The organism is Ruegeria sp. SAZD013 (assembly GCF_059612525.1).
In genome coordinates this window covers 57672-102827 of sequence record NZ_JBXWQT010000001.1, presented here as the reverse complement: position 1 = coordinate 102827, position 45156 = coordinate 57672, and the positions used below count along the sequence as shown (strand labels likewise).

General features: G+C 57.5%; 51 protein-coding genes and 3 tRNA genes (1 of these 54 cut by a window edge). 32 read left to right on the top strand and 22 right to left on the bottom strand.

Going from position 1 to position 45156, the window contains the following annotated elements; genetic code table 11:
- Window positions 1-51: 51 nt before the first annotated feature.
- A complete protein-coding gene (locus tag AC2FLU_RS00515; RefSeq protein WP_496808159.1) occupies window positions 52-186 on the bottom strand; it encodes a hypothetical protein in 135 nt (44 codons plus the stop codon).
- 127 nt (window positions 187-313) lie between these two features.
- Between AC2FLU_RS00515 and AC2FLU_RS00510 the strand changes: the two genes are divergently transcribed.
- The 7 genes from AC2FLU_RS00510 (at window position 314) to AC2FLU_RS00480 (ending at window position 5521) form a co-directional block, all read left to right on the top strand.
- Window positions 314-763 carry a tellurite resistance TerB family protein gene (locus AC2FLU_RS00510; RefSeq protein WP_209504295.1) on the top strand — a complete coding sequence of 150 codons (450 nt, stop codon included), beginning with the start codon at window positions 314-316 and terminating at the stop codon, window positions 761-763.
- A gap of 20 nt (window positions 764-783) precedes the next feature.
- Window positions 784-1221 (top strand): tellurite resistance TerB family protein, encoded by a 438-nt coding sequence (locus tag AC2FLU_RS00505; protein ID WP_480554645.1) that lies wholly within the window; start codon window positions 784-786, stop codon window positions 1219-1221.
- Complete coding sequence (locus AC2FLU_RS00500) at window positions 1218-1967, top strand: phosphate/phosphite/phosphonate ABC transporter substrate-binding protein (RefSeq protein ID WP_480554644.1); 750 nt, start codon at window positions 1218-1220, stop codon at window positions 1965-1967. Before AC2FLU_RS00505 ends, AC2FLU_RS00500 begins: the two co-directional genes overlap by 4 nt.
- Before the next feature lie 128 nt (window positions 1968-2095).
- Window positions 2096-2872: an ABC transporter ATP-binding protein gene (locus tag AC2FLU_RS00495; RefSeq protein WP_496808160.1), complete on the top strand. Its 777-nt coding sequence runs from the start codon at window positions 2096-2098 to the stop codon at window positions 2870-2872.
- Window positions 2873-2906: 34 nt separating this feature from the next.
- Window positions 2907-3656 carry a transporter substrate-binding domain-containing protein gene (locus AC2FLU_RS00490; protein ID WP_480476444.1) on the top strand — a complete coding sequence of 250 codons (750 nt, stop codon included), beginning with the start codon at window positions 2907-2909 and terminating at the stop codon, window positions 3654-3656.
- Window positions 3657-3735: 79 nt separating this feature from the next.
- Window positions 3736-4623 (top strand): ABC transporter permease, encoded by an 888-nt coding sequence (locus AC2FLU_RS00485; RefSeq protein ID WP_480517728.1) that lies wholly within the window; start codon window positions 3736-3738, stop codon window positions 4621-4623.
- Window positions 4624-4714: 91 nt separating this feature from the next.
- The gene (locus AC2FLU_RS00480; RefSeq protein WP_480554643.1) at window positions 4715-5521 is read left to right on the top strand and encodes an ABC transporter permease; all 807 of its coding nucleotides are present in this window, start codon (window positions 4715-4717) and stop codon (window positions 5519-5521) included.
- A 92-nt stretch (window positions 5522-5613) separates the two neighbouring features.
- Here the strand turns inward: AC2FLU_RS00480 and AC2FLU_RS00475 are convergent.
- Window positions 5614-5690, bottom strand: a tRNA-His gene (locus tag AC2FLU_RS00475).
- 48 nt (window positions 5691-5738) lie between these two features.
- Window positions 5739-6221: a GNAT family N-acetyltransferase gene (locus tag AC2FLU_RS00470; protein WP_480554642.1), complete on the bottom strand. Its 483-nt coding sequence runs from the start codon at window positions 6219-6221 to the stop codon at window positions 5739-5741.
- A 77-nt stretch (window positions 6222-6298) separates the two neighbouring features.
- On the opposite strand from AC2FLU_RS00470, the gene AC2FLU_RS00465 reads away from it, so the two are divergent.
- Window positions 6299-6487 carry a DUF6324 family protein gene (locus tag AC2FLU_RS00465; protein WP_117869403.1) on the top strand — a complete coding sequence of 63 codons (189 nt, stop codon included), beginning with the start codon at window positions 6299-6301 and terminating at the stop codon, window positions 6485-6487.
- Between the two features lie 5 nt (window positions 6488-6492).
- On the opposite strand, the gene AC2FLU_RS00460 is transcribed toward AC2FLU_RS00465, so the two are convergent.
- The gene (locus AC2FLU_RS00460; protein WP_480554641.1) at window positions 6493-6924 is read right to left on the bottom strand and encodes an MmcB family DNA repair protein; all 432 of its coding nucleotides are present in this window, start codon (window positions 6922-6924) and stop codon (window positions 6493-6495) included.
- 114 nt (window positions 6925-7038) lie between these two features.
- Here AC2FLU_RS00460 and AC2FLU_RS00455 point away from each other — a divergent pair, with 114 nt between their 5' ends.
- Complete coding sequence (locus AC2FLU_RS00455) at window positions 7039-7359, top strand: ArsR/SmtB family transcription factor (RefSeq protein ID WP_480476940.1); 321 nt, start codon at window positions 7039-7041, stop codon at window positions 7357-7359.
- A complete protein-coding gene (locus tag AC2FLU_RS00450; protein ID WP_480476436.1) occupies window positions 7356-7781 on the top strand; it encodes an SRPBCC family protein in 426 nt (141 codons plus the stop codon). The genes AC2FLU_RS00455 and AC2FLU_RS00450 overlap by 4 nt, the downstream gene beginning before the upstream one ends.
- A gap of 214 nt (window positions 7782-7995) precedes the next feature.
- On the opposite strand, the gene AC2FLU_RS00445 is transcribed toward AC2FLU_RS00450, so the two are convergent.
- From AC2FLU_RS00445 to AC2FLU_RS00425, 5 genes are all read right to left on the bottom strand, one after another.
- Window positions 7996-8301, bottom strand: coding sequence for a hypothetical protein (locus AC2FLU_RS00445; protein WP_480476434.1), 306 nt, complete (start codon window positions 8299-8301; stop codon window positions 7996-7998).
- 59 nt (window positions 8302-8360) lie between these two features.
- On the bottom strand, window positions 8361-8843 hold the full coding sequence (gene nusB, locus AC2FLU_RS00440) for a transcription antitermination factor NusB (RefSeq protein WP_209504306.1): 483 nt from the start codon (window positions 8841-8843) through the stop codon (window positions 8361-8363).
- Complete coding sequence (locus tag AC2FLU_RS00435) at window positions 8840-9391, bottom strand: 6,7-dimethyl-8-ribityllumazine synthase (protein ID WP_209504307.1); 552 nt, start codon at window positions 9389-9391, stop codon at window positions 8840-8842. Before AC2FLU_RS00435 ends, nusB begins: the two co-directional genes overlap by 4 nt.
- Window positions 9392-9393: 2 nt before the next feature.
- Window positions 9394-10515, bottom strand: coding sequence for a 3,4-dihydroxy-2-butanone-4-phosphate synthase (gene ribB / locus AC2FLU_RS00430; RefSeq protein WP_209504308.1), 1122 nt, complete (start codon window positions 10513-10515; stop codon window positions 9394-9396).
- A 104-nt stretch (window positions 10516-10619) separates the two neighbouring features.
- On the bottom strand, window positions 10620-11207 hold the full coding sequence (locus AC2FLU_RS00425) for a riboflavin synthase (protein ID WP_480476428.1): 588 nt from the start codon (window positions 11205-11207) through the stop codon (window positions 10620-10622).
- 141 nt (window positions 11208-11348) lie between these two features.
- On the opposite strand from AC2FLU_RS00425, the gene AC2FLU_RS00420 reads away from it, so the two are divergent.
- The 3 genes from AC2FLU_RS00420 (at window position 11349) to AC2FLU_RS00410 (ending at window position 15865) form a co-directional block, all read left to right on the top strand.
- Window positions 11349-12647 (top strand): capsule polysaccharide biogenesis protein, encoded by a 1299-nt coding sequence (locus AC2FLU_RS00420; protein WP_480554637.1) that lies wholly within the window; start codon window positions 11349-11351, stop codon window positions 12645-12647.
- An 80-nt stretch (window positions 12648-12727) separates the two neighbouring features.
- Window positions 12728-13861 carry a polysaccharide biosynthesis/export family protein gene (locus AC2FLU_RS00415; RefSeq protein WP_480622381.1) on the top strand — a complete coding sequence of 378 codons (1134 nt, stop codon included), beginning with the start codon at window positions 12728-12730 and terminating at the stop codon, window positions 13859-13861.
- 3 nt (window positions 13862-13864) lie between these two features.
- A complete protein-coding gene (locus tag AC2FLU_RS00410; RefSeq protein ID WP_496808161.1) occupies window positions 13865-15865 on the top strand; it encodes a capsule polysaccharide biogenesis protein in 2001 nt (666 codons plus the stop codon).
- A 2-nt stretch (window positions 15866-15867) separates the two neighbouring features.
- Here the strand turns inward: AC2FLU_RS00410 and ribD are convergent, their stop codons facing one another.
- The 6 genes from ribD to AC2FLU_RS00380 all read right to left on the bottom strand — a co-directional run bounded on the left by ribD (window position 15868) and on the right by AC2FLU_RS00380 (window position 19459).
- Complete coding sequence (gene ribD, locus AC2FLU_RS00405; RefSeq protein ID WP_496808162.1) at window positions 15868-16968, bottom strand: bifunctional diaminohydroxyphosphoribosylaminopyrimidine deaminase/5-amino-6-(5-phosphoribosylamino)uracil reductase RibD; 1101 nt, start codon at window positions 16966-16968, stop codon at window positions 15868-15870.
- The gene (gene nrdR / locus AC2FLU_RS00400; RefSeq protein ID WP_267367325.1) at window positions 16965-17435 is read right to left on the bottom strand and encodes a transcriptional regulator NrdR; all 471 of its coding nucleotides are present in this window, start codon (window positions 17433-17435) and stop codon (window positions 16965-16967) included. The genes ribD and nrdR overlap by 4 nt, the downstream gene beginning before the upstream one ends.
- A 120-nt stretch (window positions 17436-17555) precedes the next feature.
- Complete coding sequence (locus AC2FLU_RS00395) at window positions 17556-17969, bottom strand: secondary thiamine-phosphate synthase enzyme YjbQ (RefSeq protein WP_480476418.1); 414 nt, start codon at window positions 17967-17969, stop codon at window positions 17556-17558.
- A gap of 21 nt (window positions 17970-17990) precedes the next feature.
- Entirely contained in the window at window positions 17991-18395 is a 405-nt protein-coding gene (locus AC2FLU_RS00390; protein ID WP_480476416.1) for a hypothetical protein, read from the bottom strand.
- A 78-nt stretch (window positions 18396-18473) separates the two neighbouring features.
- Complete coding sequence (locus AC2FLU_RS00385; RefSeq protein WP_480516541.1) at window positions 18474-19019, bottom strand: DUF4166 domain-containing protein; 546 nt, start codon at window positions 19017-19019, stop codon at window positions 18474-18476.
- Window positions 19020-19021: 2 nt separating this feature from the next.
- Complete coding sequence (locus AC2FLU_RS00380) at window positions 19022-19459, bottom strand: thiol-disulfide oxidoreductase DCC family protein (protein ID WP_496808164.1); 438 nt, start codon at window positions 19457-19459, stop codon at window positions 19022-19024.
- A 345-nt stretch (window positions 19460-19804) separates the two neighbouring features.
- Here AC2FLU_RS00380 and AC2FLU_RS00375 point away from each other — a divergent pair, with 345 nt between their 5' ends.
- Window positions 19805-20824, top strand: coding sequence for a helix-turn-helix domain-containing protein (locus tag AC2FLU_RS00375; protein ID WP_496808165.1), 1020 nt, complete (start codon window positions 19805-19807; stop codon window positions 20822-20824).
- Window positions 20825-21002: 178 nt separating this feature from the next.
- Here AC2FLU_RS00375 and rpoD read toward each other — a convergent pair whose 3' ends face one another.
- From rpoD to AC2FLU_RS00355, 4 genes are all read right to left on the bottom strand, one after another.
- Window positions 21003-22985 (bottom strand): RNA polymerase sigma factor RpoD, encoded by a 1983-nt coding sequence (gene rpoD / locus AC2FLU_RS00370; RefSeq protein WP_480476408.1) that lies wholly within the window; start codon window positions 22983-22985, stop codon window positions 21003-21005.
- 114 nt (window positions 22986-23099) lie between these two features.
- Window positions 23100-25049 carry a DNA primase gene (gene dnaG / locus AC2FLU_RS00365; RefSeq protein ID WP_496811756.1) on the bottom strand — a complete coding sequence of 650 codons (1950 nt, stop codon included), beginning with the start codon at window positions 25047-25049 and terminating at the stop codon, window positions 23100-23102.
- Between the two features lie 80 nt (window positions 25050-25129).
- Window positions 25130-25426 (bottom strand): hypothetical protein, encoded by a 297-nt coding sequence (locus AC2FLU_RS00360; RefSeq protein WP_480554631.1) that lies wholly within the window; start codon window positions 25424-25426, stop codon window positions 25130-25132.
- 119 nt (window positions 25427-25545) lie between these two features.
- Window positions 25546-26976, bottom strand: a complete 1431-nt coding sequence (locus AC2FLU_RS00355) for a Glu/Leu/Phe/Val family dehydrogenase (RefSeq protein ID WP_496714545.1) — start codon at window positions 26974-26976, stop codon at window positions 25546-25548.
- Between the two features lie 335 nt (window positions 26977-27311).
- Between AC2FLU_RS00355 and AC2FLU_RS00350 the strand changes: the two genes are divergently transcribed.
- The 3 genes from AC2FLU_RS00350 to AC2FLU_RS00340 are packed head-to-tail and all read left to right on the top strand — an operon-like array spanning window position 27312 to window position 30077.
- Complete coding sequence (locus AC2FLU_RS00350) at window positions 27312-28949, top strand: Tad domain-containing protein (RefSeq protein WP_496808166.1); 1638 nt, start codon at window positions 27312-27314, stop codon at window positions 28947-28949.
- Complete coding sequence (locus tag AC2FLU_RS00345; RefSeq protein WP_480516530.1) at window positions 28946-29476, top strand: TadE/TadG family type IV pilus assembly protein; 531 nt, start codon at window positions 28946-28948, stop codon at window positions 29474-29476. The genes AC2FLU_RS00350 and AC2FLU_RS00345 overlap by 4 nt, the downstream gene beginning before the upstream one ends.
- A 4-nt stretch (window positions 29477-29480) precedes the next feature.
- Window positions 29481-30077, top strand: coding sequence for a TadE/TadG family type IV pilus assembly protein (locus tag AC2FLU_RS00340; protein WP_480516528.1), 597 nt, complete (start codon window positions 29481-29483; stop codon window positions 30075-30077).
- Here AC2FLU_RS00340 and AC2FLU_RS00335 read toward each other — a convergent pair.
- Window positions 30039-30518: a hypothetical protein gene (locus tag AC2FLU_RS00335; RefSeq protein ID WP_480476394.1), complete on the bottom strand. Its 480-nt coding sequence runs from the start codon at window positions 30516-30518 to the stop codon at window positions 30039-30041. The genes AC2FLU_RS00340 and AC2FLU_RS00335 overlap by 39 nt on opposite strands.
- Window positions 30519-30675: 157 nt before the next feature.
- On the opposite strand from AC2FLU_RS00335, the gene AC2FLU_RS00330 reads away from it, so the two are divergent.
- Entirely contained in the window at window positions 30676-31587 is a 912-nt protein-coding gene (locus AC2FLU_RS00330; protein ID WP_496808168.1) for a pirin family protein, read from the top strand.
- 21 nt (window positions 31588-31608) lie between these two features.
- On the opposite strand, the gene AC2FLU_RS00325 is transcribed toward AC2FLU_RS00330, so the two are convergent.
- Window positions 31609-32196, bottom strand: a complete 588-nt coding sequence (locus AC2FLU_RS00325) for a TetR/AcrR family transcriptional regulator (protein ID WP_480622370.1) — start codon at window positions 32194-32196, stop codon at window positions 31609-31611.
- Between the two features lie 102 nt (window positions 32197-32298).
- Here AC2FLU_RS00325 and AC2FLU_RS00320 point away from each other — a divergent pair, with 102 nt between their 5' ends.
- The 6 genes from AC2FLU_RS00320 to AC2FLU_RS00295 all read left to right on the top strand — a co-directional run bounded on the left by AC2FLU_RS00320 (window position 32299) and on the right by AC2FLU_RS00295 (window position 37121).
- Window positions 32299-32547 carry a hypothetical protein gene (locus tag AC2FLU_RS00320; RefSeq protein WP_496811755.1) on the top strand — a complete coding sequence of 83 codons (249 nt, stop codon included), beginning with the start codon at window positions 32299-32301 and terminating at the stop codon, window positions 32545-32547.
- 124 nt (window positions 32548-32671) lie between these two features.
- Window positions 32672-33958: a homoserine dehydrogenase gene (locus AC2FLU_RS00315; protein WP_480516520.1), complete on the top strand. Its 1287-nt coding sequence runs from the start codon at window positions 32672-32674 to the stop codon at window positions 33956-33958.
- 69 nt (window positions 33959-34027) lie between these two features.
- Window positions 34028-35011: a class II fructose-bisphosphatase gene (glpX, locus tag AC2FLU_RS00310; protein WP_480516517.1), complete on the top strand. Its 984-nt coding sequence runs from the start codon at window positions 34028-34030 to the stop codon at window positions 35009-35011.
- Window positions 35012-35104: 93 nt separating this feature from the next.
- Window positions 35105-36847: a single-stranded-DNA-specific exonuclease RecJ gene (recJ, locus tag AC2FLU_RS00305; RefSeq protein WP_480516515.1), complete on the top strand. Its 1743-nt coding sequence runs from the start codon at window positions 35105-35107 to the stop codon at window positions 36845-36847.
- 98 nt (window positions 36848-36945) lie between these two features.
- Window positions 36946-37020: transfer RNA gene (locus AC2FLU_RS00300), tRNA-Glu, on the top strand.
- 26 nt (window positions 37021-37046) lie between these two features.
- A tRNA-Glu gene (locus tag AC2FLU_RS00295) sits at window positions 37047-37121 on the top strand.
- A 65-nt stretch (window positions 37122-37186) separates the two neighbouring features.
- Here the strand turns inward: AC2FLU_RS00295 and AC2FLU_RS00290 are convergent.
- A complete protein-coding gene (locus AC2FLU_RS00290; RefSeq protein WP_480554625.1) occupies window positions 37187-37969 on the bottom strand; it encodes a DeoR/GlpR family DNA-binding transcription regulator in 783 nt (260 codons plus the stop codon).
- Window positions 37970-38444: 475 nt separating this feature from the next.
- Here AC2FLU_RS00290 and AC2FLU_RS00285 point away from each other — a divergent pair, with 475 nt between their 5' ends.
- The 8 genes from AC2FLU_RS00285 to AC2FLU_RS00250 all read left to right on the top strand — a co-directional run.
- Window positions 38445-40184 carry an ABC transporter substrate-binding protein gene (locus AC2FLU_RS00285; RefSeq protein WP_496714549.1) on the top strand — a complete coding sequence of 580 codons (1740 nt, stop codon included), beginning with the start codon at window positions 38445-38447 and terminating at the stop codon, window positions 40182-40184.
- A 62-nt stretch (window positions 40185-40246) separates the two neighbouring features.
- Window positions 40247-41296 carry an ABC transporter ATP-binding protein gene (locus AC2FLU_RS00280; protein WP_496714550.1) on the top strand — a complete coding sequence of 350 codons (1050 nt, stop codon included), beginning with the start codon at window positions 40247-40249 and terminating at the stop codon, window positions 41294-41296.
- A gap of 1 nt (window position 41297) precedes the next feature.
- Entirely contained in the window at window positions 41298-42374 is a 1077-nt protein-coding gene (locus AC2FLU_RS00275) for an ABC transporter ATP-binding protein (RefSeq protein WP_496811754.1), read from the top strand.
- Entirely contained in the window at window positions 42371-43234 is an 864-nt protein-coding gene (locus AC2FLU_RS00270; RefSeq protein WP_480493503.1) for a carbohydrate ABC transporter permease, read from the top strand. The genes AC2FLU_RS00275 and AC2FLU_RS00270 overlap by 4 nt, the downstream gene beginning before the upstream one ends.
- A complete protein-coding gene (locus AC2FLU_RS00265; RefSeq protein ID WP_155139158.1) occupies window positions 43231-44028 on the top strand; it encodes a carbohydrate ABC transporter permease in 798 nt (265 codons plus the stop codon). The genes AC2FLU_RS00270 and AC2FLU_RS00265 overlap by 4 nt, the downstream gene beginning before the upstream one ends.
- 8 nt (window positions 44029-44036) lie before the next feature.
- Complete coding sequence (locus AC2FLU_RS00260) at window positions 44037-44441, top strand: DUF2160 domain-containing protein (protein WP_480604084.1); 405 nt, start codon at window positions 44037-44039, stop codon at window positions 44439-44441.
- Window positions 44442-44506: 65 nt separating this feature from the next.
- On the top strand, window positions 44507-44902 hold the full coding sequence (locus tag AC2FLU_RS00255; protein ID WP_480476368.1) for a BlaI/MecI/CopY family transcriptional regulator: 396 nt from the start codon (window positions 44507-44509) through the stop codon (window positions 44900-44902).
- Window positions 44889-45156: the beginning of a M56 family metallopeptidase gene (locus tag AC2FLU_RS00250; protein ID WP_480624291.1), read on the top strand. 830 nt of this gene lie beyond the right edge of the window; the window shows 268 of its 1098 coding nt (coding positions 1-268); its start codon is at window positions 44889-44891; its stop codon lies beyond the right edge, outside the window. Before AC2FLU_RS00255 ends, AC2FLU_RS00250 begins: the two co-directional genes overlap by 14 nt.

Here is a 45156-nt window from a genome sequence, read left to right as displayed (position 1 = left end):
CAGCAACTCTCCTGCAACTCAAGAGAATTGAATCAGCAGCCAAAGCATCGCTCAAGCAGAGTTTTTCAACAGTATCTTGACATTGTAGCCTTCAGCTTTCGAAACGAGCGGATTGAACCAAGGTGCGATTTCCAGCCCCTTGTCTGATTTACTGATCCCCATTGCACCAGGTAAACGCGGTATCATCTGAAACTTCCTTTCAAATACAACTTTATCGTGCACAGGTCCGACTCGGCGCTGGATACATGCAATACTGTATCAAGACCAGCATTTCGTGCTTGGCCGATCACGACCTGTCGTCTAGGTGTTTGTTATGTTGAAAAGGTTCTTTAAGGCGCTCAGACCGCCTCATCATGAACAGTTGCCGGACCCGGATGCAGAACTTGCTCTGGGTGCTCTGATGGTGCGCGTCGCGCAGGCAGATCGCGATTACAAGCTGGAAGAGATCAGTCTGATCGACAAGATACTGGCCCGTCTGTACCAGCATAACGCGATTGAGGCAGCTAAGGTGCGTGCCACCTGTGAAAAGCTCCATGCTGCGGCACCGGAAACTGATACGTTCGGCAAACTGATCCGGGAAACCACGGATCTGAAAGAGCGGCTGGCAGCCCTTGACGCGTTGTGGGAAATCGTTCTGGCGGATGGCAGTTCGGACGAGGGCGAGATAAAGATCGTCGAAGAAGCCCGCATTGCCATGGGCCTGAGCTACAATGACAGTCAGGCAGCGCGCGAGCGCGTCCAAAGCCGCTTGGATGTGAGTTAAGCGCCCGCTATATCTTACCCATGTTCAGTGACTTTCTTTCCAGGCTCACACAGCCCAAGCCCGACCCGCTTGTCGAAGATGATGCCCGCCTGGCCCTGACGGCCCTGCTGGTGCGTCTGGCACGATCTGACAACGATTATTCTGCCTCCGAAATGTCGCGCATCGACCGCATATCGGCAGAACGATACGGTTTGTCCCCATTCGAAAGCGCGGCTTTGCGCGCCCGTGCCGAAGATCTGGAGACCGAAGCCCCCGACACGGTCCGTTTTACCCGCGCCATCAAGGAAGCAGTCGCTTATGAAAACCGGCTGGCGGTGGTTCAGGCGCTGTGGTCAGTGGCCCTGGCTGATGGCCACCGCACGGGTGAGGAGGACTCGCTGCTGCGTCTGGTTGTCAGCCTGCTGGGGGTCAGCGACGTGGATTCGGCTTTGGCCCGGCAAAAGGCCGCCAAATCTTGATAGCCATGCTTGGCATGTACGACATGCCCGAGGTTCAGGCCGCCAATGGTCGGTTCTGGGGGTTGATTCGCGCGAATCTGGGTTACGGGCCAGAACAGCTGACCCGAGACGCCGATGTTTGGCAGGTTTGGCTTGATCCCGATCTGGTGCTGGCACAGACCTGTGGAATGCCCTATCGCACACGCTTGCATGGTCGTGTTCAACTGGTGGGCACCCCGGATTACGGCCTGCCCGGTTGCCCTGCCGGGCATTATTGCTCGGTCTTTGTGGCGCGGCGCGACGACGACCGCACGCTGGCGGGAATGACTGACGGTATCTTCGCATATAACGAAGCATTGTCCCAATCCGGCTGGGCGGCACCCATCACGTATTTATCCCGGGAGAACCTGTATCCTGCGTCGTTGTTGGAGACAGGCGGTCACGCGCTGTCAGCGCAGGCGGTCTCGGAGGGGAAGGCAGATTTCGCGGCGCTGGATGCGTTGACCTGGATGATGTTGCAAGAACATACCGATCTGGGCGAAAGCCTGCGCGAACTGGCAAAAACCGCTTCTACACCGACCCTGCCCTATATTACCGGACCCGACCAAAACGCGGATCTGGTCGCAGACGCAGTTCGGGCAGCAATAGAAAACCTTGCCGAACACGACCGCAAAACGCTGCACATTCAGGGGCTGATCGACATCCCGGCGGAGGAGTACCTGTCCGTACCGACCCCGCCACCGCCATGCGCCCAGCAGATAATCTGATGGCCAAATTGTCGGGTGCATTTGGTCAATTTGACAGTTTCCGACCCTGAATTTGCGAATTGCGCATTGCATTGAGCAAATTTTTCGGCCCTAGTACCGCACCAACACCACAAACTACTGGACTGCCCGTGACAGAAACCGCTCCCGTCATCGAAATCAAAAACCTTCACAAAAGCTTCGGCAATCTGGAAGTGTTGAAGGGGGTGGATATCACAGCGCATGGCGGCGACGTGGTCTCGTTGATCGGGTCATCGGGGTCAGGAAAATCAACTTTGCTGCGCTGCTGCAATCTGTTGGAAGACAGCCAGCAGGGCGAAATCCTGTTCAAAGGCGAACCTGTCAAATGGTCGGGCGATAGCCATGGGCGCCGCCCCGCGGACCCCAAGCAGGTCCTGCGCATCCGCACTAACCTGTCGATGGTGTTTCAGCAGTTCAATCTGTGGGCGCATATGACCATCCTGCAAAATGTCATGGAAGCCCCCGTGACCGTTCTGGGCCGCGACAAGGCCGAAGTGGCAGACAGCGCGCGCAAATACCTTGAGAAAGTTGGCATTGGCGACAAATGCGACGCCTATCCGGCGCAATTGTCCGGCGGTCAGCAACAGCGCGCCGCTATCGCGCGGGGGCTGTGCATGGAACCACAGGCGCTGTTGTTCGACGAACCGACCTCGGCGCTGGATCCCGAACTGGAACAGGAAGTGATCAAGGTGATCAAGGATCTGGCAGCCGAAGGGCGCACCATGATCATCGTGACTCATGACATGAAAATGGCGGCAGATATCTCGAGCCACGTGGTATTTCTTCATCAGGGCCTGATCGAGGAAGAAGGTTTGCCCGAAGATATCTTTACGTCACCCGAATCCGAGCGGCTTCGGGGCTTTCTCTCCGCCACTCAGGCGGCTTAACTTCAAGAACAGAACCAAAACTGGGGAGTAACCAATGAAAAACCTGATTCTGTCCACTGCGGCCCTGGCGCTGACTGCTGGTATCGCCATGGCCGACACGATCCGCATGGGCACCGAGGGCGCCTACCCTCCGTACAACTTCATCAACGATGCAGGTGAAATCGACGGGTTCGAGCGTGAAGTCGGCGACGAGCTGTGCAAACGCGCCAACCTGGAGTGTGAATGGGTCAAGAACGACTGGGATTCGATCATTCCGAACCTGGTCTCGGGCAACTACGACACCATCATCGCCGGTATGTCGATCACAGCCGAACGTGATGAGGTCATCGACTTTACCCAAGACTATTACCCGCCGACCGCTTCGGCCTATGTTGCGACCTCTGACTCGGCAGACGTAACTGGTGGTGTCGTTGCGGCGCAAACCGCCACGATCCAGGCAGGCCACGTTGCCGAATCCGGTGCAACCCTGGTCGAATTCGCGACCCCGGAAGAAACCATTGCAGCTGTCCGTAACGGCGAAGCCGATGCAGTTCTGGCCGACCGCGACTATCTGGTGCCGCTGGTCGAGGAATCGGGCGGTGAGCTGGTCTTTGTCGGCGATCCGGTTCCGCTGGGCGGCGGCGTCGGCATGGGCCTGCGTGAAAGCGACGGTGAACTGCGCGGCAAGTTCGACGAAGCCATCACTTCGATGAAAGCCGACGGCACGCTGAACGAGATGCTGATCAAGTGGTTCGGTGAAGGCACCGCCACATACGGTACTGACGGTTCGGTCGTCACCAACTAAGACCTGACCAATCCCGGTCCGGTGCCTCGGCACCGGGCCGATTCCGGCCTAGCCGGAACAGACGTTGGAAAGACGCCATATGTTCTCGTACTGCGCTGATCCTGACACGCTGGGCACGTTCCGCTGGTTTTCATGCTACCTGACCAATGGCGTACACTGGTCGTTCTACCTGTCTTTCATCAAGGTTTTGGCCCTGCTGGCTGTGACCGCGCCCGTCGCACTTGGCTTCGGGTTTGCAGGTGCCATGGCGGCGCGCTCGCATTTCCCCCCGCTCAGCTGGCTGGGCAAAGGGTATATCGCGATTGTGCGCGGCGTGCCCGACATTGCGTTTTTCCTGTTTTTCGTCATCGCACTGGATCAGGCGTTCGAGTGGACGCGGCATAAGATATTGTGCCCGGACTGGACCGACCCAATCCGCCAGGGCAATGATTTCCTTGTTTGTCAGGCTGCCAAGCTGCCACTCGGGACCGCGCCTGAATGGATGCATGAAACCTATGGGTTTTTCCTGGCGGTCATCACGTTCTCTATCGTTTTTGGCGCCTTTGCGGCCAATGTCCTGTTCGGGGGGATGCGCGCCGTACCACATGCGCAGCTGGAAACGGCCGAAGCTTATGGTATGAACCGCCGCCAGACCTTCTGGCGCATCCTGGTGCCTCAGATGTGGGTCTACGCGCTGCCCGGCCTGTCCAATCTGTGGATGGTGCTGATCAAGGCGACGCCCCTGCTCTTCCTGCTGGGTGTTGAAGATATCGTGTATTGGGCGCGCGAACTGGGCGGCACCAAAACCTCGAAATTCACGCAATACCCGCATGGCGACTGGCGCATGTGGTATTTCCTGTTCCTGCTGATCTTCTACCTTGGCATGACCCGTTTCTCGGAACTTGGGTTGGAAAAACTGATGCGGCGATTGTCCCACGGACAGGCCACTTCGGGCGGAGAGCTTCTGCGCAAGGAGACCACGGCATGATGATCCGCGTTCAAGACCGCATCCGGGTGCCGCACGCGATTGCACAGCAATCTGATTCGCGCACGCAATCTCCTTTTCAGGGAGCCCGAGCATGAGCTGCATCCAGACCATTCAGGATTACGGCCTGCGTTCGCTTGGCATTGGGGAGCGCCTGCTGCCCAAGACCGATTTCACCCTGTGCGAACAGTTCACCCTGATCGGCTCGGGCATGATCTGGAACATCTATTTCGGCGTCATGGCGCTGACGACCGGGTTCTTTCTGGCCACTGCACTGGCCGTCGGCAAAGCCTCGACCAACAAATGGCTGCGCAAACCTGCCGAATGGTTCATCTTTCTGTTCCGGGGCTCGCCGCTCTTTATCCAGTTCTTCTTTGCCTATTTCTTCTTCCTGTCGCTGAAGAAAACCTATCCACTGTTTGACGCCTTCACCTCGGCTTGGCTCGGCGCACTGATCGTGCTGTTCCTGAACACCGCAGCCTATTCAGGTGAGATTTTTTATGGTGCTCTGCGCTCGATCCCCAAGGGAGATATCGAAGCGGCAGATGCCTATGGTATGTCCGGCTGGTCGCGGTTTCGGCGGATCGTCTGGCCAACCATGTTGCGGCTGGCCTGGCCTGCCTACACGAACGAAGCCATCTTTCTGTTCCACGCCACCACGCTGGTCTTCTTCTCGGCCTTTCCGGCCTGGCAGCAGCGCGGCGACGCGCTCTATTACGCCAGCTATTTCGCGGACAAGACGTTCAACCCGTTTATCCCCTATCCAATTCTGGCGTTCTATTTCATCTTGCTGACATTGGTGATTGTCGGGGGTTTTGGCCTCATAAACAAACGCCTGAACCGCCACCTGCCCACTGCGAAACGGGTGAAAATGCGGTTCAAACTGAACCTGGCGCGCTAAAGATCAGCGCGCCGGACTTTCCGGCGTTCGAGCCTACACTATGTTTGTAATGCGCTTGGCGGTGCGAACACGGACAGTCGATTTTGGGGGAATGGTACCGCCTCCCTGGCTTGAACAGGGGACCTCTGGATCCACAATCCAGCGCTCTAACCAACTGAGCTAAGGCGGCACTTCGTGAGGGGCGATGTACCGAACGCGTCCGGGGAATGCAAGAGGATTAAAGCCGAATTCTCCAGCTTTGTTCGACAAGATCGACCCCAAAGGAATGCACCGGTTTGCTGTCTATCAGTTCCCAGCCAAACGCCCTGTAAAGCGCGCAGGCGGCCGTATGGCTTTCATGGGTCCACAGAACCATTTCCCGATATCCAGCCTCGCGTGCAAAATCTGTACAGGTCTGTAACAGCCGTTTCCCCAACCCAAGTCCGCGCGCCTCGGGGACAAGCAGGAAGAGGCGCAGTTTGGCGGTTGTTTGGTCCACGCGCACGCAGAAGATGCTACCCAATCTTTGTCCAGTCCGTTCAGCAATCCAGCCTTTTTCAAAGGACGGGTCGTTGTCTGCAATGAACTCCTCAAGGATGCGCGCAACCAATGGGGCAAAGCTGTCATCAAATCCTTCGTCGCGCGCATAGAGCAACCCGTGCTGTTCAACCAGCCACGCGGCATCATCGGGGCGAAACGTTCTGAGAACCACTTTATCCATGTCTTATCTGACCGCAAAGGTGACTTGATTCTCAACCCCGTGCGCGTTAGCACGAACGCTCAGGCTCGGAGGCACAGATGGGCATCAATACCGAACGCGATATACAGGCCAACCTGCAAATCGGCCCGACCGATCAGGGGATGGTGCGCTTGTTCATCGAAGCCGACGGCATCGAGATTCCGATGGATTTCGATCCCGAAGAAGCCGAAGAAATCGCAGACGAGATCCGCGCCGCGATACAGGCCGCCCTCGCCGTCAAAGGCTGAGCTTTTTACAAGCGCGGATCGCGCAGTGCATGCAGTCGGCGTGCTGCATCTGTTGCAAATTTCTGGATCATCTTTTTGCGCCGCGCTGGAGCAAGCTTGTCCTCGGGCGCCATGCGCACGATCTCGGCATCATAGGCATCAGCAATGATCAAGCCCGTTTCGTCAGGTAACAGATCGGTCGGAAACTCGGTATCCACGGCCCAGAAGAATCGGTCGCACCATTCCAGATAGCCCTGCCATTTGGCATCCGATTGATAATCGGCACGGCTGGATTTGCATTCGATCACCCAAAGTTCACCTTTGGGACCTAGGCCCATTACATCGACACGTAGACCACGTGCCGGAACGAATTCTTCAACAGAAACAAAACCATGTGCGGCAAGGTGGCGTGCGACGCCACGCGCCAGTTTCTGTCCGGGCTGCAGATCTAAAGTCATGTCAGAAATGTGAACAATTAGGGAACAAAAGTAAAGTGCTGCGTCGCACTTGACATGATACCTTTGGGTGTCGCATTAATATGATACCAAATGGTATCTCTTCCGGGGTTGCTTATGGATAACCGAACTCAAAACGCGTTTCGTGCGCTGGCCGATCCCACACGTAGGGACATTGTGCAATTGCTCTCGTCTCAGGACATGACCATCGGGCAGTTGACAGACCGGTTCGACATGACCCGGGCCGCGGTCAAAAAACATCTGACCGTGCTATCCGACGGCGGCTTGATCACCGTTGAAACCCGCGGCCGCGAACGCATTAACCGTCTTGAACCACAGGGGATGGCCCCCGTTTTGGACTGGCTCAGATATTTTGACCAGTTCTGGGACGATCGCCTCAACTCTCTCAAGGAAGCTGTTGAAAGGAAATCGAAATGACCGATGCAGTTCTGAATAAATCGATCTTTCTGAGGGCCGAGCCGGAAACGGTTTGGGCTTATCTTACAGACCCGGATCGTCTGGCGGAATGGTTCCACAAACCTCGACATACTCTGTCCGCGGGTCAAAAGCTGGAGATGTTTGGCACGACAAGCGGCGACCTGTTGATCTGGGGTGAGGTTCGCGTTGCCAACCCTCCCAAATATCTGGAATACACGTTCACCGTAAAACCGATGGGCGACGCGGTGAGCGTGGTCAAGTGGACCCTGGAACCCGTCGCAGGCGGGACGCGCCTTGACCTGCGGCATGAAGGCCTGCCGCAGGGGGCCGATGCCTTTGGCCTGATCCTGGCGCTGGACAAGGGTTGGGACGAGCACTTTGGCAAGATGCGCACGGCATTGCACGAAACTGTTGATGCCTGACCCCTTGTGCGAACCCGTCATACGCCCTACTTAAGCGCGTGGCGGGTTCTGCCCTTCTTGTGAAAGGTAGCATTCTGGTGGCCTTAAGCAATTCCGAGGGGGCTGGCTCTGTTCAGGTCCTGGCCTGATTACCTGGCGCCCACCTGTATATACAGGTCCTCGGGAATCAAACCACACGGTTGTTTGGTGGTCCCGCCACATTTTCCACGGAAGTTCAGCGCCCTGCGCGGGCTTCCTGCTTTGCAACCGCCGGTTCAAAGCTGTGTACAACAGGTGTCCCCCGGCGCGGGCCTTGCGGCTTTTCTGCCATGCTCATGATCTTGTAGGCGAACTGAACACCGGCAAAGACAATGCCGTTCATGAACCAGATCATCACCAAAGCGATAAAGCCGATTTCCGAACTGGTTATCAGATGGCGCAGGTTTGCGACATTCAGCGCCAACAGAACGCCGACAAACACAGCCGAAATGACAAAGCCCCAGGCAACTTGCGTGATATAAAGGCGGATCAGTTTGGGCATGGCGAACCTCTTTGCGCTATGACATTCAGGTTAGCGCATATTTGGTTCTCGTAAAGGCGTCAGAATGCCTCGGGCTGTGCCTCGCGCGCCATGTGATCCAGCACGGCATTGACGAATTTCGGCTCTTTGCCTTCCGGAAAAAACGCACGCGCCACATCGACGAATTCGGTGATGACAACCTTTGGCGGCGTGTCGCTTTGGGTCAGCTCGGCACCTGCGGCACGGAACACCGCACGAAGGGTCGGATCGATGCGCGCGATCGGCCATTTGGCCACCAACGCACGGTCAGTCATCTGGTCGATGGCCGCCTGATAGTTCACCGCATTGTCAACCAGGGACCTGAAAACCGAGATATCGCCGTCCAGCATCTCCTCGCCCTCATAGACGGCGCCAAACCGGTGATCCAGAAACTCGTTCACGACAGCTTCGGTCGTTTGCCCGGACTGTTCCATCTGGAACAGCGCCTGCACGGCATAAAGCCGGGCGGCGGATTTCATCAGGCGTTTCTGGTTGGCCGGTTTCGGCGCGTCTGTCTTGGTCATGCTGTCGAGGGTCCGTTGCTGTCGCCCGCCACAAGGATGGACTCGGACGGCGGCTTGAAACCAACGCCCTTTTTGGAAGAGCCCCACTTACGGCTGAGCGCGATCAGATGCAAGGCCGCAGCAGCAGCCCCACCCCCTTTATTCATCTTTTTGGGGTTCGCGCGGACTTCGGCCTGCGCGTCATTTTCTACGGTCAGAATGCCGTTACCGATGCACAGGCCCTGCAGGCCCATCAACTGGATGGCCCGGCTGGAGTCGTTGCAAACGGTTTCGTAATGCGTGGTCTCACCGCGAATGACGCAGCCCAGCGCGACATAGCCGTCAAAGTTGCATTGACGGTCGGCCATAGCGATGGCGGTTGGGATTTCCAGCGCGCCGGGTACCTCGACCACTTCGCAGGTGCCACCCGCGGCTTCGATTTCGGCCTTCGCGCCCGTGATCAGGTTATCGGCAATCGCACGATAAAACGGCGCCGCCACGATCAGCAGCTTGACCGGCTTGTCAAATGTCGGTGTCGGCAGAACGCCATGTTCGTCTTGAGCAGCCATGATCAGTCTTCCTTCAGAATCGAACGGGTGCCGACGATGGACAGGCCAAACGCGTCAAGCCCCAGATATACGGTTTGCGGCGAGTCGGTTAGCAGGACCAGTTCCTGAATTCCCATCTTGGACAGGATCTGCGCCCCCAGACCGGTTTGTTTGATGGTGCGCGGCCCCTCGTCACCCGTGGCGTATAGCGAGTTGCGCGGTTGACGGAACAGGCAGACCACGCCCCGTCCTTCTTCAGCAATCTTTTCCATGGCGCGCGGCAGTTCGCGCGAGGATTTCGGACCAAGACCCAGAATATCGGGGGCCTCGTGCAGGGCATGGGTGCGGGTCAACACCGGTTCGGGTGTGGTGATGTCGCCCTTGATCATGACCACATGTTCGATGCCGTGGGTCTGATCGGTGAACAGCCGCATCTCCCACTCGCCGCCATATTCTGACGTCACCATCTGACGCGAGGTTTCGACCACCAGATTGTCATTGCGCGACCGGTAGGCGATCAGGTCACTGATCGTGCCGATCTTCATGTTGTGCTCTTGCGCAAACTCAACCAGATCGGGCAGACGCGCCATGGTGCCGTCGGGTTTCATGATCTCGCAGATCACGCCCGAGGGGTTCAGACCGGCCAGACGCGAGATATCAACGGCAGCCTCGGTATGACCGGCACGCACCAGCACCCCACCCCGCTTGGCGCGCAAGGGGAAGACGTGGCCCGGCGTTGCGATATGGGCCATCGTGTTCTGCTCGTTGATCGCAGTTGCCACGGTCAGCGCACGGTCGGCGGCCGAGATCCCGGTACTGACCCCTTCGCGCGCTTCGATGGACACGGTGAATGCGGTTTCGTGCCGGGACGAGTTGTTCACCGCCATCATCGGCAACCCAAGCGCTTCGACACGTTCTGCTGTCATCGGCAGACAGATAAGGCCACGGCCATGGGTGGCCATAAAGTTAATGGCCTCGGCATCGGCGAACTCGGCAGCAATCACCAGATCGCCCTCGTTTTCGCGATCCTCGTGGTCGACCAGAATATACATCCGGCCCGCACGCGCCTCTTCAATAATGTCTTCGATCGGGCTGATCGCGTCGCGCAGCCGGGCCTCGACCGGGCCGGGTGTCTCAAAGCTCATTGGGCAGCCTTTCGCATGGCATGTTTGAACGGCGGAATAGACCACTGAGGGCACAAAGACCAGTCCACAAACGGCGCAGGTCTGCTCCGACGCGACGTATCGTATCAGGACATCTCGGCCAGACGCGACACATAACGGGCCAGCGTATCGATCTCAAGATTGACCCGGTCACCGACCTGCACGTCACCCCAGGTGGTGACCTCTTTGGTGTGTGGGATGAAGTTGATGCCGAAATCGCAATCTGTCACGTCATTGACCGTCAGGGATGTGCCATTCAGTGCCACCGACCCTTTGGGCGCAATGAACCGTGCAAGATCCTTTGGTGCGCGCAGGGTGACGCGGGTGCTGTCGCCGTCTTCCTTGATCGCGATCACCTCGGCTACGCCATCCACATGGCCCGAGACGATATGACCGCCCAGTTCGTCACCAACCTTCAGGGCACGTTCCAGATTGACACGCTTGCCGACAGTCCATGTGTCGAGATTGGTTTTCGAGACGGTTTCCGCGCTGATCTGGACATCATACCAATCGTCGCCCAGCGCGATCACGGTCAGACACACACCGTCACTGGCAATCGAGGCCCCGATATCGATGCCCGCAGTGTCATAGGCGGTCTTGATCCGCGCGCGCAGGTCACCCTGCTGCTCCAGCTCGGCGACGGTGCCCATGTCGGTGACGATCCCTGTAAACATTCCGTTAACCCTCAGTTTCTAACCTGTGCCTGACTATCACCGTCGAGGTAAGGCCAACGGGCCGCGCGGGCAAGCCCTGCCTTGCCGTACACCGACCAAACGGGCATAGTTTTGGCAACAACAACAATACGAGCAGTTCGGATGCAGCACCCGCCTTTAAGGTCTCATGATCGTGTCTTCCTGTTCCTTCAGGGCCCGCACGGACCTTTTTTCCCGGCCTTGGGGCGTATGTTGCGCGCGACGGGGGCTCGGGTCTGGCGAGTTGGATTCAATGCAGGCGATCAGGCGTTCTGGTTTGACAAAGCAAGTTACATCCCGTTTCAGGACAAACCGGAAAACTGGCCCGCAACACTGTCCTCTTTAATCGCTGAAAAAGCTGTTACGGACATTGTACTATATGGCGACACCAGACCCATACATGCGCGTGCGGTCGAAATCGCACGGTCTTGCGGAGTTACAGTACATGTATTCGAGGAGGGGTATCTGCGCCCCTGGTGGGTGACCTATGAGCGGGACGGGTCAAATGGAAATTCCCGGCTGATGACGCTGGACGTTCAGCAGATGCGTCAGGCCATGGCCCTGTCCGACCGAAAGGCGCCGCCGCCCCCGTCGCATTGGGGAGACATGCGGCATCATATCTTCTATGGCGCCCTTTATCATTGGTTCGTGATGACTCTGAACAGCCGCTACCGAAACTTTCAACCGCACAGGGAATTACCTGTCTCGCAAGAATTCAGATTGTACCTCAAGCGCCTGTTTTTGATGCCTTTTCATCGTCTTCAGCGAAGTGTGGCGACGGCGCGGGTCAGATGGGGCGGATACCCCTACCACCTCGTTCTGTTGCAGCTTGGGCATGACAGCTCGGTGAAAGCTCATTCCAGCTTTTCGGGCATGTGTGAATTTCTTGAGCTGGTAATCGAAGGATTTGCGCAAGGCGCGCCGACCCATCACAGGCTGGTGGTAAAGGAACACCCCCTGGAAAACCATCGCGAACCGTTGCGACGCCGGGCTCGCGAGATTGCCAGAAAACACGGCATCGACGACCGGGTTCATTATGTGCCGGGCGGCAAGCTGGCCAGGTTGCTGGATGAGGCGAATTCGGCCGTCACCGTGAATTCCACCGCCGGACAGCAGGTCCTGTGGCGGGGCATTCCATTGCGCATTTTCGGGCGTTCGGTTTATGACAAACCCGATTTCGTCTCGCAGCAGCCGATCGCGGCGTTTTTTGCCGATCCTTGCCGCCCCGATTCCGAAGCCTATCGCTGTTATCGGCAATTTCTTCTGGAAACCAGTCAGGTACCCGGCGGGTTCTATTCAAGACGAGGGCGCCGTCAGCTGCTGCGCCGCGCCGTGGATATGCTTTTGGACACCAACGATCCCTACCAATCGGTTCTGAATACGAACGAGGCGCGAACGACACAGTTGAAAGTCGTCGAATGAAACGGGTGGTGTGTGACTGGAAGTTAAGCAACTTACCAGCTAATCTGCACGCAACTACAAAAGACTGAGGATATCGGGCGGTGAAAGTCTCTCCTAGGCGATGGATTCGGGGCGTGTCCTTTGTGGCTGCAATTGGCCTGCTGGCCGCGTGCCAGCTGCCAAAATCCGGACCGAACAAATCCGAAATTCTGGCCGGTTCAGTTCAAAAAGGGGGCAACGCATTTGTCGTTGAAGTTGATGACAACGTCACACGCGCGACATCCGCTATTCCTCAGTATGGTTTTTCTTCCTCCTTTAGCAGTGCCCAGACATTGACCGCGGATACCGTCCGCCCTGGCGACGTGCTGGGGCTGACCATCTGGGAAAACGTCGACGATGGCCTTCTGTCCGGCGAAACCGGTCTTGCAACCGCGTTGAATGAGGTTCAGGTCGACAGCGACGGATTTATCTTTGTTCCCTATGCAGGCCGGATTCGGGCTGCGGGAAACACGCCGGAACAGCTGCGCGTTCTGATCACAGACAAGCTTCAGGAGCAAACGCCGGACCCGCAGGTCGAAGTGCGGCGCGTCGCTGGTGACGGGTCCACCGTCTCGCTGACGGGCACGGTTGCCGCGCCGGGCATTTATCCGATTGAACGGCCAACCCGGTCGCTGCTTGGTATGTTGTCCCAGGCAGGCGGAGTCTCGGTCGCGTCTGACATCGCGCTGGTGACCCTGATCCGGGGCGATCAGAAGGGTACCGTCTGGTACGAGGACCTGTTTCGCAACCCCAAGCTGGACGTCGCCCTGCGCGGTGGCGACCGCATTCTGGTGGAAGAGGACAGCAGATCGTATATCGCCCTTGGCGCAACCGGGGGCCAGTCGCGCGTGGCATTTGAAAGCCAGGACCTGTCGGCACTGGAAGCCTTGGCACAGGTCGGTGGTCTGCTGACGCTGTCCTCAGATCCAACGGGTATCTTTATCCTGCGCAAGGAACGTCAGGATGTCGCCCGCAGTATCACCGGACGCGCCGACCTCAAAGGGGATCAGCGCATGATCTACCTGCTGAACCTGACAGCCCCCAACGGCCTGTTCATTGCACGCGATTTCGTGATCCGGGACGATGATACGATCTACGTGACCGAAGCGCCCTATGCACAATGGAGCAAATCGATCTCACTTATCGCAGGCGGTCTGACACCCGTTGCAAACGTTGCCACCCTAACTGGCAATTGATGCATGAGGCCCGATCCCGACACGTCAGCCGGGAGCGGGCAAAATCGGCTGTTCGTCTATAACGGCGGCTTTCTGACCCAGAAACGTCTGAGACGAATCCTGTCGCTTTCGGGTTACGACATTCGTCTGGGATATCCCAAAGACGGCGATTGCGTAGGCGTCTGGGGTAACAGCCCGACAGCACATCGCGGCCTTAAGATCGCCGAAAAACACGCTGCCCCGGTTCTGCGGGTCGAGGACGCCTTTCTCAGATCTCTGCACCCGGGCCGGAATGGCGAGCCCCCTTTGGGGCTGTTGCTGGATCGTTCCGGCCTGCATTTCGATGCCGCCACGCCGTCTGAGCTTGAAACAGTGCTGGCCACGCACCCGCTGGATGACACGGCCCTGCTGAACCGGGCCCGCGCCGCGATCACGCGGATCAGGGAGCTTAACCTCAGCAAGTATTCCGCCTTCGATCTCGATCTTGACCCACCCGATCCGGGTTATGTTTTGGTGATTGATCAGACGGTTGGCGATGCGTCGGTAACAGCAAGCGGAGCGGACCGCGCCCGGTTTCTTGAAATGCTTGTCTTGGCGCAGGAGGAAAACCCCGGCGCGCGTATCCTGATCAAGACGCATCCTGAAACACTGGCTGGTCACCGTCAGGGGCATTTTACCAATCAGGACCTGTCAGACCGGATATCGCAGTTCAGCGACCCGATCAGCCCATGGCCGTTGCTTGAAGGGGCTGTCGCTGTCTATACCGTGTCCTCGCAACTGGGGTTTGAGGCAATTCTGGCTGGCCACAAACCGCGTGTTTTCGGCCAACCTTTCTATGCAGGATGGGGCCTGACGCAGGATGACCGCCCCGTTCCGCGTCGTCAGCGCAGCCTAACACGGGCACAATTGTTCGCGGCCGCCATGCTGCTTTACCCGACTTGGTACGATCCCTATCGCGATCAGCTGTGCGAGCTGGAAACGGTACTGGACACGTTAGAGGCACAGACCCGCGCCTGGCGACAGGACAAAAACGGCTGGACGGCATCCGGGATGCGCTTGTGGAAACGCAGGCATTTGCAACAGTTTTTCGGGCAACATGGAAAGCTGAGCTTCACGGCAACTCAACCCGGCACACCGGACCGCCCCCACATGGTCTGGGCCAGCCAGGCAAGGAACACCGAAGGGGCGGTTCGGGTCGAAGACGGGTTCCTGCGTTCACGCGGGCTTGGGGCGGCACTGGTCCCGCCACTGTCGCTGGTGACGGACGAATTCGGTATCTATTACGACCCGACAAAACCCAGCCAGTTGGAAGAGTTGATCACTTCGCGTGAAACGTTGAGGCCGGATCAGGACCTGCGCGCAGAGCGTCTTATCGAGAACCTCTTGGCCGCAGGCTTGAGCAAATACAATACCGGCAATCCCACCAGCCCCCTGCCCGAAGGCCATCGTATTCTTGTGCCCGGACAGGTCGAGGACGATGCCTCGATCCTGTTGGGTACCAGCGCGGTTCGCAACAATCTGGACCTGCTGAAAGCTGCGCGGGACGCCAATCCCGACGCGATCCTGATTTACAAACCCCACCCCGATGTCGAAGCGAGTTTGCGCGAAGGCAGGATCGATGCCGAGGCAATTGCCGACATCGTCGCAACCCAAACAGACCCCGCATCATTGTTGCTGCACGTGCAGGAAGTATGGACCATGACGTCGCTTCTGGGGTTCGAAGCTTTGCTGCGCGGCGTGAAGGTTACAACTCTGGGCGCGCCCTTTTATGCGGGTTGGGGGCTGACCACGGATCTGGGGGCTGTTCCTGCCCGGCGTGGTGCGCGACCGACGTTGATGGGCCTCGTCCATGCCACCCTGATTGATTACCCTCGCTATTTCGACCCGGTCACGGGGCAACCCTGCCCCGTCGAGGTTGCCGTTGAACGTCTGGCGCAGGGCACTTGTGCCCCGACCGGTCCCTTCAATCGTGTTCTGTCAAAACTTCAGGGCGTGTTTGCGACACATGCGCACTTGTGGCGCTAAACCTAGTCAGACGCCCTGCGCCAACGGTGCAGGATATCCCCACCCACCCTATTGGTTTCCATCAGCTCGAATCTTGGCGCCGCGTCCAGCGTCGTTAACCCCAATGTTCCAACTGCCGCCAGCCCCTCGGCACCGATGGTCAATCCGGCAGTAAATCCGACCAGTTCATCCACCAGATCCTCTGCCAGCAGTGACGCCGCCACCGCCGCCCCCCCTTCGCAGAAGACGCTGGTCAGACCGGCTTGCCCCAACTGATGGAGCAGATCGACCGCGTCAATCTGATGATCTTTCAACGCGCATGGGATCAGCCTTGCGCCCAGTCCTTCCCAGGCTTTCGCGCGCTCGGCGTCCGGGTGATGCGCATGGCAGAGCCAGACAGGTGTCTTTGATGCTGTGCGGGCCAAATGTCCCATCAGGGATATGTCCATATGGCGCGAAACGACAACGCGCACCGGTTGATGTTCAACGCCAAGATCCCGAACCGTCAGTGACGGATCGTCGGCCCGCGCAGTACCCGCTCCGACCATCACCGCATCGTGACGCGCACGCATGGCATGGACAACACGACGCGCCTGTGGCCCGGTAATCCATTGGCTGTGTCCGGTCGAGGTTGCGATCCGCCCATCAAAACTGCTGGCCAGCTTGAGGGTCACGAAAGGTCGGCCTTGTTCCGTCTTCAGGAAGAAGCCTTCCAGATCACGTTCCGCCTGCTCTGCGAGGACACCTGTTACGACCTTAATTCCGGCCTCGCGCAACTTGGCAAAGCCCTGCCCTGCGACGCGCGGATCACTGTCTTCCACGGCGGCCACGACACGGGCGACACCCGCAGCAATCAAAGCCTCGGCACAGGGGGGTGTCTTGCCGTGATGGGCGCAGGGTTCCAAAGTTACATAGGCGGTCGCACCGTGCGCGGCCTGCCCGGCTTGCGCCAAAGCCTCGGTCTCGGCATGGGGGCGACCGCCCGGCTGGGTCCAACCGCGCCCGACAATCCGGCCTTTGCGCACGATAACACAACCCACTGCAGGGTTTGGCCAGCACATCCCCTGGCCGCGCCGCCCCAGTGACAGGGCCAGCGCCATGAATCGCTTATCTGTTTCGCTCACTCGTCCGTCGGTGGCTGCGGCGGGCGCAGTTCGTGGACAAACTCCTCAAAATCATCGGCCGCCTGGAAATTCTTGTACACACTCGCAAAGCGAACATAAGCGACGGTATCGATCCGCGCCAGAGCTTCCATGACGATCTCGCCGATCTTGTGGGACGGGATATCCGTATCGCCCATGCTTTCCAGCCGACGTACGATACCCGATATCATCTGATCGATCCGCTCGGGATCAACTGGCCGTTTCTGCATCGAGATACGGATCGAACGTTCCAGTTTATCGCGATCGAAATCCTCGCGCTTCCCATTGGTCTTTATGACAACCAAATCACGCAGTTGCACACGTTCATAGGTCGTGAACCGCCCGCCACAGGCCGGGCAGAACCGGCGTCGGCGGATTGCCACGTGATCCTCTGCCGGACGTGAATCTTTTACCTGAGTATCGATATTTCCGCAAAACGGGCAGCGCATCCGCCGTCTCCTCGTCCCTTGTTCCGCCTCTTTTTGTAAGCGCTGCGACTTACTTATCCACAACTATAGGGCAGCAACTAGGATTTGGGTAGTCGGAAATTTCAACCGCTAGATAAAGGGTCAGGCCAGGTGCGCTGCAATCCGTCTCTGGTGTGGTGCCGTGCGGTGTTCAAACAGATATATCCCCTGCCATGTTCCAAGGCATGGGCGACCCTGCGACACAGGTATCGACAAGGATACAGGCAACAGCGCAGCTTTTATATGCGCGGGCATGTCATCGGGGCCTTCATAAGTATGCCTTAGATACGACATTGACGGGTGATTGGATGGCGGCACCAGCCTTTCGAAGAACGCCCGAAGGTCGGTTTGAACTTCGGGATCCGCGTTTTCCTGAATAAGCAACGAACAGGAGGTGTGGCGAACGAAAAGCGTCAGTAAGCCATCCGTCGCCACCTGCCCCAGCCAATGCGTCAACTCGGCCGTGAACTCGTAAAGACCTGAACCTTGGGTCTGTATTACAAATTCAGTCTGCATTCACGGTGTCTCGCCGTTTTGTCAGTCGTTAAAGAACGGTCGATAGTTACACCTGGCATTCGCGCCTTGTACAGACATGCTGTACCCCGGCTGAAAACCAACCGAAACAAAGCTGCTTGGCTGCGCACCGACATTCTGTGGCGGCTTGATCGAAAACTGAACCGCTGTTTTACGCCCTGTGGTGACGCTTGGCCCATACCCGCGCAACACGTAGATCGGATCGCGCCAGCCCGCGCCCAAAGTACGCCGTGCATAATCCGCTGCCGCGCACCAGTATCCTTCGGTACGCTGGTCGCCGCGCGGAATAACCTCGAAGTCAGTGGCGTTTATCGGCTCGGTCCGGTACCCGTGCGGCGCTGCGTCAGCAGCCATGGGAATGCTGAACGCCAGGGCGGCAATCGCGGCAAATGTCCGTGTATGTTTCATTGTCATTACTTCCCTGATTGTGTGTGTCAAAAAGGTTAGGCCATTAGCTTCGTCGGCACAGGGTCGCTCACGTTCTGTTTAATCTGTCTCGTGCGATACGTGAACCGGCGTGAGCCATCCCTGATACCTGATCAACATTCCCAGTCCCGGCGCGCCAGCAGACACATCAAACCGAAAGCGCCCCGTTTTGTCCTGCCATTCGCGCGTTCTTGATCGCGGCAAGGTAAAAGCTGGCATCGGAATACCAAACACGGTCAGGCGGAGGATTTTGATATCCATTCCGTTTTCCCGCCAAATGGGCTTTAACCAGATTGAGATCGAGCCGAAAGATTCCCGAACACACTCTCTTTTCGTATCATATTTCAGAGTTGATCGGGTTTTGTGGCCCGCGAAATTCCGGTCCCATGACCAGAATTCGCCATTTGCACCAATGTGCAGAGAAACGGGGACGTCTTTGCCGCTTCGCGGAAATCCGGCCAGACGTGTTGCAAGGGCAACCCATAGCCCTTTGCCACGTTCGATGTCGCAGCGCCCCGTAAAGTAGCCCTCGCTCGTGTGCAGAACTCGAACCGCCCTTGGCAACCTTTCGGTCGATCCTATCGCCTTAAGAAAGGGATCTCCCATCGCTAGTACCCGTTTTCGGCAAAACGAGCCCTGATATCGGGACAGGGAACCAGACATGTCTTGGAACGCCCAAAGAACGCGTATCTGTTTCGTGCGATCAAGCGATAGGCCGGATCCTTGATGGGCCGAGGCAGAAACCGGCATATTGATAACAGCGACCACGGAGCGCGCAACTGTCGCATCGCCTCAGAAAATGCATCCAGATGCTGAAAAACAGCGCCATCCACGACCACCAGATTGGTTTGAAAATCCTGTGTGGGAAGGCCGAGATCTCGGTACAGTTTTTGCCCAAGCGGGGACTGCGCCGTGGCAAATTGGAAAACATGGCGCCGGTCACGTTTCAGCATAAACTGGAAAAACCCCGAACACAGCACGCATTCGCCGTCAAACACAATCAGGTTTTGGTCATAAACCCCTGTATTCTCAAAAACATCTTTCAAGGTTTTTCACCGGTATTTTTGAATTAAAGCCAGCCTGACAAAACCACCTGAGCGAAGCAATGCGACATGTACGAAAGGTATGGGGGCGTGCCGGGGAGCCTTGACCAGAGGCTGGTGATTTCCCCGAGGCTCTGACCTCATCCCCATAAAGGTCTGGACCCGGCAACATTACTGAATTGGTTCGTTGCACATGGCGACGCTTGTCCATACCGGTCAATAAATTTCGAGAATTTGCCACCGATGGCTTGTTTCTGTGTGAAATCGACTTGTCAGCACCGTCGATCATGAAAGAGAATTCTGTAATAGTCCGCTTATGTATTTGAAAATTTGAGGTACTGCTTCGCGATGGATGTCGATATCGGCCGACTTCATCTGTTTGTTCAGGCACTGGACCGCTATTCCGGAAATGGCGATATGTCCTGTAATGTCCTGAAGATGGCAGGGCTGCGCCCTCAGGATATCGCGCCGCCGGTCTCAACCTACAGCGTACAAAGCGAGGCTTTGTTTATCCGTTATGCATGTGACGCCACCCACGACGTCACGTTTGCGGCTCGCACGGGTCTTGAGGTTACGTCAGCCTCGACCGTGATCGCCTATATCAGCAAGTATTCCCGCGATCTGAAACAGGTGATGGAGAACCTTTCGCGCTTTCACGGCATCATCGACCCTGCCATCGCGCTTAACCTGCGCGTCGCGGGTAACTTTGCGACCTTGGAAGCCGAGTGGAAAGACCCCGGATTTGCGCGGTATCACAGACGCACCGAGTTCCTGATATTTGCTGCCCTGGCCAGAATGCGGAACCTGACGCAAGTCAATCTCTATCCGATAGAAATTCGGTTTCAGCACAGGGTCGGCGACCACGCCCGAAGATTTGAGAAGCTTGCCGGTTTTCCTGTGACCTTTGGGGCTGAGAACCTCGAGATTATCCTGCCACTTTCCGCGCTGGACCTGCCTGTGCCGACATATGACCCCCAACTCAGAGAGCACTTGCTGGGATATGCAGATCGCCTGCTTTCTGAGAGAGGCGCGCCCAAACATCTGACCCGCTCCAATGTCGAAGGGCTGGTTACCCGTTCCCTGCCCGGCGCAATCCCGCAGGCCGAAAGCGTCGCGACTGATCTGGGGATGAGCCTTAGAACCTTCAGCAGGCGCCTCAGGGATGAAGGCACCAGCTATCGCGATGTTGTCGACGAACTGCGGTGCGACCTGGCGCAGACCTTTATCAAGAATGAAATGCCCTTGTCCGAAATCGCCTATTCGCTGGGCTATGCGGATCAGGCCGCATTTTCGACCGCTTTCAAACGTTGGACAGGCCAGCCGCCCAGCGCGTTCAAGACGCGATTGGCACACCCGATACGGACGTGAGACCGGGGGTCATCAGCTTGAAAAACCTCGCCCCGGCCCGTCCCATGAGTGGACAAAACGGATATAGAAGGACAGAAGGTCCGGGCCTTGTGCGTTCCCGCCAATGTGATGGGAGAACAGGCCATCGTGAAGAGCGCCTTGATTGAAAAAAGGCGCCTCGGGTGAGGCGCCTTGGAAATTATTGATCCAGGAAGGACCGAAGTTTTCGGGATCGGCTGGGATGCTTCAGCTTCCGCAGCGCCTTCGCTTCGATCTGGCGAATACGTTCGCGGGTCACGCTGAACTGCTGACCCACCTCTTCAAGCGTGTGATCGGTGTTCATACCGATGCCGAAACGCATCCGCAGCACACGTTCTTCGCGCGGGGTGAGCGAGGCCAAAACCCGTGTGGTGGTTTCCTTGAGGTTTTCCTGAATGGCGCTGTCCAGAGGCAGCACGGCATTCTTGTCCTCGATGAAATCACCCAGCTGGCTGTCTTCTTCGTCACCAATCGGCGTTTCCAGCGAAATCGGCTCTTTGGCGATTTTCATCACCTTGCGAACCTTCTCAAGCGGCATTTGCAGCTTTTCGGCCAGTTCCTCGGGTGTCGGTTCGCGGCCGATCTCGTGCAGCATCTGGCGGCCGGTCCGGACCAGCTTGTTGATCGTTTCGATCATGTGAACCGGAATACGGATCGTGCGCGCCTGATCCGCGATCGAACGCGTGATCGCCTGACGAATCCACCACGTTGCATAGGTCGAGAACTTATAGCCGCGGCGGTATTCGAACTTGTCTACCGCCTTCATCAGGCCGATATTACCTTCCTGAATAAGATCAAGGAATTGCAGGCCGCGGTTCGTGTACTTCTTGGCGATCGAGATCACCAGACGCAGGTTGGCTTCGACCATTTCCTTCTTGGCCTGCCGCGCCTCTTTTTCGCCCTTCTGGACCTGCTGAACGATGCGGCGGAATTCGCTGATGTCCAGACCCACATACTGGCCGACCTGAGCCATGTCGTTGCGCAGCTCTTCGACCTTCGCGGTCGAGCGTTCGATGAACATCTGCCAACCCCGACCCGGCTTTTCCGCCATCTCGGCCAGCCAGTTCGGGTCAAGTTCGCGGCCGCGGTATTCGTCGATGAACTCGCGACGGTTGATCCGCGCCTGATCGGCCAGCTTCACCATCGAGCTGTCCAGCGCCATAACGCGACGGTTGATACCGTAAAGCTGATCGATCAAAGCTTCGATCCGGTTGTTGTGCAGGTGAAGACCATTCACCAGTTGCACAATCTCGGCCCGCAACTTCTGATAAGTCGCCTCGTCCTCTTCGCTGAACGTGCCATCCTCGTTCAGGGTGGCCGAGATACGGCTGTCCTGCATTTCAGACAGCATCGCGAAATCGGTAGAGATCCGTTCCAGAGTGGTCAGAACCTGATCCTTCAATGCCGCTTCCATCGCGGCTAGCGACATATTAACCTGATCGTCTTCGTCATCATCGTCGTCGCTGGTGATCGGGTTGCCATCCGCATCCAGTTCCGGCCCGGCCTCTCTTGCAGGTTTTGCAGCCTGCACGGCAGACGCATCAACGACTGGCGCGTCGCCGTCTTCGTCCAGCTGGTTGCCGAACGTGGTTTCCAGATCGATGACATCCCGCAGCAGAATGTCTTCGGACAACAATTCATCGTGCCAGATGGTGATCGCTTGGAAGGTCAACGGGCTTTCGCACAGGCCTGCGATCATGGTGTTGCGCCCTGCTTCAATCCGCTTGGCGATGGCAATCTCGCCCTCACGGCTGAGCAGTTCAACCGAACCCATCTCGCGCAGATACATGCGAACAGGGTCGTCGGTGCGGTCCAGCTTTTCGGTGGCGGCCCCTGCCAACGCAACCTCACGGTTGCTTTCTGTGGTTGTCAGATCGGTCGAGCCTTTGTTCTCTTCCTCTTCGGCCTCTTCATCTTCGATGATGTTGATGCCCATCTCGGACAGCATCGACATAACGTCTTCGATCTGTTCCGAACTGACCTGATCAGGCGGCAATACCTGATTGAGCTGATCGTAGGTGATGTAACCTTTCTCGCGGGCCTCGGCGATCATCTTCTTGACGTTGGCCTGGCTCATGTCCAGCGAGATTTCCTGTTCCTGCTCGTCGGATTTGCTATCTTCGGTCGTATCTTTGGCGGCCATTCAATGCTCCTGCAGGGATGGGTGATTCGTTTGAACCGAATCATTAGCGCGTAGAAGTGATTCGACCACCCGTTTACCTGTTTTTCTTTTCCAGTGCCTTACGAAAACACCATTTTACCGGCGTTTCCGCTCGAATTTGATGCCGGACATAATCGCCTCGAACGCGTCTTTCTCGTCGCGGTTGATTCGCGCCCCGTTGTCGGCGATGTCGAATATGGCCTTGTCCTCATTCTGGCTTCGGCTTGTCCGATTGCGTTCTTCTGCCGCTTGCGCCAGCCGATATGTCAGCGCCTCATCGGCCAGATCGGACAACTCCTCTGCGGCTTCGGCAATCTCAGCATCCAACCCCCGGAGCGCTTTGATTTTCGCGAGTTCTTCGGCCAGTGTCATCTCGGCCTTTTCGACGTCGCCTGGTTTGAACACACAGGGGATTACGGCGACATGGCGAAGGGCCAGCAGGTTTTCAAGGGCCGAGGGCCCTAAAGTTTCGGTAATGTGGTCCTTCAGATTGTCCGGGTCATCGATCGCGTGGCGCAGGATTGCAGTTCGCAATGCAGCATGATCGGGATCACGGCATTCCATTTCTTCCATTTGGTGTTCGAAATGCACGACGACTTGGGGGTTAAGCGCGGCAATAGCCAGAATGGCCGCTTCGCGCAGTTGAATCTCGGCATTCTCGGACGAGGCCAAAAACGAGGACCGTGCGCCGGGCGTGGCGGGCTGTTTTGGCGGCACCCATTTGCCGCGCGGTTGCCATTGCCGGGATTGCGGCTGCCGTTGCGGACGGAACAATTGCCAGCGCAGATCCTTGATCTCTTGCCCATAATGCGCCCGGATCGATGGGTCGCGGATAAGCTTGATTTTCTCGCGCAGGGACTTGTCCAAAGCCGCCTTGCGTTCGGGGCTGTCGAACACCTTGCCGTCGGTCTCGCGCTGCCACAGCAGCTTGACCATCGGAATGGCTCCATCCAGCACGGCCTTCACGGCGCCTGCCCCATCGACGCGCAGCAGGTCGTCGGGGTCTTTGCCCTCGGGCATCAGGGCAAACCGCAGCGACTTTCCAGCTTCGAGCAGCGGCAAAGCCAGATCAACCGCCCGCATCGCCGCGCGCAGACCTGCTGTGTCGCCGTCCAGCGCAATGATCGGCTCGTCCGATATCCGCCACAGCAGTTGCAATTGATGTTCGGTGATGGCCGTTCCCAAAGGGGCAACCGACGCGCCAAAGCCGGCTTCGACCAGCGCGATCACGTCCATATAGCCTTCGGCCACGATCAGCGGCTGACCCTTCCCCGCCGCCTGACGTGCCGGGCCTTGATTGTAAAGACTGCGTCCTTTGTCAAACAGCTCGGTCTCGGGCGAGTTCAGGTATTTCGCGTTGTCATTGGGGTCCATCGCCCGCCCGCCAAACGCGATACAACGCCCGCGCGGGTCGCGGATCGGGTACATGATGCGGTTGCGGAAGGTGTCATAAGGCTTTTTGCCCTTGTTCGAGGGCTTGGCCAGCCCGGCCCCAAGGATCAGGTCCTCGGCCACGTTCTTGCCGCGCAGATGGTCCCAAAGCGCCTGCCAATCGTCCGGGGCAAATCCAATCTCCCACCGGTCCAGTGCTTGCGCGTTCAACCCGCGGCGCGCGAGGTAGTCTCGTGCGGCGGCTCCTGCCCCGGTCTTGAGTTGCAGGCGGAAGAACTGCGCTGCCTGCTCCATCACATCAGCCAGCTGTGTTCGGTGGTCCTGTTTTTCCTGCGCCTTCGGATCGCGCGCAGGCATCGGCATCCCGGCTTCGCGGGCCAGAATCTCGACAGCTTCGATGAACGAGACATTCTCGGTCTCTTTCACAAAACTAATCGCGTCGCCTTTGGCGTGACAGCCAAAGCAGTAGTAAAACCCCTTTTGGTCATCCACGTGGAACGAGGCCGTCTTTTCATGATGGAACGGGCAAGGCGCCCACATATCCCCTTTGCCCGGATTGGACTTGCGTTGGTCCCACATGACTTTGCGCCCGACAACCTGAGACAGGCTGAGCCGCGTGCGCAATTCGTCCAGAAATCCGGGGGGCAATGACATGAGTCAAACCTGACAGAAACAGGAACGCGCGCCAAGGGGATGGCGCGCGGTTGTCCACAGGGAAATTGCCGGGTTGTGGATTATTGTTGCAGGCACAGTTCAAGCCACGCCGCGCCCAGGTCTTTCTTGCGCACATCCCGCATCTTTTGCTCATAAACCCAAGGTGTGATCAGCGGGATTGCAGCATTGTAGTTTTCGGGCCATGTCGGGCCGCTATCCGCCACCGCTTGTACAACGTCACGTTCGTTTACACGGTCCAGTCGCGCCTTTTGAATCGCAGCCACCACATCTGCTTGATACTTGCAGCTTTGCTCCTTGGTTTCCTGAGCGGCCAAAGGGGTGGCCAACAGAGCCGCAACAAAAGCGATACGCAACATGGAATTCTCCGGAGATTCGTTTCTTTGACGTAGATTGCCCGTCAACCTAACGGGCTGTCATGGACATTCAAGCCGCAGCCGATGCAGGCGGGGCGAATTGATCACCCCGCCTGTCTGATTCAGAGACCTTTGGCGCGGTAGCTTTTCGCAACACGGTCAATCGCCACGATATAAGCCGCCGTGCGCAGGTCCTCGACATCATCACGGCTGTGCCAAACCTCACGCATCGACTGATAAGCAATGCGCATCGTGTCATCGAGACCCGAGCGCACCAGCTCAAGCTCATCCGCGCCTTTGAGGTACTTGGCCTTAAAGTCCGGCGACATAGACCATGCATCGCCCAGGTACCGGTCCAGCCTTTCCAGCTCGCTGACGATCAGTTCATGACGCGATTCTTCCTGTCGACGCTGCATCCGGCCAAAGCGGATATGGCTAAGGTTCTTGACCCATTCAAAATAAGACACCGTCACACCGCCCGCATTTGCATACATGTCGGGGATGATCACTGTGCCTTTCTTGCGCAGGACTTCATCCGCGCCAGCGGTAACCGGACCATTGGCAGCTTCGATAATCAGCGGCGCCTTGATCCGATCGGCGTTCGACAGGTTAATAACACCCTCCAAAGCCGCCGGGATCAGAATGTCGCATTCGGCCTCCATCACTGCTGCACTTTCAGCGGAATGGGTCGCATCGGGATAGTCTTTTACGCCGCCGTGTTTGACAATCCACTGCCGCACGGCTTCGACGTCAATGCCGTCGGGATTAAATAGTGCACCATCCCATTCGATGATTCCGGTGATGAGCGCGCCGTCTTCTTCGCTCAGGAACTTGGCTGCGTGATAACCTACATTGCCAAGCCCCTGCACGATAATGCGCTTACCATCCAGTTTGCCCGACAAACCTGCTTTTTGAATGTCTTCAGGGTGGCGGAAAAACTCGCGCAGCGCATATTGGATGCCACGTCCGGTCGCCTCGACCCGCCCGGCAATGCCGCCCGCATTCAAGGGCTTGCCGGTGACACAGGCGCGCGCGTTGATATCCGTTGTGTTCATCCGCGCGTATTGGTCGGCGATCCAGGCCATCTCACGTTCGCCGGTGCCCATATCGGGCGCAGGCACGTTTTGCGATGGGTTTATCAGGTCTCGCTTTGCAAGCTCATACGCAAATCGCCGCGTGATCTGTTCCAGCTCATGCTCTTCATATTCTCGTGGATCAATGCAAAGCCCCCCCTTGGAGCCACCAAACGGCGTTTCAACAAGCGCGCACTTATACGTCATCAGCGCAGCCAGGGCTTCGACTTCGTCCTGATTCACTGCGGTGGCATATCGAATACCGCCCTTGACCGGCTCCATATGTTCCGAGTGGACAGATCTGTAGCCGGTGAAGGTATGAATTTCACCACGCAACCGAACACCAAATCGAACTGTGTAGGTTGCGTTGCAGACACGGATCTTTTGCTCCAACCCCGGCGGCAGCTCCATAAGGGCGGCTGCCCTGTTGAACATCAGGTCAACACTTTCACGAAAGCTGGGTTCTTTGATGCCGGTCATAAAATCCTCCGTAGCGGTACATGACGATACGTCACGACGTTTTGTCGCACCACTGACGGCATGCTGCAATCAAACAATGCACTTTTTTTAATCATTTTATGAACGCATGCTTAGTTGCCCTAGGGTGAGTCGCTCAGATCGGCCAACTCCTTAACGAATTGTTTTCATTTCATCGACAGATCACCTGAAACGGTCCGAATTATACCCCTCGGGCGCGTAAAAAGGCCAAAACCAAGCCTTTTTCGCCCAATTCACGCCACGTTTGAAAATTAACTTTGTCCCAAATCTCTTTTTCTTTGACGCACGAATTCGACGTGTGAAGCGGAGTAACCAGAATGCTTAATTCCTTGCTTTGTAACGACGGCTCGAAACCGAAGCGCAAAACGTTCAAGTTAGTGCAGTTCGCTCGGAACGAAGATGGCGTCTTCACCATTTTCGTATTGTTTATGGTGGTCCTGATGCTGGCGATTACCGGCATGGCCATGGATGTCATGAAGTATGAGCGTGACCGCGCTAGCCTGCAATCCACACTGGACCGCGCTGTGCTTGCCGCCGCAGACCTCGACCAGGACCTTCCCGCCAAGGCGGTCGTCGATTCTTACATGGACAAGGCCGGGCTGGGCAATCTGAATGCCATTACGACGGTCGTCGAAGGTTTCGGCTCCAAAAAAGTAACTGCTACAGCTGAAGCGGTTGTGCCGACCCGCTATCTGAGGTTCGGCAAAGTCACCGAACTGGGCCTTGTTGCGACCAGCGCGGCTGAAGAATCCATTGGCGCTGTCGAAATCTCGTTGGTTCTCGACATCTCCGGCTCCATGTCTCAATCGTCCGCCACGCCATCAAAGACAAAAATCGCGGTATTGAGAGAAGCTGCGTCGGAATTTGTGAGGCTCATGCTAGACAAACCTGACGAAACACAGATTTCAATCTCGATTGTTCCTTATGCAACGCAGGTCAACGCTGGTGCATCAATCCTGGACAAGTTCACGAATGTCACGCAGGAGCACAGCTATTCGCACTGCGTAAACTTCATTCCGGAACAGTACAGCGATTCTGATCTGGAACGGGATGACACGTTGGAGCGCACCGCCCATTTCGATCCTTTCACCTATTCTGAAGGGTCAATCGACCTGCCCGTTTGTCCGGTCCGCGCAGGGAGTGCAATCACCCCTGTCACCGACAATATGAACAAACTGCTTGCCCAGATTGCGTCCCTCACCCCCGGTGGGAACACATCAATCGATATTGGGATGAAGTGGGGTACTGCCTTGCTGGACCCGAGCATGCGCGGAATTGTTCGCGACCTGTCACTGGAACAGGATCCATCCTATGCAGGTACAACAATTGTGCCATCAAAATTCTCGGTCCGTCCCTCGGACTATGGCACCGACGTTCTGAAAATCGCCATTGTTATGACCGATGGTCAGAACACCGATCAATACATGCTTAACCCATCGCTGCGCGAAGGTATGTCAGACGTCTGGTACAACCCGGAAGCTGATGAGTACACCGTGTACCACTCTGAGGGTCGTCCGAATTTTTTCTGGCCTCAGCAGGACGTTTGGGCGGATCATCCCTACGGAAACCCGGAACCTGAGACAGAGCTGAACGAAGAACCCGGAACAGCCGTTCGGTTGACATATCCTGAACTGTTTAACCGAGTATCTTTGGCATGGAACGCACGGTACAACTATTACTGGCAGTCCAGCGGTTGGGCAGAATGGTATTCCAAGGCCTACGCGAAAGTCGAAACGTCGGCCAAGAACCAGCGCACCAAGCACATTTGTGATGCGGCCAAAGATCAGGGTATCATCGTTTACGGTATCGCATTCGAAGCGCCCAGAAGCGGATACAGGACCCTCAAAGACTGTGCCAGCTCTGACAGCCACGTCTATGACGTAAGTGGCCTGAACCTTGAGAAAGCCTTTGAATCCATCGCATCGTCGATCCGCAAGCTGAGGCTAACCCAATGATCAGCAGAAAGCTGTCGATGCTACGCCTGTTTCGACAATCCGAGGCAGGGAATGCGACAATCGAGTTCATCATGCTCGTACCCTTCTTCCTGGCGCTTCTCGTGGCAGGAGCCGAACTGTCCATCATCACAATGCGGCATGCTGCTTTGGAGCGTGGGGTTGACCTGATCGTAAGGGATATTCGGCTGGGTACAGGTACGGACTGGAATCACGACGTGATCAGGGATCGGATTTGCGAAGTGTCCGGAATCAAGGATTGTACAGGGAATTTGCGACTGCAAATGGTCAAGCAGGACGCGTTCGCTGGTATCTTGCTTTCGGATGACATCCCCTGCACGGACAGTTCTGAAGATCCCAAGCCGGTTCTGGATTTCAAGAGCGGCCAGTCCAATGAGTTGATGATCCTACGTGCCTGCCTGCGCATAGATCCGGTTCTTGAGACCTCTGCCATTGCCAAGCTTGTCCCGGACGCTACCGGCCACTACGCGGTGACCGCAACAACGGCATTCGTACAGGAGCCACTGTAAGATCATGTCTGTACTCCAAAATCTGAGAAATCGCGTCAAAGTCTTCAAGAAAGACGAAAGTGGCATTCTGACCGTAGAAGCCCTCATGATTTTTCCACTGATGTTATGGACGATTACGTTCACGTTCACAGCATTCGAGGGGTTTCGTCAAAGCGCGTCCAATCTGAAGGCAGCTTATACAATCAGCGACCTGATTTCGCGTGAAACGCAGGCCGTAACAGATGTGTATATCGACTCGCTGCACGATTTGGCGGGCAAGATGATCAATAACCGGTCAGACGTGAAAATGCGTGTCTCGCTGATCGTTTACGATGAGGACGATAAACGCCACTATGTGCGCTGGTCGACCGTTCGCGGCTTTGACAATGAGTGGGACGACAACAGCATCGATGAAATCGAAGATCGCCTGCCGCCGATGCCCAATCAGGATACGGTCATTCTGGTCGAAACGTCGAATGAGTACATCCCCACGTTTAGACCGGGTTGGGACTTTGCGACAGGTATCACTTTTGAGAACTTCATCTTCACCCGTCCCCGCTTTACCAACGAAGTTGCGTGTAACTTATCCAGGACCCCGTTCGTCTGCACAAATAGCGGATAGAATTTCGGACATGAACTTGGCTTCGGCGGCAGATGTCATGCCGCCAACGCCAACCCGGTGACCTACCCGCCACCACAATCCCGGAGCCCAGCGGTTCGCCGCTTTGTTTCGCGTACGGACCAGAAAGCCGTTTGACGGTTTGAACGCGAATACACCCCGATCTACCGTTTCAATATCGGCCACTTCCGCGATGACCTGACCCGATCCCGTTCGCAACTCGGTCCGGGTCAATTCGATACAGTCTTCTGTGGCGCGCCAGACCCGAAGCGCCAGCCAAAGCGATGCACCGCCGACGACAAACAGAAACACCTGCCAAACCGGTTCGGGCGGCGATGCCAGCGCGACATAGGTAACCAGCATTCCAACCGTTGTCAGCATCCCTACCCCGGTCCATCGTCTGGGGGATGAGGCCTGAATCGTTGCCAACACGTCGTCCTGCATGGATGTCTCCTGTCTGATCCGCTTCGATCTAGCCATTTTGCGCCGGAAACAACAGGGGTTTGGCTGCAAAACAATTTCGCACAGGTCCGGTTATTTTGTGCAAATTGACTGCTGTGGCGCAGAGATTACATGCTGCCCGGATGAAACGGAGGCAAACATGTCCCTTAGACCGACGTTGGAAACACGCAAAGCCATCCCCACAATGGAAGGGGCTGGTGTGAAACTTCACCGCGCATTCGGGTTTCAGGACCCGTCCGAACTGGATCCCTTTCTGCTGTTTGATGATTTCAGAAATGAACGCCCGCAGGATTATCAGGCCGGTTTTCCCTGGCACCCGCACCGGGGGATCGAAACGATCACTTACGTCCTGACCGGCACGGTCGAACATTCGGATTCGCTGGGCAACACCGGCACGCTTAGCGCCGGTGATGTGCAATGGATGACCGCCGGATCCGGTATCCTGCATCAGGAAATGCCAAGCGGCAACATCTCAGGCCAGATGCACGGCTTCCAGTTGTGGGGCAACCTGCCTTCGGACCAGAAGATGACCGCCCCGCGCTATCAGGACGTCCAAAGCAAGGATATCCCCGAAATCACCGATGACGATGGCACGACAGTGCGGGTGATCGTAGGTGATTTTTGGGGTAAAACCGGACCTGTAGACGGGATAGCTGCTGACCCGCAATATCTGGATATCTCCATCCCTGCGCGTGTGAAGAGAACTTTCCGGATCGATACGTACCGCCGTGCTTTCGCATATGTGTTTCAGGGTCAGGCCGCCTTTGCCGATGCCTCGCAGCCGACTGGCGTGCTGCTGGAAAAGGAAATCGGCGGGCAAGAGGTCAATATCCGCGACATGTCCGGGGATCGCACGCTTGTCCGTTTTGGCACTGGCGATGAAATCACCGTTCAGGCTGGCCCCCAAGGCGTGCGGTTCCTACTGATCTCAGGGGCTCCCATCAACGAACCCGTCGCCTGGCATGGCCCCATCGTGATGAACACGCGGGCCGAACTGGAACAGGCATTTCGCGAGCTGCGCAATGGTACGTTCATTCGCCCCGCGCACTAACAGCGTGACGGTTTGACTTTGTCAGGCCGTCACTGCCTTGTGCACCATGTTCCAATAGATCTCCTCGACCTCGTCCAGAGACAGGCGACCGCCCGAGCGGTACCAGGTCATCACGCCATTCAGCATGGCAATCACGGCCAGCGTTGCAATCTTCGTGTCCGAAATTGCGAAATGTCCGGCCTGCTGCCCTGAATCAAGGATGCTTTCCAGCACGTTTTCGTATTGGCGCCGCAGGTCTTCGATTTCAGCAAAGTTTTCGGGTGAAAGATTGCGCAACTCCATATAGGCGATGAAAACTTCGTCGGGGCGTTGCAAATGGAAGCGGATGTGAAAGCCGATAAACTGGCGCAAGGCGTCTTTTGCATCGTCGCAACGGCCCATTGCATCTTGCGCCTCAAGCAGGTCCTGCATGTGTTCGCGCATCAACCGGTGCAAAAGGCTCTGTTTGTCGGGCGTATAGTTATAAAGCGCGCCTGCCTGGACCCCGACCTCTTTCGCGATCTGCCGCATCGAGACGGCGGCATACCCATAGCGGGCGAACAGGTGCAGCGCAGCCTTGCGGATACGCGGGCCGGTTATGTCGGAATGTGAGCCTTGAGTGCGTGCCATAGGTCTACAGTATATGAACAGATGTTCATATAGAACCCCGCTTGAACGATGTCGTCAAAACGTGCATCACGATGGGGCAACAAAGACCGAAAAGCCTGCGACATGAAACTGCTGCCTGTTTTGCCCCTTATTCTATTTTGCACTGCCTGTGCGGACATTCCCGAGCTGGAAGGCAGCGAACCGGCTGCGGTCAGATCCGCCCCCTACCCGCGCCTTGTTCCGTTGCAGGAAACCTTGGGGCCACCGGTGGATCCGATCCATCAGGCGGCCGCCGTCGAAGACGAACTGACACAACGCAGCAATACCTTGGCTCAAAAGGCGCAGGCGCTACAAAACGCGCAAACCAACTGACGCGCCATAAATCACCCCCACTATCCCCCGGTGACGGATTGCACCCTTGGCCTGAACCCGCTAAGGCAGCGCTGATTGGACAAGCATCCGACACCAGAAAATACGAGCGGAAAAGGACCACGACATGACACAGGCACTGCGGCTGGGAATTGCGGGCTTGGGAACGGTCGGCGTGGGTGTCGTCAAGATCGTCCGCCGCCATGCAGAGTTGTTGCAGGCCCGTACAGGCCGTTCGATTGAAATCGTGGCTGTTTCCGCGCGCGACCCGAACAAGGACCGTGGCGTGAACCTGTCGGACTATGCCTGGGAAACTGATCCGGTTGCATTGGCAAAACGCGATGACATAGACGTTTACGTCGAATTGATGGGTGGCGAGAATGGTCCAGCCAAAGCCTCGGTCGAAGCAGCATTGGCCAGTGGCAAGGATGTGGTCACGGCCAACAAGGCGTTGCTGGCCATCCACGGGCAGGAACTGGCTGAAAAAGCCGAGGCCGCCGGTCGTGTGATCCGGTTTGAGGCCGCTGTCGCTGGTGGTATCCCGGTGATCAAGTCCCTGACCGAAGGTCTGGCGGGTAACGAGATCACCCGCGTGATGGGAGTGATGAACGGGACGTGCAACTACATCCTGACTCGGATGCAGTCGCAGCGTCAGGGCTATAATGCCCTTTTCGATGAATGCGCCGAATTGGGATATCTGGAGGCAGACCCCAATCTGGACGTTGGGGGTATCGACGCTGCGCACAAGCTGGCTCTGCTATCCTCGATTGCGTTTGGGACCAAGCCGAATTTCGACGCGATCGAGATTGAGGGTATCCAGCAGATCAGCCTGGACGACATCGACCAGGCCGAAGACATGGGCTTTCGCATCAAGCTGCTGGGCGTGGCGCAGCGCACCGCGCGCGGGCTGGAGCAACGTATGCAGCCCTGCCTGGTACCCAGTGACTCACCACTGGGCCAGCTGGAAGGCGGCACCAATATGGTCGTGATCGAAGGCGACGCGGTTGAGCAGGTTGTTCTGCGCGGCCCCGGCGCGGGCGAAGGCCCGACAGCCAGCGCTGTGATGGGCGATGTCTGCGATCTGGCGCGCGGATTGCAAATCCCGACCTTTGGCCGCCCGGCCACCACGCTTGAAACCGCAGTTCCCGCCGTCACCGGCCGACCTGCGCCGTATTATCTGCGACTGGGCCTGCTGGATAAACCTGGTGCATTGGCCAAGGTTGCGGCCATTCTGGGCAATGCCGGGGTGTCAATCGACCGGATGCGCCAATATGCACATGCCGAAAGCACAGCGCCTGTACTGATCGTCACCCATAAGACCACCCGAACGGCGCTAGACGTCGCGTTGGAGGGTTTCCGCGAAACCGATGTGGTGGCAGGCGACCCGGTTGCATTGCGGATTGAAGCGGTTTGACCTTGCGGCCTGCATGAAACGCAAGCTATGCCGGAAGACACGGCTATACTGACCAGAGGATACAGAAACATGAGTGCTGCCAAGACCGATTTCAATGACCGCCTGCTGTCTCTGGGGCTGGCGAGGGTAGCGGAACAGGCTGCACTGGCTTCGGCTTCGCTTGTGGGCCGGGGCGATGAGAAGGCCGCGGATCAGGCCGCAGTGAACGCGATGCGGGAACAGCTGAACCTGCTGGATATAGCAGGTGTCGTGGTCATCGGTGAAGGCGAGCGTGACGAGGCACCGATGCTGTATATCGGCGAAGAGGTTGGCACCGGAAATGGCCCCGGCGTGGATATCGCACTGGATCCGCTGGAAGGCACCACGCTGACCGCCAAGGATATGCCGAACGCACTGACCGTCATCGCAATGGGCCCGCGCGGCTCGATGCTGCACGCGCCGGATGTCTATATGGACAAACTGGCGGTTGGCCCGGGTCTGCCGGAAGGCGTTGTCAATCTGGACATGACGCCGCGCGAGCGTGTCGAAGCGCTGGCCAAGGCCAAGGGGTGCAAACCGGCCGACATCACCGTCTGCATTCTGGAACGCCCGCGCCACGAAGCGATGATTGCCGAAGTGCGCGAAACCGGTGCCGCGATCCGTCTGATCACTGATGGTGACGTGGCGGGTGTCATGCACTGCGCCGAAAGCGAAGTGACCGGCATCGACATGTATATGGGCCAGGGCGGCGCGCCCGAAGGTGTGTTGGCCGCCGCTGCGCTGAAATGTATGGGCGGGCAGATTTTTGGCCGCCTGTTGTTCCGGAACGATGACGAACGTAGCCGGGCCGCCAAGGCTGGCATCACCGATCTGGACCGAGTTTATGCACGTGATGAGATGGTGACGGCGGATGTGATCTTTGCCGCCACCGGCGTGACTGGCGGCTCTTTGCTGCCCCGGATCAAGCGCGAGCCCGGCTGGGTGGAAACCACGACGCTGTTGATGCGGTCCAAGACCGGGTCGGTACGCCGCATGTCCTACCGCACGCCGACTTGGCCGCATGACAATTCATAACGGCTTGCGCCGTTGCCTTCGGCCAGAGTATTTCTGAAAAGGTGAAGAGGCCGGGTCCGCAAGGGTCCGGCCTTGGCGCATAAGAGGCGAGCAATGAGTTTTCTTGGAGTCGAGCAATCACTGACGGGACGGCTTTGGGTTGGACCTAGCCCCGAGATTGAGCGGGCGGCCGAGATGATGGCGCAACAAACCGACCTGCCCCGTGCCGTTTGCCAAGTTCTGGCCCGGCGCGGCGTGCCAGTATCGGAGGCGCCCGGCTTTCTTGACCCAAAGCTGAAGGAGTTGCTGCCTGATCCGCGGGCCTTAAAGGATATGGAAGTTGCCGCCACGCGCTTTCTGGAAGCCGTCCGCAATCGTCAGAAAATCGCGGTGTTTGCAGATTACGATGTCGATGGCGGCAGCTCTGCTGCGTTGCTGCTGGTCTGGCTGCGGCAGATGGGCGTGCAGGCGACGCTTTATGTGCCGGACCGGATCGACGAAGGGTATGGCCCCAACGTTCCCGCAATGCAGGAGCTTTCGGCCAGGCATGACCTGATCATCTGCGTTGATTGCGGCACGCTCAGCCATGATCCGATTGCGGCGGCTACGGGTGCGGATGTGATCGTTCTGGACCACCATCTGGGGGGCGAGACGCTGCCCGATTGCGTCGCTGTGGTAAATCCAAACCGACAGGATGAAAGCGGCGATCTTGGTTATCTTTGCGCGGCAGGCGTGGTGTTTCTGATGCTGGTCGAAGCCGGTCGCCAGCTGCGTGACGCAGGCGCAAGGGGACCGGACCTGGTGGCCCTTTTGGATCTGGTGGCCCTGGCGACCGTTGCCGATGTGGCGCCGCTGATAGAAGCTAACCGCGCCCTGGTGCGACAGGGGCTGAAAGTGATGGCACAGCGGCAGCGCCCCGGCCTTGTCGCGCTGTCCGATATCTCGCGCATGGATACAGCACCCAACAGTTATCACCTGGGGTTTCTGCTTGGGCCCCGTGTGAATGCCGGGGGAAGGATTGGTCAGGCCGATCTGGGCGCGCGCTTGCTGAGTACCGATTCTCTGCATGAGGCGCAGGCGTTGTCCGAACGTCTGGATGCATTGAACACTGAGCGCCGCGACATTGAAAACGCGGTGCGTTCCGCCGCGCTGGCGCAGGCCGAGGCGCGTGGCTTGGACGCCCCTTTGGTCTGGGCGGCAGGCGAGGGCTGGCACCCCGGTGTCGTTGGTATCGTGGCCTCTCGGCTGAAGGAGACAACCAATCGACCGGCAATCGTGATCGGTTTTGATGGGGATGAGGGTAAGGGTTCGGGCCGCTCGGTTTCTGGCGTCGATCTTGGGGCTTCGATCCAGCGTCTGGCGGCCGAAGGGTTGCTGGTCAAAGGAGGCGGCCACAAGATGGCCGCAGGTTTGACCGTCATGCGCGATCAGTTGGAACCCGCAATGGAGCGCCTGAGCGAGTTGCTGGCCAGACAGGGGGCCGGCCAGGGCGGTCCTGCGGATTTTAAACTGGATGGCGCGTTGATGCCCGGCGCGGCAACCGTGGATCTGATCGAGCAGATCGAACAGGCCGGACCGTTTGGCGCCGGTGCTCCGGCCCCGCGCTATGCGTTGCCTGACCTGCAGGTTCGCTTTGCCAAACGGGTCGGTGAATCGCATCTGAAACTGTCGCTGACCGATGGAATGGGCGGCGGGCTGGATGCGATTGCCTTTGGTGCTTTTGACGGGCCGATGGGCGAAAAACTGTCAAATCACGGCGGTGCGCGCTTTCATTTTGCGGGTCGGCTAGAGGTCAACACCTGGGGCGGACGCCAATCTGTGCAGCTCAGGCTGGAGGACGCGGCAGAAGCCCGTTAACACGCAGCTTTGGTGCGCTAAAAAACTTTCCAATCCCTGCGTTTTTACGCTTGCGGGGGTCACGGCGAAACCGTAAAAGGCCCTCCACAAGCCAGCGTGGCCCGTTCGTCTATCGGTTAGGACGCCAGGTTTTCAACCTGGAAAGAGGGGTTCGATTCCCCTACGGGCTGCCATTTGCGCTTGTGACCTGATACCAAGTGGCCCGTTCGTCTATCGGTTAGGACGCCAGGTTTTCAACCTGGAAAGAGGGGTTCGATTCCCCTACGGGCTGCCACTCTTCCTTAGATTCTTCCATCCCAATGCAGCAAGACCATCCGGGCTGCGCCTTAAAACAGCAACCTAGCTGTCATCAGCGATCTGAATTTCGATGCCCCAACGGTCAAGGAATCTGGCCACCCCACCTTTTGGCACAGCATCCGTGACCAGCGAATGCACCAGCCGAGGATCCGGCCCCACATAAGGTGCCCTTTCACCAAACTTGGAATGCGCTGCAGCCATAACAACCTGGTCCGCACACCTGACCACCACCGATGCAAGATCCGCTTCGGCCGCGCTTTGATACAGAAACCCTTTGCTGTCTGAAATCGCATCCGTGCTCAGGATCACGATGTCAAAGGCATAGCGTTGCAGCTGCTTATGGGTGACGTGACCAAAGGTACCCCTTTCATCGATCTGCAACTCACCCCCCAAAAGGTGCACCCGGTTTCCGTTGACCCCGGCTAAGGTCTGCACGACGCCGATGGAGTTGCTGACAACCGTGAGGTTACTGACCTGGCGCAGTTCTTCGGCGACAAAGGCAGTCGTCGATCCCACATCCAGGAAAACGGTCATCTGATCGCGAACCAGTTTCGCGGTATGCCCGGCGATCAAACGCTTTTCATCCGCGTCTTGCGAAATCCGGTGAAAGAAGTTGGGGGCGCCCTGCACTCCGGCAAGATAGGCACCGCCATGAACGCGCTCGACCGTACCCGCCTTTGACAAGGCTTTGATCGTTCGGCGCACCGTCTCTTCGGAGACGCCGAGCATATTCGCCAAATCTGAATTCCGGGCCGTTCCACCCAAACGTCTTAGGGCATCAAGCAATTCCAGCTCACGATGGGTGTTGAGGGTATTCTTCTTCACGAACCGGCTCCGGAAATTTTCTTTATATGGACACGGAATACCGTGAACGGCAAGGCAGTGCCACATCCGCATTGCCACATCCGGCCTTTTTTCGGACCGGATTGGTGCTATGTGAGCACTGAGTTTTAGCAATAATGATCTGGGAAGCTGGTTTGCCTGACTTCCCACTCAGTGCCGGATCAGTGTCGGTGCCTCACGAAACACGAGTGCAATTCTGCGCGCCAGCCGTCATTGCAAGCCCGCATTGAGTCACGGTGGATTTCCCTATTTACCCCGCTTGAACTCAATAGATTTTCACAAGCAAAATTAGTTGTTTACAATCAATCTCTGCACTGGAAGGACGCTCGAATCACCTGTCTTGTGAATGCCTGAACGTCAATTACTAAAAATTTAGTTTGACACATACGCAAAAAATCGCTGATGCTGTTCTGCATCCGGTTCCCGCCGGAGAACCATAATTTTTGGGAGGAGACAGATGCGGAGACATCTACTTTCCGCAGTGGCGGCGGCTGCCGTCATTGCGGGGCACGGGTCCGCTTGGGCCGACGAAGCCGCAGCACAACGTTGGATCGACGACGAATTCCAGCCATCGACCTTGTCGAAAGACGAACAGATGGCCGAGATGCAATGGTTTATCCAAGCTGCACAGCCCTACGCTGGCATGGAAATCAACGTCCTGTCCGAAGGTATTCCGACGCATTCCTACGAGTCGGAGGTTCTGACCAAGGCTTTTGAAGAAATCACCGGCATCAAGGTCAATCACCAGATCCTTGGCGAAGGCGAAGTGGTCCAGGCTGTTCAGACCCAGATGCAGACAGGTCGGAACCTGTATGACGGCTATGTCAACGACAGTGACCTGATTGGTACCCACTCGCGCCTGCAACTGGCCTATCCGCTGACCGACATGATGGGCGGCGACTGGGCGGCGACAACCTCGCCGACAATCGATCTGGATGACTTCATGGGCATTCAGTTCACCACCGGGCCGGACGGCAAGCTGTATCAGCTTCCCGACCAGCAGTTTGCGAACCTTTACTGGTTCCGCAAGGACTGGTTCGATGACGAGGCCAACAAGGCCGCGTTCAAAGAGAAATACGGCTATGATCTGGGCGTTCCGGTCAACTGGTCGGCCTATGAAGACATCGCCGAGTTCTTCACCAATGACGTGAAAGAAGTCGACGGCGTGGCGATCTACGGCCACATGGATTACGGCAAGCGCGCGCCTGACCTTGGCTGGCGCATGACCGACGCCTGGCTTTCGATGGCCGGTGCCGGTGACAAGGGCGAGCCGAACGGTATTCCGGTTGACGAATGGGGCATCCGCATGGAAGCGGGCACCTGTAACCCGGTCGGCGCCTCGGTGTCGCGCGGTGGTGCTGCAAATGGTCCCGCTGCGGTCTATGCGATCCGCAAATGGGACGAATGGCTGCGGGCCTACGCGCCTCCAGGTGCGGCGTCTTACGACTTCTATCAGTCGCTGCCGGCACTGAGCCAGGGCAACGTGGCCCAGCAGATTTTCTGGTACACCGCCTTTACCGCCGACATGGTGAAGCCGAAGTCCGAAGGCAACAACACCGTGGATAACGAAGGCACGCCGCTGTGGCGGATGGCGCCCAGCCCGCACGGCCCCTACTGGGAAGAAGGCCAGAAGGTTGGCTACCAGGACGTGGGTTCCTGGACGTTCCTGAAATCAACCCCCTCGGATCGTGCGCAGGCAGCCTGGCTTTATGCCCAGTTCGTTACGTCCAAGACTGTTGATGTGAAGAAGTCCCATGTGGGTCTGACCTTCATCCGCGACAGCTCGGTCAACCACGAGTCGTTCACGGAACGTGCATCCAAGCTGGGTGGTCTGGTCGAATTCTATCGCTCGCCTGACCGCGTGGCATGGTCGCCGACCGGCATCAACGTACCGGACTATCCAAAGCTGGCCCAGATCTGGTGGCAGCAGATCGGTGACGTGAACTCGGGCGCCTTCACCCCGCAAGAGGCGATGGACCGTCTGGCCGAAGAGATGGACATCACCATGGCCCGTATGCAGGCCGCGGATGAAAGTGCCGGTGTCTACGGTGGCTGTGGCCCGCGTTTGAATGAACCGCAGGACGACGCATTCTGGCTGGAAAAAGCGGGTTCGCCCAAGGCCAAGCTGGAAAACGAAAAGCCGCAGGGCCAGACCGTCAACTATGACGAACTGGTTAAGCGCTGGCAGTCCCAGTAAAAGCAACATCGTAGGCCGGGCTTAAGCCCGGCCTACCCCTGAATGCCCCGCGAGTTTCCCAGATGATCGAACTTCAAGACGCGACCAAACGGGTCGGCAACGTCATCCATATCAAGCCAACAAACCTGACGCTGCAAACCGGCCATTTCAACGTGCTATTGGGCGCGACAGGTTCCGGAAAAACGTCACTGATCAAGATGATGGCCGGGTTGGACCCGATCGCCTCGGGCAAGGTTCTGATGGACGGGCAGGACGTGACACGGTTGAACACGCAAAAGCGGCAGATCAGCCTGGTGCACCAGTTCTTCGTGAACTACCCGCATATGACCGTATTCGACAATATCGCCTCGCCTCTGCGCGTGGCTGGCATGGCCAAGTCCGAGATCGATGGCCGCGTGGAAGAGGCCGCCGATCTGCTGCAACTGCGCCCTATGCTGCACCGCCGCCCGCATGAGCTGTCGGGCGGGCAACAACAGCGAACCGCGCTGGCGCGTGCCATCGCAAAAGAAAGCCGCGCCGTCTTCCTTGATGAGCCGCTGGCGAATCTTGATTATAAACTGCGCGAAGAGTTGCGCGAACAACTGCCCGACCTGTTCGCTGGTCGCGGGGCCGTCGTTGTCTACGCCACCTCGGAGCCTGAAGAGGCATTGCTGCTGGGGGGCTACACCGCGCTGATGGACGACGGCCGCGTGACCCAGTTCGGCCCAACCACCGACATCTACCGTAATCCGGAAAACATTGCCGCGGCGCGTGTATTCTCGGACCCGCCTATCAATGTGGCTCGTATCACCGTTGCCAGCGCCCGGGCGCAATTGGCAGGCAATGTCGGCTGGGCTGTCTCGGACATGGCCGATGGGGAATATATGGTCGCTGTGCGCCCTCATCGCGTGACGCCATTCCGTACGTCTGACGCTGATGTCGAACTGACCGGACGCGTGATCGTGACCGAACTGTCAGGTTCGGATTCCAGCGCGCATTTCCAGCATGGGGACGAAGCCTGGGTTTCACTCGCCGCTGGTGTGCATCCCTATCAGGTCGGCGAAGATCACAGTTTCTACATGAACCCGGCCCATTGCCGGTACTTCAGCCAAGACGGCAAAAGGGTGGCCTGACATGGCACAGATCAAGCTTTCAAACCTCCGACACAGCTATTTGCCATCGCCAAAAGGCCCCGAGGACTATGCGCTCAAGGAAATCGACGTCACGTGGCGCGATGGCGGGGCCTATGCACTGTTGGGACCGTCAGGTTGTGGCAAGTCAACGCTGCTGAACATCATATCCGGTCTTCTTACCCCCTCGGAAGGCCGGATATTGTTCGATGATCAGGACGTCACCGCCCTGCCCCCGGACCAACGCAACATCGCGCAGGTTTTCCAATTTCCGGTGATCTACGACACGATGACCGTGGGCGAGAACCTGGCCTTCCCGCTGAAAAACCGGGGGGTTGATCCTGCGACAATCAAGCGCCGTGTTCTGGAAATCGCCGAGATGCTGGATGTTACGGATATGCTGAACACCCGCGCATCGGGCCTGAGCCCGGACAACAAGCAGAAGATCTCGATGGGTCGCGGCCTTGTTCGCGACGACGTGAATGCGGTGATGTTCGATGAACCGCTGACCGTGATCGACCCGCACCTGAAATGGAAACTGCGATCCAAGCTGAAAGAGCTGCACCAGCGCGTGCAGGCCACAATGATCTACGTGACACACGACCAGACCGAGGCGCTGACCTTCGCCGACGAGGTGGTGGTAATGCAAGACGGTGAAGTGGTTCAGATCGGAACGCCGGTCGAACTGTTTGAACGGCCGCAGCACACATTTGTCGGCCATTTCATCGGCTCGCCGGGTATGAATGTCCTTCCGTGTGAAGCCAAAGGCGACCGCGCCGTATTTGAAGGGCACGAGGTCATGCTGGAAGGTCCCACACATGGTGACGGCGGCCGCACCGATCTGGGTATCCGCCCGGAATATGTAGGTTTCAGCGACACCGGTATTCCGGCACATGTGACCAAGGTCGCCGATATCGGCCGCCACTATGTGGTCAGCGCCGTGGTCGGCAACACCGCCCTCAAGGTCGTGACCGAACACAGTGTACCGGAACCGGGATCACAGGTCTTTTTGCAATTCAAACCCGAACAATCCCGCGTCTACCGCGACGGCTGGATTGCAACTCAGGAGCGGGCGCAATGAGAACGGAAAACCAAAAGGCGTGGTTCTTTGTCCTGCCCGTACTTGCGCTGGTAGCGTTCAACGCGCTGGTGCCTATGATGACGGTGGTCAACTACTCGGTGCAGGAAACCTTCGGCAACAACCAGTTCTTCTGGGAAGGACTGGGCTGGTTCGAACAGATCCTGCGATCCGACCGGTTTCAGGCAGCACTTGGACGGCAGTTTCTGTTCACCTTCCTGATCCTAATCATCGAGGTACCGCTGGGCATCATCGTCGCCCTGTCGATGCCACGCAAAGGCTTTTGGGTGCCTGTCTGTCTGGTGCTGATGGCCTTGCCGATGCTGATCCCTTGGAACGTTGTAGGGTCGATGTGGAACATCTTCACCCTGCCCAAGATTGGATTGCTGGGATATTTCCTGAATGACGTGCTAGGCATCAACTATGACATGACGCAACAGCCGCTTTCGGCCTGGATAACCGTCATCGTCATGGATGTGTGGCACTGGACGTCGCTGGTCGTGCTGCTGTGCTATGCGGGCCTCGTATCAATCCCCGACGCCTATTATCAGGCCGCCAAAATCGACGGCGCCAGCCCGTGGTCGGTGTTCCGCTATATCCAGCTGCCAAAGATGAAGACGGTTCTGACCATCGCGGTTCTGCTGCGGTTCATGGACAGCTTCAATATCTATACCGAGCCTTTTGTTCTGACCGGGGGCGGTCCCGGCAACTCGACCACCCTGCTGTCGATTGACCTTGTGAAGATCGCGCTGGGGCAGTTCGACCTTGGCCCGGCGGCAGCGATGAGCCTGATTTATTTCGCCATCACGCTGCTGGTGTCGTGGCTCTTCTACACCCTGATGACAAAGGACGACGCAGAATGAAAAAGCGGTCCATCATCCCGATCCTCTATATAGCGTTCCTGATGCTTCCGATCTATTGGCTGGTGGCGATGTCCTTCAAGACCACGAACGAGATCCTGTCGGGCTTTTCCTTGTTTCCCCAGACTTTTACGCTGGAAAACTATATCACCATCTTCACTGACCCGACGTGGTACTGGGGTTACATCAACTCGATTACCTATGTGACTCTGAACACAGTGCTTTCCGTCTGCGTTGCCCTGCCTGCGGCTTATGCGTTCTCACGCTATCGGTTCCTCGGCGACAAGCAGCTGTTCTTCTGGCTGTTGACCAACCGCATGGCCCCGGCGGCCGTGTTCGCCCTGCCATTCTTCCAGCTCTATTCGTCGATCCACCTTTTCGACACCTATCTGGCCGTGGCTTTGGCCCATACGCTGTTCAACGTGCCGCTGGCGGTGTGGATTCTGGAAGGGTTCATGCGTGGTATCCCAAAGGAGTTGGATGAAACCGCCTATGTGGATGGATATTCGTTCCCGCGCTTCTTCGTGACAATCTTCCTGCCCAACATCAAGGCAGGTGTCGGTGTCGCGGCGTTCTTCTGCTTCATGTTCTCATGGGTGGAAATGCTGCTGGCCAAGACCCTGACTGCGGTTGAGGCCAAACCCATCGCTGCCGTGATGACCCGCACAGCATCCAGTGCCGGGTACGAGTTGGGTCTGCTGGCCGCTGCGGGCACCCTGACCATCATCCCCGGTGCCATCGTCATCTGGTTTGTTCGCAACTACATCGCGCGTGGCTTCGCGATGGGACGAGTGTGAGGTTCGACATGCGAAAACTGCTTCTCACCCTCCCCTTCGTGCCCTCAGCAGCCTTTGCTCAGGCCAAGGCCGGATGGGGCAATGTCGGACAGGAGGCCGAAAAAGGGTTCTCGTGGACGGACCCCTTGTGGCCCGATTTCTGGATGGCATGGACACCTGCCACGCTGGCCGTGTTTGTCGGCATCTTCTCGGCCATAGCATGCATTGGCCTGCTGGAAGGTTTCAAGTTCCGCGACGGGATTGAACGACGCGGGGTTCTGGGGCTGACAACCACGCTAGGGGATCGCCTGTTCATTACCCTTCTGGGGTCCGCGTACATTTTCCTGGCGTGGCTTGGATTGGTCGGGCAACCGGTCTGGACACCGCTATTCCTGTCGATTGGCTGGGGCGTTTTTGTGTTCTGGAAAGTTTAGACTTTGAGAAATCGCGAAAGGATGCTTGTCTGTCAGGCATAATAACCATGACGACACCGAGACCGATGCGAAAGAAAAAGACGACAAATCTGCTGACCGAGGTCGAACTGGAGTTCATGAACGAGCTCTGGGCCCTCGGGCAAGGCTCGGTGCGTGATGTCCTGGACCGCCTGCCGTCAGAACGCAACCTGGCCTATACATCCGGGGCCACGATCCTGCGCATTCTGGACGAGAAGGGTTTTGTGGAAAGCCAAAAGTCGGGAAAAACCCTGATCTATACGCCGCTTCTGGAAAAGGACAGATATCAGGCCCGTTCGCTGCAAAATCTGTCGCGCACGCTTTTTGACGACACCCCCGCCACACTGGTGGCGCGGCTGGTCGACGACGCGGGGCTGAGCGAAGCCGACCTGGAGGAAATTCGAGCACTGGTAGAGAGGAGACTGCAAAATGACAGCGGTTAGACCGGTTCTCGACGTATTCATCGAACTCAACATCGTGCTGGCCTTTTCGGCGGTCATCTGGCTGATGACCCGCACGGCCCTAAGCCGCACCGCACTGCGCAATGGCTATGTTGTACAGTTGCGGGCCCTCAAGACCCTGTGCATCTGCGTCCTTGCCAGCCCGTTTCTGGCGGTTTGCGTGTCGTCGCTGACGACCTACGCTTGGCCGGGCAGTGCCGTGGCCCTTGGTGATATCGCTGTTGCGGCCTATCTGC

Coding starts and splice junctions, on each gene's coding strand:
- recJ (WP_480516515.1), top strand. CDS start 35,105: ATGAGTTTTCTTGGAGTCGAGCAATCACTGACGGGACGGCTTTGGGTT.
- AC2FLU_RS00505 (WP_480554645.1), top strand. CDS start 784: ATGTTCAGTGACTTTCTTTCCAGGCTCACACAGCCCAAGCCCGACCCG.
- AC2FLU_RS00350 (WP_496808166.1), top strand. CDS start 27,312: ATGCTTAATTCCTTGCTTTGTAACGACGGCTCGAAACCGAAGCGCAAA.
- AC2FLU_RS00275 (WP_496811754.1), top strand. CDS start 41,298: ATGGCACAGATCAAGCTTTCAAACCTCCGACACAGCTATTTGCCATCG.
- AC2FLU_RS00330 (WP_496808168.1), top strand. CDS start 30,676: ATGTCCCTTAGACCGACGTTGGAAACACGCAAAGCCATCCCCACAATG.
- AC2FLU_RS00445 (WP_480476434.1), bottom strand. CDS start 8,301: ATGCCCAAACTGATCCGCCTTTATATCACGCAAGTTGCCTGGGGCTTT.
- AC2FLU_RS00385 (WP_480516541.1), bottom strand. CDS start 19,019: ATGGGAGATCCCTTTCTTAAGGCGATAGGATCGACCGAAAGGTTGCCA.
- AC2FLU_RS00460 (WP_480554641.1), bottom strand. CDS start 6,924: ATGACTTTAGATCTGCAGCCCGGACAGAAACTGGCGCGTGGCGTCGCA.
- AC2FLU_RS00455 (WP_480476940.1), top strand. CDS start 7,039: ATGGATAACCGAACTCAAAACGCGTTTCGTGCGCTGGCCGATCCCACA.
- AC2FLU_RS00360 (WP_480554631.1), bottom strand. CDS start 25,426: ATGTTGCGTATCGCTTTTGTTGCGGCTCTGTTGGCCACCCCTTTGGCC.
- AC2FLU_RS00490 (WP_480476444.1), top strand. CDS start 2,907: ATGAAAAACCTGATTCTGTCCACTGCGGCCCTGGCGCTGACTGCTGGT.
- AC2FLU_RS00390 (WP_480476416.1), bottom strand. CDS start 18,395: ATGAAACATACACGGACATTTGCCGCGATTGCCGCCCTGGCGTTCAGC.
- AC2FLU_RS00320 (WP_496811755.1), top strand. CDS start 32,299: ATGAAACTGCTGCCTGTTTTGCCCCTTATTCTATTTTGCACTGCCTGT.
- nusB (WP_209504306.1), bottom strand. CDS start 8,843: ATGACCAAGACAGACGCGCCGAAACCGGCCAACCAGAAACGCCTGATG.
- AC2FLU_RS00515 (WP_496808159.1), bottom strand. CDS start 186: ATGATACCGCGTTTACCTGGTGCAATGGGGATCAGTAAATCAGACAAG.
- AC2FLU_RS00465 (WP_117869403.1), top strand. CDS start 6,299: ATGGGCATCAATACCGAACGCGATATACAGGCCAACCTGCAAATCGGC.
- AC2FLU_RS00260 (WP_480604084.1), top strand. CDS start 44,037: ATGCGAAAACTGCTTCTCACCCTCCCCTTCGTGCCCTCAGCAGCCTTT.
- AC2FLU_RS00270 (WP_480493503.1), top strand. CDS start 42,371: ATGAGAACGGAAAACCAAAAGGCGTGGTTCTTTGTCCTGCCCGTACTT.
- AC2FLU_RS00340 (WP_480516528.1), top strand. CDS start 29,481: ATGTCTGTACTCCAAAATCTGAGAAATCGCGTCAAAGTCTTCAAGAAA.
- nrdR (WP_267367325.1), bottom strand. CDS start 17,435: ATGCGCTGCCCGTTTTGCGGAAATATCGATACTCAGGTAAAAGATTCA.
- AC2FLU_RS00420 (WP_480554637.1), top strand. CDS start 11,349: ATGCAGCACCCGCCTTTAAGGTCTCATGATCGTGTCTTCCTGTTCCTT.
- AC2FLU_RS00450 (WP_480476436.1), top strand. CDS start 7,356: ATGACCGATGCAGTTCTGAATAAATCGATCTTTCTGAGGGCCGAGCCG.
- glpX (WP_480516517.1), top strand. CDS start 34,028: ATGAGTGCTGCCAAGACCGATTTCAATGACCGCCTGCTGTCTCTGGGG.
- AC2FLU_RS00280 (WP_496714550.1), top strand. CDS start 40,247: ATGATCGAACTTCAAGACGCGACCAAACGGGTCGGCAACGTCATCCAT.
- AC2FLU_RS00480 (WP_480554643.1), top strand. CDS start 4,715: ATGAGCTGCATCCAGACCATTCAGGATTACGGCCTGCGTTCGCTTGGC.
- AC2FLU_RS00315 (WP_480516520.1), top strand. CDS start 32,672: ATGACACAGGCACTGCGGCTGGGAATTGCGGGCTTGGGAACGGTCGGC.
- AC2FLU_RS00355 (WP_496714545.1), bottom strand. CDS start 26,976: ATGACCGGCATCAAAGAACCCAGCTTTCGTGAAAGTGTTGACCTGATG.
- rpoD (WP_480476408.1), bottom strand. CDS start 22,985: ATGGCCGCCAAAGATACGACCGAAGATAGCAAATCCGACGAGCAGGAA.
- AC2FLU_RS00375 (WP_496808165.1), top strand. CDS start 19,805: ATGGATGTCGATATCGGCCGACTTCATCTGTTTGTTCAGGCACTGGAC.
- AC2FLU_RS00285 (WP_496714549.1), top strand. CDS start 38,445: ATGCGGAGACATCTACTTTCCGCAGTGGCGGCGGCTGCCGTCATTGCG.
- AC2FLU_RS00410 (WP_496808161.1), top strand. CDS start 13,865: ATGAGGCCCGATCCCGACACGTCAGCCGGGAGCGGGCAAAATCGGCTG.
- AC2FLU_RS00470 (WP_480554642.1), bottom strand. CDS start 6,221: ATGGATAAAGTGGTTCTCAGAACGTTTCGCCCCGATGATGCCGCGTGG.
- AC2FLU_RS00425 (WP_480476428.1), bottom strand. CDS start 11,207: ATGTTTACAGGGATCGTCACCGACATGGGCACCGTCGCCGAGCTGGAG.
- ribB (WP_209504308.1), bottom strand. CDS start 10,515: ATGAGCTTTGAGACACCCGGCCCGGTCGAGGCCCGGCTGCGCGACGCG.
- AC2FLU_RS00255 (WP_480476368.1), top strand. CDS start 44,507: ATGCGAAAGAAAAAGACGACAAATCTGCTGACCGAGGTCGAACTGGAG.
- AC2FLU_RS00325 (WP_480622370.1), bottom strand. CDS start 32,196: ATGGCACGCACTCAAGGCTCACATTCCGACATAACCGGCCCGCGTATC.
- AC2FLU_RS00395 (WP_480476418.1), bottom strand. CDS start 17,969: ATGCAGACTGAATTTGTAATACAGACCCAAGGTTCAGGTCTTTACGAG.
- AC2FLU_RS00510 (WP_209504295.1), top strand. CDS start 314: ATGTTGAAAAGGTTCTTTAAGGCGCTCAGACCGCCTCATCATGAACAG.
- AC2FLU_RS00485 (WP_480517728.1), top strand. CDS start 3,736: ATGTTCTCGTACTGCGCTGATCCTGACACGCTGGGCACGTTCCGCTGG.
- dnaG (WP_496811756.1), bottom strand. CDS start 25,049: ATGTCATTGCCCCCCGGATTTCTGGACGAATTGCGCACGCGGCTCAGC.
- AC2FLU_RS00435 (WP_209504307.1), bottom strand. CDS start 9,391: ATGGCTGCTCAAGACGAACATGGCGTTCTGCCGACACCGACATTTGAC.
- AC2FLU_RS00345 (WP_480516530.1), top strand. CDS start 28,946: ATGATCAGCAGAAAGCTGTCGATGCTACGCCTGTTTCGACAATCCGAG.
- AC2FLU_RS00265 (WP_155139158.1), top strand. CDS start 43,231: ATGAAAAAGCGGTCCATCATCCCGATCCTCTATATAGCGTTCCTGATG.
- AC2FLU_RS00335 (WP_480476394.1), bottom strand. CDS start 30,518: ATGCAGGACGACGTGTTGGCAACGATTCAGGCCTCATCCCCCAGACGA.